Here is a 54,074-nt window from a genome sequence, read left to right on the forward strand (position 1 = left end):
TGCTCACGGCCACGGAGGCGCTCGCTCCGCTGCTGTGAAACAGTGGCCGGGCCTGCCCTCGGCAGCCTCCGGGAAAAGTTCTTCGGGTTCTTCTTCCGGATAACCGTTATCCGGGCCGCGCTCGACGGTCTCCCAGGTATCGGGCATCATCGACCGCCGGTACGGACAGGGAACCTCACATGACTACACAGCACACGGCAGCGCTGGTGGCAGCCGCCCGCGCGGGCGATCTCCGCGCGCAGGACGAGCTGGTCGGCACCTACCTGCCCCTCGTCTACAACATCGTCGGGCGCGCGCTGAACGGCTCCGTCGACGTGGACGACGTGGTGCAGGACACCATGCTGCGGGCACTCGACGGGCTGGGCACCCTGCGGTCGGACGACAGCTTCCGGTCCTGGCTGGTCGCGATCGCCATGAACCGGGTGCGGGCGCACTGGCAGGCGCGGCACAGCGCCCCGGGCGAGAGCGGTCTCGAAGCCGCCTGGGAACTGGCCGATCCGGGCGCCGACTTCGTGGATCTGACCGTCCTGCGGCTCCAGCTCGAAGGCCAGCAGCGGGAGACCGCCCGCGCCACCCGCTGGCTGGAGACCGACGACCGGGCGCTGCTGTCGCTGTGGTGGCTGGAGTGCGCCGGCGAGCTGACCCGCGCCGAGGTGGCCGCCGCCCTCGAACTGTCCCCGCAGCACACGGCGGTACGGGTGCAGCGGATGAAGGCGCAGCTGGAGTCGGCCCGGGTGGTCGAGCGGGCGCTGGGCGCGCAGCCGCCGTGCGAGGGTCTGCGCGGGATGACGGGCACCTGGGACGGGGTGCCGTCGACGCTGTGGCGCAAGCGAATAGCCCGGCACGCCCGTGAGTGCCTGCGGTGCGCGGGTCTGTGGAACGGACTGCTCCCGGCGGAGGGCCTGCTGGCCGGCCTGGCCCTGGTCCCGGTCTCGGTGGCGCTGCTGGCGGGAGTGCGGTCGGCCGCGGCCGCCGGCCACGTCGCGGCGGGCGCGAACTTCGCCCCGGCCGACGCGGCGTACTCGTACGACGGCGGCGCGGACGCGGGCGCGGGCGCGGGCGCGGGCGGCCAGGCGTACTCTCCCGACACCGGCACGGGCTTCGACGGCACGGGCTTCGACGGAAGCGGCTTCGGCGGAAGCGGCTTCGGCGGAACGGGCTTCGACGGCACGGGCTTCGACGGCACGGACGTCTCCGACGCCGCGACGCAGCTCACCCCCACGGTCTCCGGCCAGGGCGGCATACCGGACGCCACCCCCGGCGGCGGCCGCAGCCTCCTACGCAAGCGCCGGCAGAGCCGCCGCCGCGCGGTCGGCGGCGCGGTGCTCGCCGCGTGCGTCGCGGGCGGCGGGCTCGCCTACCTCGGCGGGTTCCCCGGCTCCGACGACAAGGACAACGGCGCCGCACCCGCCGCCCCGCTGTCCGCGCTCTCCGCCCCCGACGCCTCCGCGTCGCCCTCGGACTCCGCCTCGCCCTCCGCCTCGGCCTCCCCCTCCCCCTCCCCCTCGGCCTCCGCCTCGCCGAGCGCGTCCCCCGAGACCCCGACGCCGAGCCCCACGCCGACCAAGTCCAAGGCGCCGGCCCCGCGCCCGTCGGCACCCGCTCCCGGGCCCGCCCCCTCCGGCGTGGCCGGACAGGTCATCGCACTGGTCAACTCCGAGCGCGCGGCCGCCGGCTGCGGCCCGCTGAAGGAGGACCCGAAGCTGCAGTCCGCCGCCCAGGGGCACTCCGACGACATGGCGGCCCGGGACTTCTTCGACCACACCAATCCCGACGGCGCCGACCCGGGCAAGCGCACGACGGCCGCCGGGTACCGCTGGTCGACGTACGGGGAGAACATCGCCCGGGGCCAGCAGACCGCGGCTTCGGTCATGGACTCGTGGATGAAGAGCCCGGGCCACCGCGCCAACATCCTCAACTGCTCCTTCAAGGACATCGGCGTCGGCATCCACACGGGCCCGGGCGGCCCGTGGTGGACGCAGAACTTCGGCGCCAAGATGTGATCCGCAAGGCTCCGCCCGCGCCATGGGCCCCTCGTGCTTCACAACTCGTGCAGGATGGAGTCTGGAGCCGAAAAGGCTGATCAGGCCTGATGGCGGCGGACGGACGGAGCGGGGCACATGGCGAGGAAAGAGCTCCGTCCGCACCAGCGCGAGGCCGTCGACGCCGTGCTCCGGGCACTCGAACTGCCCGTCGGCGGCCGGGTGCCCGGGGCCGGACTGCGGACCCAGGTGATCATGGCCACCGGCTCCGGCAAGTCCCTGGTCGCCGTGCGCTCGGCCGAAGAGCTGCGGGCCGCCCGCGTGCTGGTCCTCGTACCCTCGCTGGACCTGCTCGTGCAGACGGCGGCCGCCTGGCGCGAGGGCGGCCGGACCGGGCGCACCCTCGCGGTGTGCAGCCTGCGTCCCTCCGACGCGGGCATGCCGGCCACCACCGATCCGGCCGAGCTGGCCCGCCGGGCGGGTCCGTCGGCGGACCGGGTGACGGTGTACGCCACGTACGCCTCGCTGGGTCTGGGCACGATCGAGCAGGCCCACCTCGCCGGGCTGCCGGGCTGGGACCTGATCGTCGTCGACGAGGCGCACCGCACCTCCGGGCGGATCGGCAAACCGTGGGCCGTGGTGCACGACAACACCCGGATCCCCTCCCTCCGGCGGCTGTACATGACGGCCACGCCCCGGGTCTGGCAGGACGGCGCGGAGGAGGACGAGGAGAGCGGCCCCGGGCGGGGCGAACTCGTCGCGTCCATGGAGGACGACCCGGACGGCCCCTTCGGCGCCCGCTGCCACACGCTGACCCTGGCGGAGGCCGTCGACCGCGGCATCTGCGCCCCGTACCGGGTGGTGTGCGTGGACGTCAGCGATCCGGGGTTCCAGGCGGCCGTGCTGCTGGGCACGGGTGCGCGCTCCGACGCCGTGCGCGGGTCGCGGCTGGCGGCCCTGCAGGCGGCGCTGGTGAAGGCGGCCGCCGATCAGGGGTTCCGGCGGACCCTCGTCTTCCACCACCTGACCCGGGAGGCCGAGGCGTTCGCGGCCGGGCTGCCGGCGGTGGCACGGCGGCTGCGGGCCGCGGGCGGGGAACCCGGGCCGGTGTATCCGCGTACGGTCTGGGCGGATTGGCTGTGCGGGCAGCACACGGCGGCGCACCGGCGGCGGGTGCTGGCGGAGTTCGCCGCGGACGGGGGCGCCGACAAGGCCTTCCTCGGCAGTGTCCGGGTACTGGGCGAGGGCGTGGACACCAAGGAGTGCGACTCCGTCTTCTGGGCCGACGTACGGGGCTCCATGCCCGACCTGGTCCAGGCCGTCGGGCGGGCGCTGCGCATCCGTCCCGGCGAGGGCAAGGTCGCCTCGCTGGTGGTGCCGGTACTGCTGGGGCCCGGCGAGACGGCCGAGTCGATGCTGACCTCGCGCGCGTACGGGGACCTCGCGCGGCTGCTGGAGGCGCTGCGGGCGCACGACACCCGGCTGGTCGAATCGCTGGCCCAGCCGCAGGCGCCGAGCCGGCCGCGGGCGGAGTCGGGGAGCGAGGCCGTGGCCGGATCCGGGGTGCGGACCGGGGCGCAGGCCCTGCTGAGCTTCTCCACCCCGAGGGATCCGGCACTGCTGGCGGCGTTCATCCGGCTGCGGGTGCTGCATCCCGAGCGCGAGCACTGGCGGCGCGGGGTGGAGGCGTCCCGGATCTACGCGGCCAGGGCCGGGGACCTGCGGGTGCCGTTCGCGTTCCGGGTCCCGGACGAGCCGGCGGCGCAGGCCCGGGCCGGCGCGGAACCAGCCGGCGGGGCCTGGCCGCCCGGGCTGGGCCGGTTCCCGCTCGGCCAGTGGATCGCGGACGCGCGGCGCACCCGCCGCCGGGGCGCCCTCGGACGGGAGCGGGTCGCTCAGCTCGACGAACTCGGCATGGTGTGGAGCCACTTCGACGTGGCGTACGAGGAGGGGCTCGAGGCGGCCCGCGGCTGGGCGGCGGAACACGGCCACCTGCTGCCGCCCGCGGAAGCCACCTGGCGCGGCGCGCCGGTCGGGGTGTGGGTCAAGAACCAGCGGGCCGCCGCCCGCCGCGTGGGCCCGGGCGCCCTGCCGGAGGAGCGCCGGGAGGCCCTGGAGGCCATCGACGCGTCCTGGTGCCCGGCCTGGGACGTCTCATGGCAGCGGGCCTTCCACCTGACGCGCGTCCACCTCGACGCGGGCGGGCGGCTGCCGCTCGCCCCCGGCGAGGTGGTCGTCCAGGGCGAGGACCTGGGCCGGTGGGTGCGCGGCCAGCGGCTGGCCTGGGAGCAGCTGGCCTGGGCGCAGCGCTGGCTGCTGGAGCACGCGCTCGGGGTGACGGGGGCGGGCCCGGCCGAGCGCCCGCGGCCGCGGCGCACCCAGAACGAGAAGTGGGCGCGGCACCTGGCCGCGGCCCGCCAGTTCCACACCCGCGAGCAGCACCTGCGGGTTCCGCGCGGCCACGTGGAGCAGGTCGGCGGCCAGGAGGTGCGCCTGGGCGTCTGGATCGCCAACCAGCGCTCACGGGCCTCGGCCCTCGCCCCGGAGCGCGTCGCCGCCCTCGACGCCCTCGGCATGCGCTGGTCGGCGTCCGCCTGAGCGCCCCCCTGGGGGGTGTCTTGTCGACCGGGCCGGATCAGGGAGCGGTGGTGGGCGCCGTGGATCGCAAGGCGGACGCGGGGGTCCCCCCGCCGAAGGCAGGGGGAGGAGGCGACGTGGTGTGTCGGCGACCGAGGACACGGCGGCGAGGCGCGGTGCCCACCGCCGCGAGCCCGGCGGATGCCCCCTAGTGGTGGAACCCCGAGCGGGGTTCGGTCGCCGGGGTCGGCGGGGGCGTCGCCGTGAGGTGTTCGACGGCGTTGCGCAGGTCCGTGACGAGCAGGGCGATCTGGTCGCGGGTCACCCCGTGCCGGATCAGCACCCGCTGGATGACGGTGGCGTCGCGGGCGGCCGGCAGCGGGTACGACGGTACCTGCCAGCCGCGCATCCGCAGCCGGTCGGAGAGGTCGTAGAGGCTGAACCCGGCCGCGGCCTGGTCGGTGAGCCGGTAGGAGACGGCGGGGAGGCCGCCGAGGCCGTCGTAGAGCAGGGTGAACGGGCCCATGGCGGCCACCTCCCCGGCCAGGTACTGGGCGGTGGCGACGCAGGCCTCGTGGACGCGCCGGTAGCCGGCGCGGCCGAGCCTGAGGAACAGGTAGTACTGGGCGATGACCTCGCCGCCGGGGCGGGAGAAGTTGAGGGCGAAGGTCGGCATGTCGCCGCCGAGGTAGTCCACGTCGAAGACGAGCTCCTTGGGCAGGAGGTCGGCCGTGCGCCACACGATCCAGCCGACGCCGAGGGGCGCGAGTCCGTACTTGTGCCCGGAGGTGTTGACGGAGGCGACGCGCGGGATCCGGAAGTCCCACACCACGTCGGGGTGGAGGAAGGGGGCGACGAAGCCGCCGCTGGCCCCGTCCACGTGGATCGGGACGTCCCAGCCGTGCTCGGCCTGGATCCGGTCGAGTTCGGCGGCGATCTCGGCGACGGGCTCGTAGTCGCAGGTGTAGGTGACGCCGAGGATGGCGACGACGCCGATGGTGTTCTCGTCGACGTACTCGGCGAGCTGGTGGGGCCGCAGGCCCGTGGCGTCGGCCTCGATCGGGATCTGACGCAGTTCGACGTCGAAGTAGCGGGCGAACTTCTCCCAGCAGATCTGGACCGGCCCGCACACGAGGTTGGGCCGGTCGGCGGGGAGGCCCTGGGCCTGGCGGCGGGCACGCCAGCGGAACTTGAGGGCGAGGCCGCCGAGCATGGCGGCCTCGCTGGATCCGGTGGTGGAGCAGCCGGTGGCCGCGCCGCCGGCCGGCGCGTTCCACAGGTCGGCCAGGATGTTGACGCAGCGGGCCTCGATCTCGGCCGTCTGCGGGTACTCGTCCTTGTCGATCATGTTCTTGTCGAGGCACTGGTTCATCAGGCGGTGCACGCCGTCGTCGGACCAGGTGGTGCAGAAGGTGGCCAGGTTCTGGGCCGCGTTTCCGTCGAGGAGGAGCTCGTTGCTGAGCAGCTCGTAGACCACCTCGGTGGGCGAGTGGTCGTCGGGCATGCGGTATTTGGGGAGGATCTGGCCGCTCAGGGCGGACGTGAACACGTCCGAGTCGGCGTCGGCGTCGCGTACGTCTTTCGTCTCATGAAGAGCCATGTTCGGACTATAGGTGACAGCTCGTCACAAACAGCGCTAGCCGGGCACTGCAACCGAGAGCTTCCGGCCGACTCCGCGGTGTGACGCTCCACATAGAAGCCGCGTGCGACCGGATAAATTACCGTCGAGTAGACTTTTCCTCGAAGATCTTCCCGTCCGGGCCGCCGCAGCCCGTTCGGACGGGAAGATCGACCAAACTGGTTCTACGGGCAACTTATCCACCGATGTCCGGATACAGGTCAACGACCCGTGGCGCCCTGATAGTTCTTCGGCCCATGAACAAGATCACCCGCCGGCAGGCCTTGGGCACCACCGCCGGCGCACTCTCCGCCCTCGGCATAGCCGGCGCCACCGCGCACGCAGCCGCCGCCGACTCCCGCGCCTCCATACCCACCGGCACGGTCGACGAGGTCTACCAGGGCCGCCGCATCCAGATCACCCCGGCCACCACCGGTGGCGGCCACCACGGGGGCCACCACGGGGGCGGGCACGACGCCCTGCCCACCGTCCGGATAGACGGCCGCGAACTGCACGTCATGCGCAACGCCGACGGCACCTGGATCAGCGTGGTCAACCACTACGAGACCTTCGCCGATCCGACCTCGCTCGCCCGCGCCGCGGTGCGCGAGCTCCAGGGCGCCGTCCTCGCCCCCTTCGCGCCCATGGGAGGCACGGCATGACCGTCCGCAAGAACCAGGCCGCCCTCACCGCCGAGGAGAAGCGCGCCTTCACCAACGCGCTGCTCGAACTCAAGCGCACCGGTGCGTACGACCGCTTCGTGACCACCCACAACGGGTTCATCATGAGCGACACCGACTCGGGCGACCGGGTGGGCCACCGCTCCCCGTCGTTCCTGCCCTGGCACCGCCGCTTCCTGCTGGAGTTCGAGGCCGCGCTGCAGAAAGTGGACGCGAAGGTATCGCTCCCCTACTGGGACTGGAGCGCCGACCGCACCTCCCGCTCCTCCCTCTGGGCCGCCGACTTCCTCGGCGGCACCGGCCGGGCCCGCGACGGGCAGGTCATGGACGGGCCGTTCGCGTACGCCGCCGGGAAGTTCAACGTGAACGTACGGGTGGACGGGCGCGCCTACCTGCGCCGCGCGCTGGGCGAGGGCGTGGCCGAGCTGCCGACCAAGGCCGAGGTGGAAGCCGTCCTCGCCATGCCGGTGTACGACATGGCCCCCTGGAACAGCTCCTCGAACGGCTTCCGCAACAACCTGGAGGGCTGGCGCGGCGCCAACCTGCACAACCGGGTGCACGTCTGGGTCGGCGGCCAGATGGCCACCGGGGTCTCCCCCAACGACCCGGTGTTCTGGATGCACCACGCCTACGTCGACAAGCTGTGGGCCGAGTGGCAGGCCCGCCACCCCCAGTCCGCGTACCTGCCGGCCGCCGGCACCGCGAACGTCGTCGACCTGCACGACACCATGCGTCCCTGGAACGACGTGACCCCGGCGGACCTGCTGGACCACCGGAAGTTCTACACCTTCGACACGGAACCGGTGCCCGCCTCCGCGGCCAGCCAGCGGTAGTGCAGTTCGGGGCGGCCGACCTGCCCGTAGCGGGGGGTGCGGTCCGCCCGCCCGGTGTCCACCAGGTGCTCCAGGTAGCGGCGGGCCGTGATCCGGGAGATCCCGGCCGCCTCGGCCGCCCCGGCCGCGGTCAGCCCCTCGGGCGCCGCCCGCAGCAGCGCGCCGACCCGGTCCAGGGTCGGCGCGCTGAGCCCTTTCGGGAGCTCGGCGGGGCCGGGGGCGCGCAGGGCGGCGAGCGCCCGGTCCACATCGCCCTGTCCTGCGGCCTCCCCCGCGGTGGCCCGGAACTCGGCGTAGCGCAGCAGCCGTTCGCGCAGCGTCGGGAAGGCGAACGGCTTCAGCACGTACTGGACCACCCCGAGCGAGACGCTCTCGCGCACCACGGCCAGGTCCCGCGCCGAGGTCACCACGATCACGTCCACGGGATGCCCTGAAGCCCGCAGGCGACGGGCGAAGCGCAGCCCGTGCCCGTCGGGCAGGGTGAGGTCGAGCAGCAGCAGGTCGACCCGCGTCCGCTCCAGGACGCGGGTGGCCTCGGCGAGCGAGTGGACGGCGCCGACGGCGGTGAAGCCGGGCACCCGGCCGACGTAGAGGGCGTGCGCGTCGGCGGCGACGGGGTCGTCCTCGACCACCAGCACCCGCACCGGGGACACCTCGGCCGCCTCCCGTGCTTCGCTCATGGCGTCGGCTCCCTTCGCATGGGCAGTCGTACGGTGAACTCGGCTCCGCCGCCCGGACCTTCGGCGGCCACCGCGCTGCCGCCGTGCCGGTGGGCCACCTGCCGGACCAGGGAGAGGCCGAGGCCGCGCCCCTCCCCCTTGCCCGACCAGCCGCGCAGGAACACGTCGGCATCGGCGCCCGCGGGCAGCCCGGGGCCATTGTCGGCGACGCGGAGCAGCAGTGCGTTCTGCTCGGGCCGCACGGTGACGGCGATCCGGGCCCCGGGGACGCCGGTGAGGGCGTCGACGGCGTTGTCGAGGAGGTTGCCGAGCACGGTGACGAGGTCGCGGGCCGGGAGGTTTCCGGTGCCGGCGTCGACGGCCCGGCTGTCGGGGGTGACGAACAGTTCGACTCCCCGCTCGTGCGCCTGGGCGGCCTTGCCGAGCAGGAGCGCCACCAGGACGGGTTCTCCGACCCCGGTGACCACCTCGTCGGTGAGGGCCTGGGCCAGCTGCAGTTCGGCGGTGGCGAATTCCACCGCCTCGTTCGCCCGGCCGAGTTCGATGAGGGAGACCACGGTGTGCAGCCGGTTGGCGGCCTCGTGGGCCTGGGAGCGCAGCGCCTCGGTGAAACCGCGTTCCTGGTCCAGCTCGCCGGTGAGCGACTGGAGTTCGGTGTGGTCGCGGAGGGTGACCACGGTGCCGCGGCGGCCGCCTCCCGCGACGGGCGAGCTGTTGAGGACGAGTACCCGGTCCGCGGTCAGGTGGACCTCGTCCACGCGGGGCCGGTCGGCGAGCAGGGCGCCCGTGAGCGGGGCGGGCAGCCCGAGGTCGGCGGCGCCCCTGCCCCGGACCTCCCCCCGTAGGCCGAGCAGTTCGCGTCCGGCGTCGTTGATGAGGGTGATGCGGCGCTGGCCGTCGAGCATGAGCAGGCCCTCGCGGACGCCGTGCAGGGCCGCCTGGTGGTAGTCGTACATCCGGCTGAGCTCGGCCGCGTTCATGCCGTGGGTGTGCCGCCGCAGTCGCGCGTTGACCACGTACGTGCCGGCTCCGCCGAGCGCGAGCGCGCCGGCCGCGACCCAGGCGAGGGCGGTGAGCTGCTCGGCGAGGCGGGCGCTGATGGCGCGGACGGTGATGCCGGCGCTGACCATGCCGGTGACCCGGCCGTCGTCCATGAGCGGGGTGACCACGCGGATGGAGGGCCCCAGGGTGCCGGTGTAGGTCTCGCTGAAGGTCTCGCCGCGCAGGGCGGGGCCGGTGTTCCCCATGAAGGGCTCGCCGATGCGGCGGGGGTCGGGGTGCGTCCAGCGCCGCCCGTCCGGGGCCATGATCGTCACGAAGTCCACCCCGGAGTCCACGCGGACCCGCTCGGCGTACGGCTGCAGCGCGACCGAGGGGTCGGCGCCGGCCGCGGCCCCGCGCACGCCCTCGCGCACGGACGGGGAGTCGGCCACGGCACGGGCCACGGCCCCCGCCTGGCGCCGGGCGGCCTCCTCGGCCTGTCCGCGGGCGGTGGCGTACGCGAAGACGGCGCAGCCGGCCACGACCACGGCGACCAGCAGCACCTGCATGGCGAACAGCTGGCCGGCGAGGCTGCGCGGGGGCCGGGGGAAACGGAACATGGCGCTCAGTGTGCACCGGGCCGTGAACTCAATGAACGCAAGGGTGACCGGGGTCACAGCCTCGGGCGATGGTCCTCCCGGGACGTATTCACCACCAGGAGGCGAGCCGTGGCCGGCAGACGCGACAAGACCCACTATCTGTACATCGCGGTGATCGCCGCGGTGCTCCTCGGCATCGCCGTCGGCTTCGCCGCACCCGGCACGGCCGTGGAGCTCAAGCCGCTGGGCACCGGCTTCGTGAACCTCATCAAGATGATGATCTCGCCCGTGATCTTCTGCACGATCGTGCTGGGCATCGGGTCGGTGCGCAAGGCCGCGAAGGTCGGCGCCGTGGGCGGCCTCGCCCTCGGCTATTTCATGATCATGTCCACGGTGGCGCTGGCCATCGGGCTCCTGGTCGGGAACCTGCTGGAGCCGGGCAGCGGACTGCACCTGACCGAGGCCGTCAAGCACGCCGGCGAGGCGCAGGCCAAGGCGGGCGGGGCGCAGAGCACGCCCGAGTTCCTGCTCGGGATCATCCCGACCACCCTGGTCTCCGCCTTCACCGGCGGGCAGGTGCTCCAGACGCTGCTCGTGGCACTGCTGTGCGGGTTCGCGCTCCAGGCGATGGGCACGGCGGGAGAGCCGCTGCTGCGCGGGATCGGGCACGTGCAGAAGCTGGTCTTCCGGGTGCTGGCGATGATCATGTGGGCGGCGCCGGTGGGCGCGTTCGGCGCGATCGCGGCGGTGGTCGGCGCGACCGGGATGGACGCTCTGAAGTCACTGGCCGTGATCATGATCGGTTTCTACACGACCTGCCTGCTGTTCGTGTTCGTGGTGCTCGGCACCCTGCTGCGGGTGTGCACGGGGCTCAACGTGTTCTCGCTGCTGCGCTACCTGGGCCGCGAGTTCCTGCTGATCCTCTCGACCTCCTCCTCGGAGTCGGCGCTTCCCCGGCTGATCGCCAAGATGGAGCACCTGGGCGTCTCGAAGCCGGTGGTCGGCATCACGGTGCCGACGGGCTACTCCTTCAACCTGGACGGGACCGCGATCTACCTGACGATGTCCTCCCTGTTCATCGCGGAGGCCATGGGCAAGCCGCTGGCCATCGGCGAGCAGATCTCGCTGCTGCTGTTCATGATCGTGGCCTCGAAGGGCGCGGCGGGCGTGACCGGCGCCGGGCTCGCGACACTGGCCGGCGGGCTCCAGTCGCACCGGCCGGAGCTCGTGGACGGCGTCGGGCTGATCGTGGGCATCGACCGGTTCATGAGCGAGGCCCGGGCGCTGACGAACTTCGCGGGCAACGCGGTGGCGACGGTGCTCATCGGCACCTGGACCAAGGAGTTCGACCGTGAGCGGGCCACCGAAGTCCTGGCGGGACGCCTGGAGTTCGACGAGACCACGCTGATCGACGACGGCCACGGCGCGGAGCTCCCCACCGTGCCCGCCCCCTCGTCGGCCGGCGCCAAGGACGGCGTTCCGGTCTGACCGGAACGCCCGTCACGGGCCGGCCGAGCCGGGCTCGCCCCCACGGTGCCCGGGCCGGCCGGCCCTCACACCCCCTTCACACCGCCCTCACGCGGCCCCATGGTCTATTTTCGGCCATGGGGCCGTTAAGTGTCGTGCGGTAAAAGGTACTTCCATACCGGGGCACGCGTCTGACATCTTGCGTCCACCACTCGTTTCGTACGGCCCGGTAGGTGTCATGAGCACCTCCAGGCCGTCTCCGGAGGACGCATTGATACCCCACATATCCAGCCGACCTCGACGTACCCTCGTGCTGGCCGCCACACTCGGCGCCGCACTCGCCTTCGGGGCCCCCGCCGCACTCGCCGGCACCGCCCCCGTGTCCCCTTCCGGCCAGAGCATCACCTCCGCGCCCGCCAAGGCCGCGGGCAAGGCCGCCGCGGCGCCGACCTCCCAGAGTGCGACCTGGGTTGCCGGCACGCGCGCCTACCTCGTGATCACCGCCCCCGGTGACAGCACGGCGGTCCGCAACGCCATCGCCGCCAACGGCGGCACCGTCTTCTCCAACTTCGACGCCATCGGCGTGATCGTCGCCCACTCCGCCTCCGCCGGTTTCGCCACGACGATGCGCGGGGTCAGCGGGGTCCAGCAGGTCGGCGCCACGCGTACCTCGGACGTCCCGGCCGACGCCTACAACCCGGCGCTGCCCGCCAACCCGGCGCAGTCCTCGACCCCGGCCGGCGAGCCCGTGCGCGCCGACATGAGCCAGATCAAGGCGGACCAGGCCTGGGCCGTCACCACCGGCTCCTCCTCCGTCAAGGTCGGCATCCTGGACACCGGTGTGGACGACCAGCACCAGGACCTGGCGCCGAACTTCAACGCGGCCGACTCCGTCTCCTGCGCGTACGGCAAGCCGGACACCCGTACGGGCGCCTGGCGTGACGTGGACAGCCACGGCACGCACGTCGCCGGCACCATCGCGGCCGCCAAGAACGGCAAGGGCGTCGTCGGCGTGGCCCCGGGCGTGAAGATCTCCGCGGTCCGCGTCGCCGAGCCGGGCAACTCGTTCTTCTTCGCCGAGAACACCATCTGCGGCTTCGTGTGGGCCGGTGACCACGGCTTCAAGGTCACCAACAACAGCTACTACACGGACCCGTGGCAGTTCAACTGCCCGGACAACATCGACCAGGCCGCCATCATCGAGGGCGTCAAGCGCGCCCAGGAGTACGCGGAGGGCAAGGGCTCCCTGCAGATCGCCGCGGCGGGCAACGAGAACTACGACCTCGCCCACAAGACGACCGACTCCGCGAGCCCGAACGACTCGACGCCGGTCACCCGCACCATCACCAACGCCTGCCTCGACATCCCGACCGAGCTCCCGGGCGTGGTCACGGTCGCGGCGAACGGCTCCGGCACCTCGAAGGCCTCGTTCTCGAACTTCGGCTCGGGCGTCATCGACGTGGCGGCCCCGGGCAGCGACGTCTACTCCACCGTGCCGGGCGGCAAGTACGGCACCAAGAGCGGTACGTCGATGGCCACCCCGCACGTGGTGGGTGTCGCGGCGCTGCTCGCCAGCACCAACCCGGGCATCACCCCGGCGCAGCTGCGCGACAAGCTGGCCACCCAGGCCAACGACATCGCCTGCCCGTCGGACAGCCGGTGCACCGGTACCGCGGCCAACAACTCGTTCTTCGGCGAGGGCCAGGTCGACGCGCTGAAGGCGGTCGGCTCCACCCCGCCGCCCGGGAAGTACTTCGAGAACCTCGGCGACTTCGCGATCAACGACAACGCGACCGTGGAGAGCCCGATCACCGTCAGCGGGGTGAGCGGCAACGCGCCGGCCACCCTCAAGGTGGGCGTGGACATCAAGCACACCTACATCGGTGACCTCAAGGTCGACCTGGTGGCCCCGGACGGCACCGTCTACACCCTGAGCAACCGGGCCGGCGGCAGCACGGACAACATCGTCCAGACCTTCACGGTCAACGCCTCCTCCGAGGTCGCGGGCGGCCTCTGGAAGCTGCGCGTGAACGACAACGCCAACTCGGACACCGGCAAGATCGACGCCTGGAACCTCACGTTCTAGTGCCGTCGGACTGACGGACCGGCGACCGGCGCCGCAGGACACCGGCGCGCCGGTCGAAGTCGACGTCGCGGTGCGGGTGCGGGTGCGGGGCCATCGGGGAGCGGAACCACTGCGCCCCGATGGCCTCCGTCGTTCTCACGCGGCGCCCGCCACGCTCCCGGCCTCTGCGGACGTCCCGGCCGGGCCGCTACCTGGTGCGCAGTACGCAGTCACCGCACAGGCCGCCGCCGGGCACCTTGTAGTAGAGGCAGCAGCTGCGGCGTACGAAGGCCACCCCGAGCCCCTCTTCGTGGATGAAGGTGCCGGCTCCGCCGAGCGGTCCGTCCTCGGCCAGCAGCCGTGCGGCCAGGGACACCGCCGGGCCGGCCGGGACCCGGTCGATCAGCACCCGCACCGCTCCGGCCAGCCCCGACGCGGCATTGCCGCGCAGCACCTTGGGCGAGAGCCCGTACCGCTCCCGCAGCCGCGCGTCCAGGACCGCGAGGTTGCCGAGCACGGCCTCCCCGAGCGCCTCGGCCGGCAGGTCCCCGACGCCGGGCTCGGGCAGCCACAGCTCCAGCGATCCCGCCCCGGGCAGCCGCCACCACACCCGGTCGGCCCCCAGGTCCGGCACCCGCCCGCCCAGCGCGGCGCAGCCGAGCCCGATCGACCACAGCCGCGAGGCGATCCCGAACTGCGCGGTCGAGGCGGCGACGCGCCCCGGCCCGCTGCCGATCCGCCGCCCGACCTCGGCGACGTACGGCTCCAGCCGGGGCCCGTACAGCTCGCTCAGCGGCAGGAAGCCGTCCCCGGGCGGTTCCGTCCCGTACGGGACGGTGAAGAACGGCCCGACGGCGGCGAGTCGGCGCAGTACCAAGTCCATGTGCGGATGATCCCAGGTGTTCCGGGCCGGTCCCAGGCCGGCTCGGACGGTCCCGGGCCGTCCCGGGCCGTCCCGGCCGGTCCCGGCCGTCTCAGGCCGCGGCGGACTCTCGGATCACGGCGAGGGTGCGGGCGGCCGTCTCGGCCATGGACGTGCGCACCGCGGCGAGCCGGGAGGCGGCGAACTCGCGCCCGAACTCTCCGCTGAACGTCAGGGTGAGGGCGCCGGTCGGGTCCTCGTCGATGACGTTGTCGATGGTCCAGACTTCCTTCTCGTCCGAGCGGCGGAAGCTCACGCGGTGCCCGATGTCGAAGACCACGACCTCGCGGAAGCGGTCCCCGGCGCGGGCTATCTCACGGACCAGGCCCTGCGGGGTCTCCGACAGGACCGTGCACTCGGTGATCGCCGGCACGTAGGGGCGCGGGTCGGCGGCCTTGGCCACCAGCCCCGTCCACAGGTCGTCGCGGCTCAGCTGGACCTGGTCCTCGGCCACGGGGTCGTTCACGGGCAAGGTGTACTCGATGCGGGTGACGGTCTCGGTCATGCCGGGGCTCCCCTGGGTTTCGATCTCGTGACGGGGCAACCAGCGTCGCAGACCGGGCATTCCCCGCAGCACCCCTGAGTTGCGGCCCTGGCGGAATCAGGGGCCCGGAGCCCTTGCGCCGTCGCCCGCGGGGGCGTGGGCGGCCACCCGGAAGCCGGACCTGTCCGGGCCGCCCTGCTTGGTGTCGTCGTGGGCGAAGACGAACGACTCGATCGGCACGCCGCGCTCGGCGCTGAGCTGGGCCGCCAGCTCCTGCACCACCACCGCCTCCAGCACCGCGCGGACGGCCTCGGGGACTCCGGGCAGGCGCATCACCGACAGGCTGCCCGACGGTTCGGCGGGGGCCGTGGTGAGCAGCAGCGTGAGGTGCCCGGCCGCGGCCAGCGAGCGGGCCAGTTCGATCTCGCGGCCGTCGCCGAAGACCAGGTGCAGGGTGTTGCCCGCCGACTCCATCCCCCCGTGCAGGTAGTTGCGGGTCGCGCAGGCGGCCGCGGTCATCCGGACCACCTCGCGCAGCAGCAGCGCACCCTCCTCCGCCGAGGCCCGTGAGGCGCCGGCCGCCACCGCGTCCGAGGCGACGCAGCGGGCGGCGCGCCCGCGCAGGCCCGCGACCACCTCGGCGGCCTGCCGGTGGACGGTGGCGGTCTGCTCGGCGATGTCGCCCCACGGGTCCTGCCCGCGCCCCGCGATGGCTCCCGCGACCAGGTCGAGGGCGACGACCGTCCCCGTGTAGCCGATGGTCGACGCGTACGAGTCGGGCTCGTTGCCGAGGTCCAGGGTCAGGTCGGCCAGCTCGCCGAGGGGCGACGGTACGACGCCCAGCAGCGCGGTCCTCGTGATGCCGGGTGCGGCGCACCGTAAGGCGGCGATGGTCTCGCGGCTGCGGCCGCCCTGGGAGACGGCGATCAGGCAGTCCGTGTCGAAGCCCGCGGTGCCCGTCTCGATCTCGCTGGACAGCACGCGCTGGGTGACGACCCCGGCCGCGCGCAGCTGCTGTACGGGGACGGCCAGGGCCGCGTACGAGGCGCCCATCCCGGTGAGCAGGGGGCGCCGGGCGCCGCGCAGCGCGGCGTACCGCGGTGAGGCGAGCCGGGTGCGGACGCGGTCGGCGATCCGGGCGAGGGCGGCGCCCTGGCCGGCCTGGCCCTCGATGAAGGTGATGCGGGATCCGGGCATGGTGGGGGTCCCTCGCCTTTCCTGGAACGTCGGTGACGGCCCGCGCCGACCTGTGGGGGTCCGCACGGGAACGGTGTGTTGGAGGGACGGTAGGGGGCGGGCGGCGCCCCCGGGGGCCGGATCCCCGTCCTCCTCTCGTTCACGGCCCGGGGCCGCCGGGCCGGATTCCACGCCCACCCGGCGCAAGAGCAGGTGGCGGAGCGCGGCGGGGGCGGGGCCGACCGGGATGAGCGCGCAGGGTTCGGTGGCGGTGCCGTGGTTGACGAAGCGGTCGATCGCACCGGTGCGGACCACGCTCCGGACCACCTCTCGGACCGCCCTCCGACCACCCTGCGGACCCCCCTCCGAACCGCCCTCCGGACCGCCCGGCACGCCCGTCCGGCGCCCCGCGGCGCCACCGGGCACGGGCCCGTGCCCCGAAGGGCCCCGGGGCCGGTGTTGGACACATCACCGAAGGCCACCTGTTCGATGCCCCGGCGGCCCGGGCGGGACCCCGGGACCGTCCGCCGCGCGGCCGGTCCGGCCCCTGCGGGGCACACCCGGAGCGCTCAATGTATACGCAGGTCAGAGGGTGTTTGTAGGCCGATCGGAGGCCTTCTGGGCGGCCGTCCGGGGGACCCGTGCGGCGCGCCGGAACGGATGTCCGCGGATCAGGATTACGGGGGCTCCCGGGCGGGGACCAAAGTCATCGAAAAACATGGCCGCGGCGTTGCCAATTTGGGGGTTCATGAGAGCACATTTAGGAGCTACATTGAGCCACTCGCGTTCACCTGACAGCCCGTTGCCTTTCACCCGCGTTTTGCGCGGGGGGTGACGTCAGGGACGCACACTGTGCAACCACCCCACCGCCCAGAAGGACCGAAGGCTCCGTGCCCGTACCCGTACTCCTCGCCGGCCGCTCCGTGCGGCTCGAGCCCCTCGCCCCCCACCACACCGAGGCCTTGGCCCTGGCCGGGGCCGAGGATCGTACGACTTACGCCTTCACCCCCGTACCCCATGGGGTGCAGGCGTCCCACGAGTACATCGACCGCGCCCTCGCAGATCAGGCGGCGGGTCGATCGCTCCCCTTCGCGGTGGTCAGAGCCACCGACGGCCGGGTCGTCGGTTCGACCCGGTTCCTGGAACTCGACTACTGGCAGGGGCCACTGGTGTGGCCCGCCGTGCCGGGCGTCCCGTTCGGTGATCCGGCGACCGCGATCCCCGATGCCGCCGAGATCGGCAATACCTGGCTGTCCCCGGGCGCCCAGGGGACGGGCATCAACACGGAGGCGAAGCTGCTCATGCTCCGCCATGCCTTCGAGACCTGGGGCGTGCGCCGCATCTCGCTGCGCGCCGACGCCCGCAACGGGCGCTCGCGAGCCGCCATGGAGCGGCTCGGGTTCACCTGCGAGGGGGTCCGCAGGGCCCATTCGCGGGGGCTCGACGGCGCCGTGCGCAGCACCGCCTTCTACTCGATCCTCGACGAGGAGTGGCCGGCCGTACGGTCGATCATCGAGCTGAAGCTGTCCGCGGGGGCCCAGCGCAAGCGGCGCCGCAAGACACTGGTCCCGGCGTAACGGTCCTGCGTCCGGCGCAGCCGTCCGCGGCGGCCCCGCCCCGGCCCTTCCTCCCGGCGTCAGCCGAGGAAGGCCGGGGCGAGGGCCGACGCCATCAGCGGCGCGGGGGCGCCGCTGCCGTCGGCCGGCAGCGAGTACAGGTCGGCGCCGAAGTCGCCGGGCAGGGAGTAGACGACCGTCTTGTCGTCCGTCCACACCACCTGGTCGTCCACGCTGCGCTCCTCGGCGAGCGGGGTCTCCCGCATCGAGGCCAGGTCCAGTACGTACAGCCGCCAGGGGGCGTCCGGTGACAGGCCGGGCACCCGCTTCTTGAACACCAGCCGGGTCCCGTCGGGTGACAGCGACGGGCACTCCAGGTTCTCGCGCAGCGTGGTCACGGTGCGCTCGACGAGGTCGCCGCGGACCAGGTGGGTCTGGCCGCCGGTGGCGAGCGTCGCGTAGAAGGTCCGCTCGTCGGCGGCGAAGGTCACACCCCAGAAGTTCACGTCGGCATTGCGGTACGCCTTGCCGTCCTTGCGGATCGCGAAGTCCTCCAGCGAGGCGTCGAACGTGCCGGTGCGCAGGTCGAGCAGCGAGGTCCTGGTGGAGAAGTCGGTCCCGGCGTACGAGTCCCCGCCGACGAAGACCGTCCAGGCGACGAGGTGTCCGCCGGGCGAGACCCGGGCGCGGGTCGGGATGCCGGCCAGCGGGTGGGCCGAGACCTCCTTGAGGTGTGCGTCCAGGACGACGGCCCGGTAGCTCTCCTGGACCCCTCCCTTGTCGGCCTGGAGGCAGATCCCGGTGCCGGCGGCGGCGTGGAAGCGCAGGCAGCTCACCCCGGAGGCGGTGCGGGGGCCCTGGGGCGCGCCGGCGGGGACGGTGGCGAGCTCGTCGCGGTGCGGGCCCCACGCCATGTTCCGGAACACGATCCGCCGCTCGCCCCCGTCCGGGGCCAGGGTCACCGCGCCCCGGGTGATCTGCGGCCCGCCGGCTTGGGTCTGGTTCTTCTCGTCGGCCCGGGAGGAGGCCCGTACGACGGCGAGCACCCCCACGGCGGCGAGCAGCAGGACGGCGCAGACGAGGATCAGGATCCGGCGTTGGAGGGTCATGGGGGCCTTTCGGGGATGTGGGGGACTTCGGAGGCGGGCCGGACTGCTCAGTCGGCCCGCGCCCGGTCGGCGGCCCGGGTGTCCGTCGCGTCGGCGGGCCGCAGCCGGGCGCAGGCGGCGGCCGCGGCGGCCAGCAGCACGGCCGCGGCCGCGAGGGCCGGGCGGGGGCCCCAGACGGTCCAGGCGGCGCCGAAGCCCAGCGAGGCGGCGAACCGGGCGAGGGCCTGGCCGGTCTGGACGAGGGCGAGGCCGCCGCCGCGGTGTTCCTCGGGCACGGCTCCGGCCGCCGCGGCCATCAGCACGCCGTCGGTGGCCGCGTAGAAGCCGCCGTGGAGGAGGAGCACGGCGTACGGCAGGGCCGCGTGGTGCGTGTGGCCCGCGCCGCCGGCGAGCAGGAGCCCGTACGCCGCGAGCAGCGCGAGGTGGCCGCCGAGGAAGACGCGCCAGCGGCCGATCCGGTCGGCGAGCCGCCCGAGGGGCAGCGCGAGCAGGAAGAACGCGGCGGCCGTGCCCAGCGGCAGCAGCGCGAACCAGCGGTCCGCGATCCCGGTGGCGTGCTGGAGCAGCAGGAAGACGAAGGCGTCACTGACGGTGCAGAGGCCGAGCAGCAGGGCGCAGAGGCTGATCCGGCGCAGGTCGCGCCGGCCCAGCAGCCCGAAGGCGGCCCGCAGCGAGACGGGCTCGGCGCCGGGCGACGGCTCGGTGCGCCGGCCGGGGACGAACAGGACCAGTACGAGCACGCCGAGTGCGGCCACGCAGGCGCTGACCGTGAAGACGGCGTCGTAGCCGTCGGCGGCGCCGCGCAGGATCAGGAAGGCGAGGATCGGCCCGATCAGGGCGCCCGCGGTGTCCATGGCCCGGTGGACCCCGAAGGCCCGGCCGCGGTCCTCGGGGGCGGCGGCCAGCGAGATCAGCGCGTCGCGCGGGGCGGTGCGCAGGCCCTTGCCGGTGCGGTCGAGGGCGAGCACCGCGCCGATGGCGGGGAGGGTGTGCGCGAGCAGCAGCAGCGGCTTGCACAGGGCCGAGAGGCCGTAACCGAGGCCGGAGAGGGCCTTGTGGCGGCCGAGGCGGTCGCCGAGGTGGCCTCCGGTGAGCCGGACCAGCGCGCTGATGCCGTTGTAGATCCCGTCGAGCAGCCCGAAGCCGAGCGGGGACAGGCCGAGGCCCGCGACGAGGTAGAGCGGGAGCACGGCCGTGACCATCTCCGAGGAGACGTCGGTGATCAGACTGACCGTGCCGAGGGCGAGGACCGTGGGGGCGAGCGCGGCGCGCCGCCCCGGGCGGATGCCCGGGGCGACGGCCTGCGGCTCGGGGGTCACGGCGTGCGCGGGGGTACCGCGGCTGTCCGCAACGTACATGGTCAGGAGGCCCAGATCCCCGTGATGTCCTTGGCGGTGGCCGCGTTCCCGGCGTGGGCGGTCAGGCCGGCCAGGCCCTCCAGGGTGCGCAGCATGTCGTAGTGGTTGTACGTGGTGGACGAGGTGCTGCCGGGGGTGACGGGCTGGCCGTAGAGCACGGTCGGGATCTTGTTGCCCGCGAGCCGGTTGTCCTCGTCGAAGGTGACGACGAGCAGGCTGTTGTGGGTCTTGGCCCAGTCCGCGTAGGCCTTGAGGTTGTTCTTGAGCCAGGTGTCGCCGGTGCCGACGGAGCAGTCGTGCATGTCGCTGCACAGGTTCGGGACGACGAAGGACACCTTGGGCAGGGTGGTGTAGTCCGTCGGGAACTGGGTCATGGTCTTCGCGGTGCTGGTGGGCACGTTGGAGAAGGCGAACCAGGGGTTGTGCTTGCGGGCGTAGTTGCCGCTGCTGCACGTGGTGGAGCCCTGGCTGGGGAGGGTCTCGTTGTAGCTGGCCCAGCTCTTGCCGGCGGCGATGAGCTCGGAGGCCAGGTTGGGCGCGGAGCTGAAGCCGGGGGTGTAGCAGCTGTCGCCGGTGACTCCCTGGTTGGAGCCGGAGAACAGCTGGAGGTAGTTGGGCTGGCTGGGGTGCGTGATGCCGAACGACTGCGTGAGGTTGGCGCCGCCGCTCTTGAGGGAGTTGATGTAGGGGGCGCTGGAGCTGCCGATGACCTGGCTGTAGGCGTGGTTCTCGAAGACCACGACGACGACGTGGTCGGGGGCCGGCAGGCCGGCCGCGTGGGCGGGCTGGGCGGCGCCGAGGCCGGCCCACAGGGCCGTGCCGGCGGCGGTGAGGCCGAAGGCGGTGGCAAGGGCGGTCTTTCGGGCGGACCGTGACGAGGTCATGCCAAACACGGAAAATACCTCCGGGCAGGGGGGTCTGGTGGCGGCGCGCACGCACCATACCCAGGGGCATGTGCATGGGCCAGGGACAGTCGGCTAACAGCCCGGGAACTCCGGTGGCCCTCCCGGTGTTCGGCAACGCCCTGCCCCGAGGAAGCCCAAGACCTGGAAAAAAGAGGAACCGGGCAGCACGTAGGCTCATCCTTCGAACAGAAGAGACCACCCCCTGGCGGGGACGAGACCATCCCCCCACGGGGCAGCACCAGCCGGAGAGCAACCGCACATGTCGTACTCACCCGACGGACAGCACCAGCCGTACCGATCGGAAGGGCAGTACCAGCAGCAGCCCTACGGCGCTTCGTACACGCAGCAGTACGAACCCCAGTACCAGCCCGAGCCGCCGTACGGGCCGCCGCAGCCGCCCTACGGCGGGCCGGAGGAGCCCCAGTACGAGCGTCCGCGGCCGCGCCGGGCGAGGCGCTGGCTGATCGCGGGTGTCTCCGTCCTGGCCCTCGCGGGCATCGCGGCCGGGGTGATGTACCACTTCGAGATACCCCCGTTCACCGACAAGGGCAAGGACGTCTCCTTCGGCCAGCCCGCCGGGGGCGGCGGCCAGGCGGGCGCCGACGGCGCCGCGAAGCAGGCGGCCAATTCCAAGGCACTGATGCCCACCGGCCCGAAGGCCGAGTTCAAGAACTCGATGACCCTGGCCGACGGCACGCACGTGGCCGTCACCACACTGGACGGCAAGAAGTCCGGCTTCAAGGGCAAGGTGTGGGTCTGGGCTCCCAAGGAGTACAACGACCCGAAGTTCGCCAAGAGCGGCTTCCCGGTCATGATCGCCCTACCCGGTGGCGCGGGCTACCCGAACAACTACTGGATGGGCACCGACCTGGGGCTCCAGACCAGCATCAGCAAGTGGTACGCCGAGGGCAAGAGCAAGCCGTTCATCCTCGCCATGCCGGTGCTGAACCCGGGCCCGGACGACAAGGGCGTCTACTGGGACGGCTCCGACATCCCCGACCAGCCCAAGATGGGGACCTGGCTGACCGAGGACGTCCCGGACCTGGTGAAGGCGAACTTCCGCACCGTCAAGTCCCGTGACGGCTGGGCCTACATGGGCTCCTCCACCGGCGGCTTCGCGAGCCTGAAGGCCGTGCTCAAGTACCCGGAGAAGTTCAAGGCCGCGATCTGCTCCGGCCCGGACATCGTGCCCGACTCCTCGCTGTGGAAGGGCCACGACAAGGAGAAGGCCGAGAACAACCCGGAGCTCCTGGCGAAGGCCATGATCGACAAGAAGGGCTCTCCGGACGTCTACCTCGCCTTCCAGGTCGGCGACAACGAGAGCAACAAGAAGACGCTGCCCGACGTGCAGAAGTTCGTCGCGACGTACGGCAAGGGACCGATCCACACCAGCCTGAGGGTCATCCCCGGCGGCCAGCACAACGCCAAGACCTACGTGCCGAACATGGGCGAGGGCCCGATCCAGTTCATCAGCAAGGTCATGGAAGGACCGGTGGAGTAACCGCCGCTCCGATGGATTCCTCGCGCCTCGGCCCGCCGAACACCATCGGCGGGCCGTTGCCGTCCCAGGCCGCCCAGCCCGGGTCCCCGGTCACGGCGAAGCGCACCCAGGCCGCGTGCATCCGGTCGGCCAGCTCCTGCGGGGCCTGCCGCCCGGCCAGCCAGGAGGACTCCGGCACGTCGAGGGTGTCGAAGACGAAGCCCAGCTCCAGGGCGTGGCAGGCGCCGAGCCCGGGAATGCCCGAGGGCCAGCCGAACTCGTACAGGAAGCTGGGGGCGGACCGCCGCGCCCCCGCGAGGCTGCGCAGCGGATCGCGCAGCAGCCGGTCGGTGAGCAGCTGCCCCGCGAGCTCGGCCGGGCCCGCCCCGGGCAGTGCGGCGCGCAGCGCCCGTACGGCGGCCCGGTCCTTGCCGCTGCGGGCGCGGGCCAGGGCCACGGTGAGCGGGCCGAGCCGGTCCATGACCGGCAGCGCGCCGATGGGGGCGAGCCAGAGCCGGTACTCCTCGGTGGTCCAGCCCAGCAGCAGCGGCACGTCCGTCGCCGTGGCGGCCTCCAGCGGGTCCCCGGGGAGCGTGTCCGGGTCGGTGACCAGGCCGAAGGCGGGGCCTCCGGTCAGCGGGCTGGAGCGGCGCAGCACGGCGGCCTGGGCGGCGAGCAGGTCGGGCAGGGCGGCGGCGCCGAAGGCCCGGGCGGTCGCGGGGACCTTCAGCAGGGAGGCCATCCGCCGGACCATCGCGCGCACCTTCTCGCGCGCCAGCACCTCGGGGGCGCCGCTCTGCAGCGCGGCCTGCGCGAAGAGCCCGGCGGCGCGGGGGGCGCCGAGCAGGGCACCGACGCTGATGGCTCCGGCGGACTCGCCGAAGACGGTGACGCGGGCGGGGTCCCCGCCGAAGGCCCCGATGTTCTCCCGGACCCAGTTCAGGGCGGCGATCTGGTCGAGCAGCCCGCGGTTGGCGGGGGCGTCGGGGAAGAGCCCGTAGCCGAGGACGCCCAGGCGGTAGTTGACCGAGACGAGCACCACTCCGTCGCGGGCGAAGGCGGAGCCGTCGTAGACGGGGACGGCCGAGGAGCCGCGGGTGAGCGCCCCGCCGTGCAGCCACACCATGACGGGCAGCCGGGCTCCGGGGTACGGGTCCGGGGTCCACACGTTGAGGTTCAGGCAGTCGTCCCCGGGGACGTCCGGGTCGGGCAGCAGCGCGGCGAACTTCGGCGGGTACGGCACCTTGGGCGCGGTGGGCCCGAAGGCGCCGGCGTCGCGCACGCCCTCCCAGGCGGCCGGCGGCGCGGGCGCGGCGAAGCGCAGGGCGCCGACGGGCGGGGCCGCGTACGGGATGCCCCGGAAGGAGAAGGTCCCGGCCGGACCGGTCCGGCCCTCGACGACGCCGTACCCGGTCCTGACCCGGGGCCGGCCGCTGCCGCCCGCTGTGCTCATCGCTTCCTCCGTCGGCCCGGTGCGTCACGCACCCCTGCATCACTGCACCACTGAATCCGGTGTTCCGCCTCCCGGGCACGGTCGCACAGGCCTGCGAGGGGTGACAAGGCGTGACCCGGCCCGGGGCGGGCCGGGTTGGACCGGTCATGCGATCCATGCGTATCCACCCCGGTGTCCGCGGCTCCGCCCGGGCGGCCGGCCCGGCCCTCCCGTTCGCGCCCGTGCTCCTTCCCCTGCTCCTGCTCGCGGCCGCGGCGCCGGCGCAGGCCGCGGCGGGGGCCGGCTTCCAGTACGTCGGCCAGGACGACAAGGTCCACGGGCTGACCGCCCCGCAGGGCTGTGTGGCGGCGAAGGGCGGCGGCTCCCGGGCCGCCACCAACTCCACCCGCGGGACGGCGACCTTCTACCGGGAGCCCGGTTGTGCGGGCCGTCCGGCGGCGGTGCTGGAGCCGGGAGCCTCGGGCCAGATCAAGCCGTACTTCGCCTCCGTGCGATTTTCCTTCATCACCAAGGCCCAGCGGCCGTGACCGCCGGGCTCCCGCCGCGTTGTACGCCATGTCAAATGCCACAGACCCCTGTGGCACCACACATCTCACGAGGAGATCTTGATGTCGCGTATCGCGAAGGCAGTCGCCGTCACCGCTGTTGCCGGTAGCGCCCTGGCCGCCGGTGCCGGTCTGGCCGTCGCCGATGCCGGAGCGCACGGTGCGGCGGTCGGCTCCCCCGGTGTCCTCTCGGGCAACCTGGTCCAGGTTCCGGTGCACGTCCCGGTCAACGTCTGCGGCAACACCGTGAACGTGATCGCCCTGCTGAACCCGGCGTTCGGCAACACCTGCGTCAACGCGTCGGGTGGCGGCGAGCACCACACCGAGGGCTACGGCGGCTGACGGCCGGATCGAGGACCCCGGGCCCCCGCCGTACGGCGGGGGCCCTTCTCGTGCGCCCGGCCCTCGTAGCCGGCCTCGTACCCGGCACCCGAGCCGGCCCCGGATCATTCGTAGCGGTAGAGGCCCTGGTGGCTGAGCATGTCGCGCGGGGTCAGGTCCCACGGCGGCATCGGCTCGTCGAGGGCGATCACCCGGCCGCGCTGGAGGTCCCCCGGTGCGAGCGGGGCGGCGGGCAGGTAGCCGGAGCCGGGATGCCTGAGCTGCCAGCGGTCCCAGAGCAGGTCCACGAAGGCGTGGTGCAGCCAGAACGCCGGGTCGTTGGGGGCCGTACCGCCCGTCATGTGGCCGCCGATCCACTGGTGGACCTTGTTGTGGTTGCGCCAGCGCTCGCTCTTCGGCGCGGCCCAGCCCTCCAGCTTGTTGCGGAACCCGCCGCCCTGCGCCGTGGAGTCCCAGGGCGAGGTGTCGTACGTCGGGTCGTCGAGCGCCCACTGGAGCTCGGCCGCGGTGGGCAGCGCGATCGGGTTCTGCGGCCGCCCGAGGTTGCGGGTGAGGAAGCGGGCCTCCGTGATGCCCACCGTGATCTCCCAGTTGCCCTTCTCGTGGGCGAAGGGGCCGGTCATGACCCGGCGGTCGCCCTCCCGGCCGGTGCCGCCGAGGAAGTCCTCGGCCCAGAGGGAGGAGGCCGGGCTGTTGTCGGCGGTCCAGTCCCAGTACGGGACCGAGACGCCCGGGTCGACGGCCCGGAGCAGCCGCTCGAACTGGAGCAGGTAGCGCCGGTGCCAGGGGAAGAACGACGGGGACATGTGCCCGACGCGGAGCTTGCTGTCCCGGTCGGGCACGAAGTACTTGTCGTGGGTGCGCACCAGGTCGTCGTACGCGCCGTTGCGCTTGAGCTCCAGCACTGCCGCCGTGAACCGCTTCTTCTGGGCGCTGGTCAGGTTCTTCTGGTTCTGCCGGGTGTACATGCGGGGCTCCTCAGCCGTGGTGCGGTGCCGCGAACGCCAGCTGGGTGGTGCCGAGTTCGTCGACGGCGGCGCGGGCCAGCTCCAACGGGGTCCCGAAGGACTGGAAGTGGTTGATCCCGCTCAGGTAGCTGCCGTCGGCGCGGCGCATGACGTGCAGGGGTCGGCCGTCGATGCGGACCCCGGCGGAGTCGACGGCGATGTGCCGGCCGCGGTACGTCTCCTCGGCGAGGGGGGCCGGGGTCAGGGTCTGCCGTGGGCGGCGGGCGCGCAGTACGGGAGCCAGGGCCGCGGCGGTGCCGGCGAGCACCGCCGCGGTGAAGGCCGTACGAAGGGCCGTACGGCGGGTGAGTGCTGCGGATGCGGGTGTGGCGTACATGCGGTCTCCCTCGCTCGGTGGTCCGCGCTACGGGGTCTAACGCGGCGCGGCGGGCGAGGTCACATCGGCGGCCGGGGGTGCTTGTAGAAGAGGGTGGTCGGGTGCAGCCGGCCGGCCGGGTCGGCGGCGTAGTCGGGGATGGTGCCGGCTTCGGTCCAGCCGGCGGACCGGTAGACGCGCTCGGCCCCGCTGCCGGTCTCGGTGTCGAGGACCAGCAGCAGCACACCGGCCCGGGCAGCCGCCTGTTCGGCCTCGGCGAGCAGGGCGCGGGCGGTGCCGCGGCCGCGCGCCTCGGGGTGCACCATGAGCTTGCGCAGTTCGGCGCGGTGGCGGCCGTTGGGCTTGGACTCGCGGTACCAGCTGACGGTCCCGTCGAGACGGCCGTCGCCGGTGCGGGAGGCCCAGAGGGCGAGGGAGCCCTCCTCGACGGCGGGAACGAGCGAGTCCCACCAGGCCGCCGCCCGGTCGTGGTCGAGATCGGCGAGGAAGCCGAGCGAGGAGCCGCCGCGGACCACGGCGAGCAGCAGGTCGGCGAGTTCGTCGCGGTGTGCGGCGAGCAGGGCGGCGTCGAGCCGGGCGATCACGGGGGTCATGCGGCGAGGATAGGGATCAGCGCGCGGCCCGCTGGAGGCGGGGCAGGTGCAGGTCGCGGAAGACGGCCGCCATGCGGAGCGCGAAGACGAGCCCGGCGGAGACGGCGGTGTTGGGAGTGTCCGCCACACCGGCCCAGTGCAGGCCGAGGTGGCAGGCCGCCCCGGCGAGCGCGGCGGTCGCGTACACCTCCTCGCGCAGGAGCAGCGGCGGGAACTCCCCGCACAGGACGTCGCGGACGACCTCGCCGGTGACCCCGGTCAGCACGGCGAGGATGAGCACGGCGAGGGGGGTGACGTGGGCGTCGATGGCGGCGCGGGCGCCGATGACGGTGACGACCGCCAGGCCGACGGCGTCGACGACGGCGAGGGCGCGCCGCGGGAGCGTACGGCGGCGCAGGTAGAGCATGGTGGCGACGGCCACGGAGGCGATGACGGCGAGCAGGAGCCGGTCGTGGGTCCAGTAGAGCGGGTGGCGGTCGAGGAGGAGGTCGCGGAGGGTGCCGCCGGAGATGGCGGCGGCGAAGGCCAGGACCAGCCCGCCGAAGGGGTCCATGTCGGCCCGGTGGGCGGCGAGGACGCCCGAGGCGGCGAAGGCGGCTATGCCGAGGAGGTAGAGGGCGTGCAGCACGGCGCCTCCTTCCGGGGACGGGGCGGGTCGGGGCGGACGGGGCGGGATCTCGGATCCACCCGTAGACCCTGCCTTCCCGGCGGGCCGCCGCGCATCGGCCGTTCGGCCATCGCGTGCCGGGTGCCGTCCCTCGGCCGCCGCGCGGGCCTTCTCCCCGTCCCGCCCGCCCTGTCACCGTCTCTTCCCCGGCCCCCGCCCCGGCCCGCGGCCCCCGCGTCTCATGCGCCTCGCGCGCCGGCGGGGCCGGGACCACAGGGACGGGACTACGGGGCCGGGAGTTCCGCGAAGTCGGCCACCAGGGTGTGGTGGTGGCCCGGGGTGCCCAGGGCCAGCGCGTCGGACTTGGCGCGCTTCAGGTACAGGTGCGCCGGATGCTCCCAGGTCATCCCGATGCCGCCGTGCAGCTGCACGCACTCCTCCGCCGCGCGTACCGCCACGCCGGAGCAGTACGCCTGCGCGACCGCCACCGTCAGCGGGGCGTCGGGGGCCCCGGTGGCCAGTGCGTCCGCCGCCGCGCGGGCCGCGGCCCGGGCCGAGGCCACGTCCAGCCACAATTGCGCCAGCCGGTGCTTGAGCGCCTGGAAGGAGCCGACCGGCCGGTTGAACTGGTTGCGGCCGCGCACGTGCCGCACCGTCTCCGTCAGGCACCACTGCGCGATCCCGAGCTGCTCGGAGGCCAGCAGTCCGGCCCCGGAGAGGAGCGCCCCGGCCACCGCCGCCCGCGCCGTCGCCGGGTCCGCGAGCAGGGTCCCCGCGGCGCCGTCCAGCGTCACGGTGGCGAGCGGACGGGTCAGGTCCAGCGGGACCAGCGCGGTCGGCGAGACCCCGCCCGCCGGGACCGCGTACAGCCCCGTGTCGGCGAGGACCAGCAGGACGTCGGCGGCCACCGCGTCCGCCACCGAGGTGACGGTGCCCGTCAGGGTCCCGCCCCCGGTGTCCCGTACGGCGGACGGCAGCGGCGCGCCCGGGGCCTGCGTCAGAGGCAGCGCGGGTGCGCAGACCTGCCGGCCGGCGGCCAGCTCCCGCAGGAGGTCGCCGGCCTCCGGGGTGTCGCAGCCCAGCAGGATCTCCGTGGCGAGCACCGCGCTCGTCAGGTACGGCACGGGCGCCACGGCCCGGCCGAGCTCTTCCAGGACCACGGCCGCCTCCCGGTGGCCCGCGCCCTGCCCGCCGCGCTTCTCCGGCACGAGCAGCCCCGCCGTGCCGATCTCCGCCGCGAGCGTGTGCCACAGCTCGGGGTCGTGCGGCCGGCCGGTCTCCGCCCGGGCGAGCACGTCCGCCGGTGCGCAGCGGTCCGCGAGCAGTGCGCGTACGGCGGACCGGAGCTCTTCCTCCGTCTCGGAGTACAGCAGGTCGAACGCAGTGCTCATCGGGCCAGGTCCTTCCAGGCGAGGTCCTTGTCGTCGCGCGGCTCGGCGGGCAGGCCGAGGACGCGTTCGGCGACGATGTTGAGGAGGATTTCGCTGGTGCCGCCCTCGATGCTGTTGCCCTTGGCGCGCAGGTAGCGGTAGCCGGCGTCGCGGCCGGTGAAGTCGACGAGCTCGGGCCGGCGCATCGTCCAGTCCTCGTACAGCAGGCCCTCCTCGCCGAGGAGTTCCACCTCCAGGCCGCTGATCTCCTGGTTGAGGCGGGCGAAGGTGAGCTTCATCCCGGATCCCTCGGGGCCGGGCTGGCCGGCGGCGAGCTGCTGGCGCAGCCGTTCGCCGGTGAGCCGGGCGACCTCGGCCTGGACCCACAGCCCGAGCAGCCTCTGGTGCAGGGCGTGGGTCCGCAGTTCCGGCCGTTCGCGCCAGGCGGCGGCGACCGGTGCGATCATGCCGCCCTCGCGCGGGATCCGCATGCCGCCGATGGAGACGCGTTCGTTCATCAGGGTGGTGCGGGCGACCTCCCAGCCCTGGCCGACGGCGCCGAGCCGGTGGCCGTCGGGGATGCGGACGCCGGTCAGGAAGACCTCGTTGAACTCGGCCTCACCGGTGATCTGGCGCAGCGGCCTGACCTCGACGCCGGGGGCGTGCATGTCGCAGAGGAAGTACGTGATGCCCTGGTGCTTGGGGAGCGCCGGGTCCGTGCGGGCGATCAGGATGGCCCAGCGGGCGGTGTGGGCGCTGGAGGTCCACACCTTCTGCCCGTCGACGATCCAGTCGCCGGTGGCGCTCTCGCGGACCGCGCGGGTGCCGAGCGCGGCGAGGTCGGAGCCGGCGCCGGGCTCGCTGAAGAGCTGGCACCAGACCTCCTCCCCCAGCCACAGGGGGCGCAGGAAGCGCCGCTTCTGCTCGTCGGTGCCGTAGGCGAGGATCGTGGGCGCGGCCATGCCGAGGCCGATGCCGATACGGCGCGGGTCGTTGTCGGGGGCGCCGGCGGCTTCGAGTTCGGCGTCGACGACGGCCTGGAGGGTGCGGGGCGCGGCGAGTCCGCCGAGGCCCTCGGGGTAGTGGACCCAGGCGAGGCCGGCGTCGAAGCGGGCCCGCAGGAAGTCGTCGCGGTCGGTGTCGGCGGGCGGGTGGGCGAGCAGCAGGTCCCGTACGCGCGTCACCAGCTCTTCGGAGGTGATCATCGGGGACCGCCTCCGTCCAGGGCCGGTACGACGACCAGCCGGCCGGTGGTGGTCCCGTCGGCGAGGCGCTGCACGGCGTCGGCGGCCGCGGCGAGCGGGACGCGTTCGCTGACCAGCGGCTTGATCGCGCCCTCGGCGGCGAGCCGGGTGAGCTCGTCGTGGCAGGCGGCGATGGCGGCGGGGTCCTTGGTGGCGTACAGGCCCCAGTGCAGGCCGAGGACGGCGTAGTTCTTCACGAGGGCGTGGTTGAGGGCGGGGGCGGGGATCGTGCCGCTCGCGAAGCCGACGACGACGATCCGGCCCTCGAAGGCCACGCACTTGGCGGAGGCGGTGTACGCGTCGCCGCCGACGGGGTCGTAGACCACGTCGGCTCCGCGTCCGCCGGTGAACTCCTTGACCCGGGCGACGACTTCCTCGCTCGTCCGGTCGATCACCAGGTCGCAGCCGAGCTCCTCGGCGGTGCGCGCCTTGGCCTTGCCTCCGACGACCCCGATGACGGTGGCGCCGGCGGCCTTGCCGAGCTGGACGGCGGCGCTGCCGACCCCGCCGGCGGCGGCGTGCACGAGGAGGGTCTCGCCGGCTTGGAGGCGGGCCCGGCGGTGCAGGCCGAACCACCCGGTCTGGTAGCCGATGTGCAGGGCGGCGGCCTCGGCGTCGTCGAGGGTCTCGGGGGCGGGCAGCAGGGCGCGGGCGGAAGCGGTGACGTACTCGGCGAAGCCGCCGTGCGGCAGGCTCGGGTTGGCGATGACGCGGCGGCCGTCCTCGGTCTCGCCGCAGATCTCGACGCCGGGGGTGAAGGGCAGCGGCGGGCGGATCTGGTACTGGCCCCGGACGAGCAGCGCGTCGGGGAAGTTGACGTTCGCCGCGAGCACCTTGAGCCTCACCTCGCCCTCGCCGGGCACCGGTTCGGGAACCTCTTCGAGGCGCATGGCCTCTCGGGGTTCACCGGGGGTATGTACTCGCCATGCCTGCATCCGGGGCCTCCAGCCGCCGTCGAGGAACCACGCTCCGCGGGCATACTAAGCGGTCGCTTGCCACTCTGGGAACCGTCGGCGGGACGGTTTCCGGGCCGGACCGAAACACCACGCGCCAATCCGGCCACTCCAGCCCCCGATCAGGCAACATGTGGCGTGCACTCGTCATGACTTGAGTCCAGGGGGGACCACCACATGAGAAGAAGCACGTCCGCGGCCGCTGCCGCCGTCGTTCTGGCCGGACTGGTCACGGCGGCCGCCCCGGCCGCGGCGGCCGGGACCGCGTGCACGCCGGACATCCTGCGGCTGCCGGCCCTCGCGGCGGGCCCCTCGCCGGCCTACGGGTCCGTGCGCGCCTTCGGGGCCGGCGGCCTGGTGGCCGGCGAGAGCGTCGGACTGCCCGCGTACTGGACGGCCGACCACGCGGTGCACGCCGTCCCGCTGCCCGAGGGCTTCGTGTCCGGCGAGGTCGTCGGCGTGAACGCCAAGGGCCTGATGGTGGGCACCCTCCGGCGAGCCGGTGCGCCGGACACGCCGTACGGGTTCACGTACCAGAAGGGTGCGGCGGCGGTCCGGCTGATCGGCGGGGCAGCCACCGCGAGCACGGTGGCGGACGTCAACGACGCGGGCCGCTCGGTCGGCATGGAGGGCGGCGTCGCCAAGGAATGGCTGAACGGAGCGGTGGTGCGCGAGCTGCCCGTGCCCGCGGACGCCCATCCGGGCACCAGGATCGTCTCGGTGAACGGGATCAACGCGCGCGGGGACATCGTCGGCACGGCGCAGACGTCCTACGAGGAGGACGACCAGCTCAGGGGGAAGAGCTTCCCGGTCGTCTGGCCCGCCGGGGGCGGGTACCCGCCGTACAGCCTCCAGGTGTGGACCGAGGACGACCGGACGGTCTGGACGGCCGCGGCCGGCATCGACGACCGGGGCCGGGTCATCGGCCACGAGGACCGCAGCCACCGCGACTGGCAGGAGCGCAAGCCGGCCGTCTGGAAGAAGCCGTACGACGCCCTGCCGAACGACCCCGGCCGGGTCACGGGCTACGACCACCTGACCCTCGACGGGCTCAGCCCGGCCACGAACGTGGCCGTCGGCTCGGCCGTCACCTTCGTCGAGGGGTACGCCAACTTCGTCCACGCCGCGTACTGGCCGGGCACGGGGGCTCCGCTGGCCCTCCCCCACCCCGCCGGCACCGGCCCGGACTCGCGCAGTTCGGCGTACGCGGCCTCGGACGACGACCGGGTGGGCGGCACCTTCTACGACTGGGACACGAGGAAGGGCACCGCCGTGGTGTGGACCTGCGCGAGCAAGCAGGCGTACGCGCCGCAGAAGTGACCCCGCCGCGGGCATGGTGATCTCGGCGCCCGCGCGCTATCGATGCCGCATGACGGACGAGATCCCGCCCGGCCTGTCCGGGCTGCCCGCGCCGCCGCCGCTCGGGTCCGCCGCGCTCCCCGCCGGTACGTACGCGGGGCAGGTGGTCCTCGTGACCGGCGGCGGCACCGGGCTGGGCAAGGCCATCGCCGCCGAGTTCGCGCGGCTCGGCGCGGACCTGGTGATCGCGGGCCGGCGCGCCGCGCGGCTGGAGGCGGCGCGGGAGGAGCTGGCGGCCGTCCCCGGCGCGGGCCGGGTCACGGCCGCCGTCTGCGACATCCGGGAGCCGGAGCGGATCTCGGAGCTCTTCGACGCGGCGCAGGCGGCGCTCGGCCTGCCGGACGTCCTGGTCAACAATGCGGCCGCCAACTTCCCCTCCCCGGCCGAGGACCTGTCCCCGAACGCCTGGCGGGCGGTTGTGGACATCACCCTGACCGGCACCTGGTTCACGACCCGCGAGTTCGGGCGGCGCCACCTCGGCGCCGGCACCCCCGGGTCCATCGTGAACATCGGCGCCTCGTACGCCTGGACCGGCGGGCCGGGCTTCGCCCACAGCGCGGCCGCCAAGGCCGGGGTGAAGAACCTGGTGGAGACGCTCGCGGTCGAGTGGGGCCCGTACGGCATCCAGATCAACGGGCTCGTGCCCGGCCTGTTCCCGCACGACGACATGACCGAGGACATCCGCGACGGCCTGGAGCGGGCCGCGCCCGCTGCCCGCGACCGCCGCCAGCCCGCCCTGCGCGTCGGCGCCCCGCGCGAACTCGGCTGGGCGGCCACCTTCCTGGCCTCCCCGTACGCCCGGTTCATCACCGGGCACACCCTGGTCGTCGACGGCGCGAACTGGCAGCGCCGCTCGCTGGTGAACCCCGAGGTGGTCCCGGTCCGCACCCAGCTGGGCCGCGGCCCGTACAGCCCCTGAAGGCCGGTTGTCGGTGCCCGGTGCGAGGATCGGACCATGTCTCTCGCCGATCTGACCCTCGACCACTGGCGTTCGCTCGACCGGGCCGCCGCCGGGCGAATCGCGCACGAGGCCGCCGCGCAGGCGGGCGGCCGCGTGGTGCTGCTCGACACCGTCGACCACCTCGGCGGACCACTGCACCGCGTGCGCATCGAGCGCGGGGGACGGGAGTTCGCCCTGATACCCGGCGGGCCGGTGCGGCTCGGCTTCGATCCGCGGGCCTGGGTGCCGACGTCCGCGCAGGCCGCCGACTACGAGGAGAGCCGGGCGGAGGGGTACGGGTACGAACTCCCCCTGGAGGACTACCTCGCCGAGGTGCTCAGCCCGGTCCGTACCGCCGTGCTCGCCACCGTGCTCATGGCGGTGGAGGACGAGACGCTGACCGAACGCCCGGAGTCGACGGCGGACGTGCTCGCGGCGCGCGGGCTGCGGATGCCGGGCCCCGACGAGTGGGAGCACGCCTGCGGGGCCGGGGCGGGCACCCTGTTCCGGTGGGGGAACGAGTGCCCCCTGGACGAGCCCTCGTACGGGGGCGACGGCGGCGTGCGGCACGAACCGAACGCCTTCGGGCTGCACATCGCCTACGACAGCTACGGGACGGAGCTGAGCAGCGACCCGGCCGCCGTGCACGGCGGTGACGGCGGCGAGGCCGTGTGCGGCGGATACGGCGACCTGCTCGCGTGGCTGCCGCTGGCCACCGCCAACCGCAACCCTGCCACCGCCGAGTTCGCGTACGGACCGGGCGGCGAGGGCCTGTACGAGGGGTTCTCGACGCGGCCGGTGTTCAGCCTCCGGTGAAGTGCGGCGGGCGGCGGGCCGCCTTGGCGGCGTAGCCCTCGCGGCAGTCCTCGGAGGCGAGGGTCAGGGCCGCCGTCATGGCGACGCGGTCGAGGGCCGGGGCGAGGGCGGCGTCGGCATAGGCGTCGATCGCGCGCTTGACGCCCTGCACGGCGAGCGGGGCGTTGGCCGCGATCTCGGCCGCCACCGCGCGGGCCGCGGCGTCCAGCTCCTGCGGGGGGACCAGCAGTTGGACCAGGTTCAGGCGGTACGCCGTCGCCGCGTCGACGCGGCGGCCGGTCAGCGCCAGGAACTTGGCCCAGCCCGCGCCCGCCTCGCGGGCGATCCGCAGATCCCCGCCCGCGTCCACCGCGACGCCGAGCTGCGCCTCGGGCAGGGCGAAGACGGCGTCCTCGGCGGCGACGCGGAGGTCGGCCATCAGGGCCAGTTCGAAGCCGAAGCCGAGGCAGTAGCCCTGTACGGCGGCCACCACCGGCTGCGGGAGCCGCGACAGCACGGCGAAGCGCTCGTGCACCCAGCGGATGCCCTCGTAGTAGTTGCGCGTCCGCTCGGCGGCCGTCGCGCCCGTGATGGCGCCGCCCGGGGCCTTCACGTCGATGCCCGCGCAGAAGGCGCGGCCCTCGGCCCGCAGCAGGACCACCCGTACGTCCGGATCGAAGCGGATCCGGTCCGCGAGCAGGCCCAGCTGGCGGGTGGACTCCCAGCTCCAGCCGTTGAGCCGGTCCGGGCGGCAGAGGGTGAGGACCGCGATCCCGTCCGCGGTCTCCAGGCGGATGCGCTCCTCCCCCTCCTCGACCTCGTTGCCGATGGTGTCGATCACGGAAGCCTCCTCTGACGATCCGTCAGAATAGAGGCTCCGGGCTCAGCGCGTGAAGACCTCGAACGTCACCGCCGGGCGGCCGCCGAAACGCGGCGCCGCCTGCTGGGCGTAACCGGTGAGGAAGCCGCGGACGTACTCCTCGGGGTCCTGGTCGGTCAGGACCTCGATGTACGCCTTGTGCTCCATCAGCGACTTGATCGAACGCTCCAGTCCGGGACCTGCGTCCACGGCGTGCGTGGGGGTCGAGGACCCGGCCACCGCGATCCAGCGGACCCCGTCCCAGGGCTCCAGGCCCTGCTCGGAGATGAGCTCCGGGAAGATCCACCGGTTGCCGGCGTCGGCGGCCGCGTCCAGGGCGGCCCGGCCGACGGCCTTGTGGTCGGGGGTGTTCCAGTTGCCGCCGCCGCCCTGACCGCCCCAGGTGTCGCGGTGGTTGAGGGTGATGAGCAGTTCGGGGCGGTGCCGGCGGATGGCGGCCGCGATGTCCCGGCGCAGGTCCAGGCCGTACTCGACGACCCCGTCGCGATAGTCGAGGAACTCCACGGTGGACACCCCGACGACGGCGGCGCTCGCACGCTGTTCGGCCTCCCGCAGCGGAGCGCACTCCTCGGGCGGGATCGTGTCGATGCCTGCCTCGCCGCGGGTCGCCAGGAGGTAGACGACCTCGCGGCCGCCGTCCGTCCAGTGGGCGATCGCCCCGGCCCCGCCGTACTCCAGATCGTCGGGGTGGGCGACCACCGCGAGGGCGCGCTGCCAGTCGGCGGGCATCGGCTCCAAGGGCGCGGGCTGATCCAGTTGTTCGGTCATGCCCGCACAATAAACGCCCGCCCCCGGACCCCGCCGTTCCGCGAGCCGAGTCCTAGACGTCGTCGCGCACGAGGGCCAGCAGGCGGTCCAGGACGCGGGGGCCGCCGGCGCGGACGCCGTCGTGTTCGAACTCGTCCGTGACCCAGGTGCGCAGGCCCCGGATCCGCGCGGCCGTGTCCAGGGAGTGGGCGGTGTCCACGTACAGGTCGTCGTGGTAGATCGCGGCGGCCACCGGGACCTCGTTGGCGGCGAGTCGGGCCGGGTCGTACAGGGGTCCCCAGCCGGTACGGGCGGCCAGCAGTTCGGCGGTCTCGCGCAGCGGGGCCAGCGCCGGGTCGGCGGTGAAGTGCCAGGGGTGGACGGTCTCGCCGGTCAACAGCACGGGCCCGTCGCCCGCGAGGGCCTTCGCGGCGTCGAAGCCGGGGTGTGCGGCGCGGACCCGTTCGGCGGCCCAGGCGGTGGGCGCGGCCGCGTCCTGGGCGTAGATGGCCTCGTGGAGCAGGGCGTACAGCGGGTGCGCGGCGAACGAGAGCAGACCCTGTACGTGTTCCAGGAAGGCGTCGGCGAGGGCCGGGCCCGCCGGGGTCGGGACGAAGGCGTCCTCGAGCAGGTAGTGCAGCTGGTGGCTGCCGTCGCCGGTGCCGAGCAGGATGCCGAGGGACTGGAAGGCCTCGGCGGTGAGGCGGTGGCCGCCGGGGAGTACGGCCGGGCGCTCCGCGAGGTGGGCGGCGACGCGGCGGGCGCGCTCGACGTCCATCGGGTAGCGGGCGTAGTGGGCCCGGTTCTTGCGCTCCATGCGGGGGTACGCCGCCGCGTACACCTCGTCGGCGGTGGCGGTCAGGGAGGGGAGGCCGCCGGTGATCAGGGCGGCGGCCAGGCCTTCGGGGGCGGTGGAGAGGTAGTGGGTGGTGCAGAAGCCGCCGAAGCTCTGCCCGAGCACGGTCCAGGGCGCGCCGCCGGTCAGGCCGGGGCGGATGGCCTCGGCGTCGCGCACGATGGAGTCGGCACGGAAGTGGGCGAGGTACTCCGCCTGCTGCCCGGGGGTGCCGCGCAGGGGCAGGGTCTGCCGGTTCGCCGGAGTGGAGCGGCCGGTTCCGCGCTGGTCGAGCAGGAGGACGCGGTATTCGGTGAGGGCCCGCTCCAGCCAGGCCTGCCGGCCCGTGAAGCGGCGCGCGCCGAAGCCGGGGCCGCCCTCCAGGTACAGCAGCCAGGGCAGGGTCTCGGGGTCCTTGCCGGTGGCGACGGCCTCGCGGGCGTACAGCTCGATGTGCTCCCCGTCCGGGCGCCCGTGGTCGAGCGGGACGCTGAACCGGTGGTCGGTGAGGACGACACCGGGCTGGCGGTAGCTGTGGTCGATGGTCACGAACGGCCCCTGGGTGTGCGGCGGCCCCGGTCGGATCGCGACCGGGGCACGGGTCTGGCGGCCCGGCCGAGTCTAGTGCCGGGCCCGCCCTCCGCCCCCGTGCCCCCACCTGCGGCCGCGTCAGCCCGGGGCGGGGGCCGGCGCCGGGGGGTGTCCGCGAAGGGGCGCCGTCCGCCCGGAGGGCGGGCCAGGCGGGACTTCGCGGACACGCCCTAGGAGAACTCCACCACGGAGCGCAGGACCTCGCCGCGGTGCATGCGGGTGAAGGCCTCTTCCACGGCGTCCAGGGGGATGGTCTCGGAGACGAAGGCGTCGAGGTCGAGGCGGCCCTGGAGGTACAGGTCGACGAGGAGGGGGAAGTCCCGCTCGGGCAGGCAGTCCCCGTACCAGGATGACTTGAGGGAGCCGCCGCGGCCGAACACGTCGAGCAGCGGGAGTTCGAGCTTCATCTCCGGCGTGGGCACGCCGACCAGGACCACCGTGCCCGCGAGGTCGCGGGCGTAGAAGGCCTGCCGGTAGGTCTCGGGGCGGCCCACGGCGTCGATGACCACGTCCGCGCCGTTGCCGCCGGTCAGGGACTGGATGGCCTTGACCACGTCCTCCGTGGCGCCGTTGACGGTGTGGGTGGCGCCGAGGCCGCGCGCCCACTCCAGCTTCCGGTCGTCGAGGTCGACGGCGATGATCCGGGCCGCGCCGGCGAGGCGGGCGCCGGCGATGGCCGCGTTGCCCACTCCCCCGCAGCCGATGACGGCGACGGAGTCGCCCCGCCCGACGTTGCCGGTGTTCAGGGCCGCGCCGAGGCCGGCCATCACCCCGCAGCCGAGGAGCCCGGCGGCGGCCGGGGAGGCCGCCGGGTCGACCTTGGTGCACTGGCCGGCCGCGACCAGGGTCTTCTCGGCGAACGCGCCGATGCCGAGCGCCGGGGAGAGCGGGGTGCCGTCCTCCAGGGTCATGGGCTGCGTGGCGTTGTGCGTGTTGAAGCAGTACCAGGGGCGGCCGCGCTTGCAGGCCCGGCAGGTACCGCACACGGCGCGCCAGTTGAGGACGACGAAGTCGCCCGGTGCGACGGAGGTGACGTCCGGGCCGACGGATTCGACGATTCCGGCGGCCTCGTGGCCGAGGAGGAAGGGGAACTCGTCGTTGATGCCGCCCTCGCGGTAGTGGAGGTCGGTGTGGCAGACCCCGCAGGCCTGGACCTTGACCAGGGCCTCGCCGGGCCCCGGGTCGGGCACGAGGATCGTCGTCGTCTCCACCGGTGCGCCCTTGCTCCGGGCAATGACCCCTCGTACGCGATGTGTCACGTCGTACCCCGCTCTGGTCGATCTGTCTGGATCAACGAACGTACACGGGCGCGGCGGTGGAGGGGAGCCGTGTCACGCCGGGGAAGTCGCAGTGGCGAGTTCCGGCGGTACGGCGGCGCGAAGTGCCGCGCCGAAGGCGGCCACGGCCGGGTGGGCGCCCGCGCCGCTGCGGAAGGCGATCTTCGTTCGGCGCTCCATGAGGAGCCGGGTGAGGGATACGGCCGGGTCGGCGGGGCCCATCACCCCGAGCTGCGGGACGACGGCGACTCCCTGACCGGCCGCGACCAGGGCGAGCACGGTGGGGAACTCGTCGACCCGGTGGCGGATCCGCGGGGTGAACCCGGCGGCCTGGCAGGCCCGCAGGGTCATGGCGTGGCAGAGGGTTCCGGGGGTGGCCGTGATCCAGGGGGCGCCGGCGTGGGCCCGCAGGACGGCGCCCTGCTCGGGGCCGGGGGCGGGGGCCGCGGCCCCGACGGGAGCCGCCGGCGCGGGGACGGCCTGCGCCGGGACGGACTGCGCCGGCGCCGCCAGGTACATCGACTCCCGGTAGAGCGGCTGCGTCGCGAGCCCCGGCTCCTGCGGCGCGGGGACGAAGTCGTACTCGTGGACCAGGGCCACGTCCAGGTCCCCGGCGCGCAGGGCGTGCGCGACCTCCGCCGGGTCGGTCTCCGAGACCATCGGCTCCAGCCCCGGATGGCGCCTGGCCAGGTCCACCAGGGCGGCCGGGACGATGGCCCGGATGGCGGTGGGGAAGGCCCCGACGCGCAGGGCCCCGGCCAGTCCGCTGCGCGCCTCGGCGAGATCGGCGTCGGCCTGTTCCAGCCGCTCCAGTACGGCTTCGGCGTGCCGGACCAGGTTCTGGCCGGCCGGGGTGAGCCGGACCCGGCGGCCGGTGCGTTCGAGCAGCGGCAGCCCCGCCTCCCGTTCGAGGACGGCGAGTTGCTGGGACACCGCCGAAGGGCTGAACGCGAGGGCCTCGGCCACCGCGGCGATGGTCCCCCGGCGGGCGAGTTCGCGCAGCAGGCGCAGGCGTCGTACGTCGAGCATCGGCTCAGCTTACGGTTCGGGTAAGAAACGCGAACTGGATTCGGCGCTCGGGGCGGATGAAGCTCGTGGGCATGACACAGGACCTCTCCCTCCACGGGATCCACGTACCGCTCGTCACGCCCTTCACGCGCTCCGGGGACATCGCCGCCGAGGCCCTGGAGGCACTCGCCCACCAGGTGCTCGACGAGGGCGCCACCGGGATCGTCGCCCTCGGCACCACCGGCGAGGCCGCCGCGCTCGACGAGGCGGAGCGCGACCTCGTCACCGACGTCTGCTCCCGGGTCTGCCGGGAGCGGGGCGCGATGCTGACCGTGGGCGCCGGGGCGGGCGCCACCCGCGCCGCGGGGGCGGGGCTCGGCCGGCTGGCGAGGTGGCCCGGGGTGGGCGCGGCGCTGGTGACCGTGCCCTCGTTCGTACGGCCCGGGGCGGCGGGGGTACTGGCGCACTTCGCGCGGCTGGCCGAGGCGAGCCCCGTACCGCTGGTCGTCTACCACATCCCGTACCGGACCGGGCAGCCGCTGGACGCGGCCGCGCTGCGGGCCCTCGGGGAGCTGCCCGGGGTGGCGGGGATGAAGTACGCGGGCGGCGGCGTCGGCGAGGAGGCGGTGGCGCTGCTGGGCGGGCCGCCGGAGGGGTGCGCGGTCCTGGCGGGCGACGACCTGTACGTGTCCCCCCTGCTGGCGCTGGGCGCGGCGGGCGGGATCCTCGCCTCGGCCCACCTGGCGACGGCGCGGTACGCGGAGCTGGCGGCGGCCTGGCGGGCCGGTGACGTGCCGCGGGCGCGGGCCCTGGGACACGCGCTGGCCCGGCTCTCGGCGGCGCTCTTCGCCGAGCCGAATCCGGTGGTGGTCAAGGGGGTGCTGCACGCCCAGGGCCGGATCCCGACACCGGAGGTACGGCTTCCGCTGCTACCGGCGGGCGGCGCGGCGGTGTCGGCGGCGATGGAACGGCTGGCGGAGGTCCGCGGCCCCCTCTGACCGACCGCGCACATCCCGCGAGCATGCCGCGGACATGCCGGGAAGTGCCCCCTGTGGGCGGTTCGCAAACAACGGGCGAGATGCCCGAATCGGGCCAGGGTATGGGCGACTTGTCCGTTTCCCCGAAAGGCTTCCGGGACCCGTGATGTGAGTCACTCGAATAGGACCAACATCATTAAACCGGAACAGGTGATTCCCTTTTCCCGGAAAGGAATTTCGGCATTCCCGGAAGGGACCCCCAAGGTCGTTTACGACCCTGAAACCGGCAAGTCGATCACCAGGGGGAATTCGAGCCTTGTTCCCGCCCGGCGGACTCGCTTACCTTCACGTCATTCCCAGCGGGCAGCCGCCGAAACCGGCGGCCGCCAGGGATCCCCCGCACCCCCACGTGAGGAATTCCGCCATGCCCGGACTCGGTAAGCACCGTCGGCCGAAGCAGCGCCCGATCGCCCGCAAGCTGGCTGTCGCCGGCACCGGCGGCGCCGCCCTCGCCCTGCCGCTGATCAGCGCGACCACGGCCGGTGCGGCCGTCACGCAGCCGGCCGCGGCGCCCGCCGTGAAGGCCGTCACGCCGACCGCCGTCAAGCCGGCGGTGGGAAAGGCGGCGGTTCCCCTCACCTATTCCGTGACCGCCGGCGACACCCTTTCGAAGATCGCCGTCGAGCACGCGGTGAACGGCGGCTGGCAGGCCCTGTACGAGGCCAACCGGAGCGCCATCGGGTCCAACCCCTCGATCATCCGCCCCGGCCTCAAACTGAGCATCGGCGCGGCGGCCAAGGCGGCCGCCGCGAAGGCGACCGGGGTGAAGGCGGCCGCGGCGGCCAAGCCCGCCACCACGTACGCGAACAACCTCGACGGCTGGATCCGGCAGTCGCTGGACATCATGGCCCGGCACGGAATCCCCGGCAGCTACAACGGAATTCACCGCAACGTGATGCGCGAGTCCTCGGGCAACCCGATGGCCATCAACAACTGGGACTCCAACGCCGCCGCGGGCATTCCCTCCAAGGGGCTGCTCCAGGTCATCGACCCGACCTTCCGCGCCTATCACGTGCCCGGCACGTCCATGGACTCGTACGACCCGGTCGCCAACATCACGGCCGCCTGCAACTACGCGGCGGACCGCTACGGCTCGATCGACAACGTCAACGGCGCCTACTAGGCGCCCCGGACGGCCGTCCCCGAGTCCGCGACCCGACCCGACCGTCTAGAGCCAGCCCTGGCGGCGGGCCGCGCGGACGGCCTCCATGCGGTTGCGGGTGCCCGTCTTGCCGATGGCGGACGACAGGTAGTTCCGTACCGTCGACTCCGACAGATGGACCCTGGCCGCGATGTCGGCCACGGTCGCCCCGTCGACCGCCGCGCCCAGCACGTCGACCTCACGCGCGGTCAGCGGATTCGGACCGGCACTGAGCGCGGCAGCGGCGAGCGCGGGGTCGATCACCGTCTCCCCCGCGAGCACCCGGCGTACCGCGGCGGCCAGTTCCTCCACCGGCCCGTCCTTGACCAGGAATCCGGCGGCCCCCGCCTCCATCGCCCGGCGCAGGTATCCGGGGCGGCCGAAGGTGGTCAGGATCAGCACCCTGCAGCCGGGGCAGCGCGTGCGCAGCTCGGCGGCCGCGTCGAGACCGCTGCGGCCCGGGAGTTCGATGTCGAGCAGGGCCACGTCCGGCCGCGCCTCGATCGCGGCGGGCACGATCTCGTCCCCGGCGCCGACCTGCGCCACGACCTCGATGTCCTCCTCCAGCCCGAGCAGCAGGGCCAGCGCGCCGCGCATCATGCCCTGGTCCTCCGCGAGCAGGACCTTGATCATCGACTCTCCTCGTTCCCGGAGTTCCCGGAGTTCCCGGCATTCCCGGCGTTCCCTGCGTTCCCGGAGTTCCCCGGGTTCTCCACCGGGAGCTCGGCCGTGACCCGGAACCCGCGCCCCGCCCCGGGGACCGGGCCTCCGACGAGGGTGCCGCCCGCCGCGGCGAGCCGTTCCGTCAGGCCGGTCAGTCCGCTGCCCGGCGGGGTCGAGCCTACGCCGTTCCCGTTGTCGGTGATCACCAGGCGGACCCGTTCCGCCGTGCTCCGCACCTCGATCTCGCAGGTGGTCGCACCGCTGTGCCGGATGGCATTGGTGGCGGCCTCGCGCACCACCCAGCCCAGCAGCGCCGCCGCCTGCGGGGGCAGCGGGTGCCCCGACTGCCGTACGACGGGCTCGATCCCGGCGGCGGTCAGCGCGCCGCGGGCCCGGTCGAGCTCGGCGGCGAGGCTGGTCTCGCGGTAGCCGGTGACGGCCTCGCGGATCTCGGTGAGCGCCTGGCGCCCGACCGACTCGATGTCGGCGATCTGGCCGAGGGCGGCCTCCATGTCCCGTGGAGCGATCCTGCGGGCCGCCTCCGATTTCACGACGATCACCGACAGCGTGTGGCCGAGCAGGTCGTGCAGATCGCGGGAGAAGCGCAGCCGCTCCTGGTCCACGGCGGCCCGGGCCAGCTCCTCCCGCGTCTCGCGCAGTTCCTTGACGGTCTCGGACAGGGCGAGGATGGCCGCGGTGACCATGCCGGACACGAGCGTCCCGTAGGCGATGCCGAGGGTGTCCCAGCCCTCGTCGAGGCCGGCGATCGCCCCGGCGAGGGCGGTGACGACGAACATCACGGGGCCGAGCAGGCGTCCCCGGATCACCGCACCCGTGGCCAGGCCCCACAGCGGGAAGAACAGCAGCCAGTTGCCCCCGTACGCCAGGGCGAGGGCGCAGGTGACCGCGCCGAGGGCGGCCAGGCACCAGCGGGTGCCCGCGGCCTCGCGGGCCCGCCGGTCGAAGGCGCGGAACACCAGGGTGACGTACAGGGAGTTGAAGAGCAGCAGGCCCAGGGCGCCGATCCAGGGGTTGGGGGTCTCCCCCTTGATGACGTTCGAGATGGCACCCATCCCCAGCAGCAGCCAGGGCAGCAGCGCGAAGGGGTTCGAAGGGGCCATCGGGCCGCAGCCCTGGCCGGGATCCTCGCCACTCGCCCTGCGGCGCTTCCGCTCCGCCCGCCATTCGGCTTTGCGCACGGCCCAGTCGGCCTTCCGGGCCCTGCGGCCCTCGCGCCATTCCCGCATCTTCATTCCGGTTCCCCGCTCCATGCGCTACGCCGTCCTCGCGGACCGACGGTACGAGAGCACCGCGTACGAACCGAACAGCAGGGCCCATGCCGCGAGTACGGCGACCGCGGCCGCACCGGGGGCCGCGCCCGCGGCGAGGGACTGCCCGATCTCGGCGAAGCGGCGCGTGGGGGTGAAGCCCGACAGGGAGCGCAGCCAGTGCGGGAACAGCTCGGTCGGGAACCAGAGTCCGCCGACGATGGAGAGCGCGAGGCTGCACCCGACGTTGACCACGCCGGTGGTCTGGGCGGTGAGCCGGTACCCGTTGCCGATGCCGAGCAGGGTGAAGGGGAGCGCGCCGAGCCACAGGACGAGGGCGACGGCGGACCACTGCCAGGCCTCCAGGCGTACCCCGTTGACGAAAGCGCCGGCCGCGAGCACGGCGGCCACGGCGGGCAGCACCGTCACCGAGCCGGTCAGGGCACGGCCGATCACCACCTGGCGGGGGGTCATCGGGGTGACCCGCAGCTGGCGCAGCCAGCCGATGCCCTTGTCCTCGGCGACACCGGTCCCGGTCCCCAGGGCCGCTCCCAGGGCCCCGTACGCGGCCATGGCCACCATGGAGGCCGTCTTCCAGTCGCCGGTGTCGGCGTCGGACCCGAGGTTGGTGAAGAGCAGGTACATGAGCACCGGCATGCCGATGCCGAAGACGACGAAGGAGGTGTCGCGCAGGGTCCGGCGGACTTCCAGACGGACGTAGGCGGTGATCATCGGGCGCTCCCCGCGGAAAGGGTGTGGGCGTGGCTGTCGGTGAGGGCGAGGAAGGCGTCGTCGAGCGAGGGCGCGGTGACCTCGATCCCGCGGACGGCGCCGAGGCCGGCGAGCGCGACGACCGTCGCGTCCGGATCCTCCGTACGCAGCCGCGCGCGGTCCGCCCGTACCTCCACGCAGACCACACCGGGCAGTTCGCCGAGCCCTTCGGTGGGGCGCCCGGCCAGGTCGACGCAGACCAGCGACCCGCCGGCGGCACGACGCAGCTGCTCCCCGGTGCCGTCGGCGACGATCCGGCCCGCGTCGACGACCAGGATGCGGTCGGCGTGGGCGTCGGCTTCCTCCAGGTAGTGCGTGGAGAACAGGACGGTGTTGCCCCGCCGGGCGTAGCCGCGCATGGACTCCCAGAAGGCCCGCCGGGCCTCCACGTCGAGGGCGGCGGTCGGCTCGTCCAGCACGATGAGCTCCGGGTTCCCGGCGAGGGCCACGGCGAAGCGGACGCGCTGGGCCTGGCCGCCCGAGAGCCGGTCGATGCGGCGGCCGGCGAGCTCGGTGAGTCCGGCGAGCTCCAGCGCCTCGGCGACGGGCAGGGGGGCGGGGTGGGTGCGGGCCACGAAGCCGACGAGCTCGCGCACGGTGATCCGCGGTACGGCGCGCCCCTCCTGGAGCATGGCGCCCACCCGGCCGGCCCGGACCGCCCGGTCGGGGGTCTCTCCGAAGAGCCGTACGGTGCCCGCGTCGGGCTCCTCGAGGCCGAGCAGCAGGCTGATCGTGGTGGACTTGCCGGCGCCGTTGCGGCCGAGCAGGGCGACCGTCTCGCCGGGCCGGACGTCGAGGTCGATGCCGGCCACGGCGCGGACGGCGCCGAAGGACTTGGCCACGTGCCGGAACCGGATCGCGGGCTCCTCGTGCGCCGGTCGGGCGGTCCGGCTCGTCCGGAGGGTCCGTGTCGTCTGCGTCATGCCCACCACGCTACGAATCGGGGCGGGTCCGCCGGCAGATCCGCATGTACGGACCCCACCGGTACAAATGTCACGACCGGCGGACCGGTGGACGCCTGCGGGCCCCCTCAGCGCCCGGCGCGGGCGCGCAGCAGGGTGCGGACGGGGGCGGCCAGGCCGTAGCCGACGTCCTTGCGCAGCGCCCGGACGCCGGCCCGTTCCACGGCGGTCAGCTGGTGTCCCATCAGCTCCGTCATCGCGGCGATCACGGGGCGCAGGCCCGGCTCGACGAGGTCGAGGATGCCTTCGGTGGCGTCGAGGGCGCTGCGGGCGCGCCGGGTTTCGTCGGCGAGGAGTGCGCGTACGGCCGCGGTGTCGCGGGCCTGTTCGAGGTCGGCCCGGGTGACGCAGTGCTCGGCGAGGCGGGCGCGCGGCAGGCACAGCCGGCCGTCCGCGAGGTCCCCGGCGAGGTCCGCGAGGAAGTCGACCCGCTGGGCGGCGTCCACGAACCGCCGCCACCCGGCGGCCTGCTCCTCGTCGGGCCCGCCCTGGTACTGGAGTCCGGTGAAGACCAGCACCCCGGGCCAGGCGTAGGCGTCGAGGTACTCCTGGAAGTCCTCCTCGGTGTCGAAGCCGTCGAAGCCGGCCTCGGCGGTGGCGGCGCCCTCCAGGAACCGGGAGACCCAGTGCCCGGGCAGCCCGCGGGTGGCGACGGCGTGGGCGTACGCGCGCAGCAGCGGGTCGGGGCTGTCGCCGGTCTCCAGGGCCGCTTCCACCTGCCCGGTGAGCGCGGCCAGACCGGCGGAACGTTCCTGCGGCGTGCCGGTCTCCGCCACGTCGTCGACGAGGTTCATGAAACCCACCCCCGCCGTCAGCCAGGGCACGAGCGGCGGCGCGGCGAGCAGCCGCAGCGTCACGTACGGGGCCGGCTCGCGGCGCAGGACCCGGCGGGCGACGTACGTGAAGTCCTCCCGCAGCCGGGGGCCGGTGACACCGGCGGCGGTGAGGGTGGTGCGCCAGCTGGGCATGGTGGTGGTACTCCCCGAGTCGGACCGTGAAGAGCCGTACGTGCGCCGTGCGTGCGGTGCATGCGGCGCGCGTACGGCACCCGTACGGATACACGATGTCAGGAGCGGTAGACCTTCTTCACCTTGCCCTGGGTGTCGGCGTAGACGTACCCGCCCTGGCCGTACTCGTCGGTGAGGTAGGGCCGCATGGAGGGGGTTCCGTCGAGGAGCCAGGGTTCGACGATGACGTAGCGGGAGGTCGGGTTGGTCACGCCCAGTTCCTGCTTGGCGGTGTCGAGGAGGCCGGGCAGGGCGTCCCAGTTGACGGTCGCCATGTCGATCAGCGGCTCGTCGGCCTTGATGGTGCTGCCGGGGCCGGTGCGCTTCGCCTCGCCGTCGCGGTACTGGTAGCGGTCGTAGGTCTTGGCTCCGGGGGCGGTGGGGATGGACGCGAGGACGTACTCCTCGTAGATGTTCATCTCCACGAACTGGGTGGTGCCCGTCTTCTGCTTGAGGGCCTCGATCGCCGTGCGCACGTTGGCGGGGGTGAGCAGGCTGCCCTTGGGGGCGGCGGCCTGGCTGCCGGCCGACTTGGGGAGGCTCTGCTGGGGGCGGGGGGTCGAGGGGCCGGCGCCCGCGGTGGTGCTGCCGCCCTTCGCCCCGTCGCTGCCGCCCTTGGCGCCGGTGTCCGAGCCGGGGAACCACTTGACGAACCCGATCACGCCGCCGGCCAGGACCAGCGCGAGGACGGCGGCGAGCAGCGCCGGGCGCCGGCGCGCGGCGGACGGGGCCGGGACGGGCGTGGTGACCGAGTACGGGGAGCCGCCGCCGGGGGTGAACGGCGCCGACGGCGCGTAGGGGTGCGGGACCTGCGGCTGCGCGGGCCGGGTCTGGCCGGCTCCTGCTCCTGCTCCTGCTCCTGCTCCCGCTCCGAGGCCGATGCCCGGCTGCGGGGTCGGCGGCCCGTACTGGCCCAGGACCGTGGGGGACGCGGCCGGCGGAGCGACCGGCGAGGCTCCGCTCGCGAGAGCGCTGCTCGCGTCCCGGAGCAGTTGTTCCAGCTGCGCCGCGTCGGGCCGTACGGACAGGTCGCGTACGAGCAGCCGTTCCAGTACGGGCCCCAGCGGACCGGAGCGCACCGGAGCCGGGATCGGCTCGTCGAGCACGGCGACGACGGTGGCCAGCGTGGTGGCCCGGCGCAGCGGATGGGCCCCTTCCGAGGCCACGTAGAGCAGCATGCCGAGCGACCAGAGGTCGGAGGCCGCCAGGCCCTCCTCACCGCGCGCCCGCTCCGGGGCGATGTACTCCGGCGAGCCGATGAGCACGCCGGTGGACGTGAGCGCCGTCGAGTCGTGCAGGGCCGCGATGCCGAAGTCGGTCAGCACGGCGGAGCCGTCGGGGCGCAGCAGCACGTTGGCCGGCTTCACGTCGCGGTGGAGCACCCCTTCGGCGTGGGCGGCCCGCAGCGCGGACAGCACGTCGAGGCCGAGGCGCAGCACCTCGGCGACGGGCATCGGCCCCGACTCCAGCCTGTCGTGCAGGGAGCCGCCCTTGACCAGCTCCATCACGATCCACGGATGTCCGTCCGTGCCGGCGGCGGGCTCCACGATGTGGTGGATCGTCACGACGTGCGGGTGCGCCAACCGGGCGAGCGCGCGGGCCTCGCGGATGGCGCGTTCGCGCAGCTGGACGGTGAGTCCGGGCTGGGCGGCGGCGGTCGCCGGGTCCGGCGGGCGCACCTCTTTCAGGGCGACGTCGCGGTGCAGTGCGATGTCGCGGGCGCGCCACACCGTGCCCATGCCGCCGGCGCCCAGCGGTGCGATCAGTTCGAAGCGGCCGTCGACCAGCTGTCTGTCGGCCTCACTCATGTCCATGGCCGGACATCGTAGGCGCAGGCGGTGTCAGCAGCGTCGGCGGTCCACCGTCACGGTGCCCTGGGCGGTGGACAGGGTGCGGTCGTAGCAGCCGTGCCCGGGCTGCGACCCGTACAGCTGGTAGTGCTCGGAGCTGGTGCCGACCGCGTGCCGCTGCTCGCGCGGGACGTTCGCCGTGTAGCTCGCGTCGCCCGTGTACCGGTCGTCGAGGCGGGTCCGGTCCACGGTGCGGCCGCCGCGCAGGGTGCTCGTCTCGGCGCGGTCGCCGAGTGCGATGACGGTGCGCAGCCGGTCCCCGGCGCCCAGGGTGGTCTCGCCGTCCATCGTGTACGTGCGCGCGGTGCGGACGGTGGTGGGGCCGCGGGTGACGCTCTCCTCGTCGGTCCAGGTCGCGGTCAGGGCGTCCTGGTTCTCGCCCTCCGTCCAGCGGTGCGCGGAGGTGCCCCGCACGGCGCGGGTGACGGTGGTGGTGACCCGGCCGTGGGAGGTGTCGAGCCGGCCGGCGACGGTGAGCCGGTGGGCGCCCTCGGTGTCGAGGCGGTGCTGCGCGGCGGGCGTTCCGGGTGCGGCGGGCGTCCAGCGCGTGGAGTTGGCCGGTTCGCCCTCCTCGTGGCGGGTGAGGGAGCCGGTGACCACGGCCCGGCCCTCGTCCTGCCAGAGGAGCAGGTTCGTCGGGGTGCTCCAGCCGCTCTGCCCGGCCGGGACCCCGGCGACGGACACCTCGATCCGGTGCGGGCGGCCGTCGTTGAGGAGGGCGGCGTACGGGGTGAGGTCGTACAGGATCGGCTGGACGTCGAAGGCGCGGGGCGCCGGGGTGACGTACCAGAGGAAGGGGTTCGACCAGCCGCCGGTCCACACGGTCGGGAAGGGGGCGGCGATGCCGGCGAGCTGTCCGTCGACGGAGATGCGGACCTCGCGGTACGGGCCGTCGGCGGCCTTGCAGGAGTACGGGGCGGCGTCGGGGGTGGTCATGTACCAGTACTCCTCGCAGCCGCCGCCCGAGCCGGTGGCGTACACCTCGGCGAGGAGCCGCTCGGTGTTGCGCGGGGTGGTGACCGAGGGGGTGGTGAGCGGCAGGACGCGGTCGGGGGTGTCGGGGGCGGGGGCGTGCCCGCCCCGGTCGGCGGCGTAGAAGGTGAGGGTGACCTTGACGTCGATGACGCCGGTGTAGGTGCCGTCGACGAAGTTGCCGATCAGCATCTCGACGGGCTGCGGCCGGCCCAGGGTGTCGCGGTAGCGGGTGACGTCCTTCTCGACGGACCAGGTGATGCCGTCGGGCGAGGGCTCGGGGGTGGAGGTGCGCAGGATCTCGACGCCGCCGAGGGAGAGGTGGCCGAGGCGGTCGTACTGGCGGCCCTTGACCTTGCCGTCGAGGCGCAGGACCACCTTGGCCCAGGTCCCGCCGCACGCGGCCGGGGGCGCGTAGCTCCCGACGTACGGGGTGTAGTCGCGGAACTGGGCCTCGGCGACGGTCACCTCGCAGGAGCGGGTCGCGGGCCTGGCGACGGGCGGGGCCGCGGTGAGGGGGTCGTGCCAGTCGGTCCCGAACTCGGCGGGCGGCTCGGCGGCTGCGCCGTGGGCCCCGCTCCCTGTCCCGCCCCCGGTCGGGTCGGCCGCGGCCGCGGGTCCCGCGGCGCCGGCCAGGGTGCCCGCGGCGAGCGCGAGCGCGCCGAGCAGGCCCATGATCCTGTGTCGTGTCATGGCCCCGCAGTGAATCCGGCCCCACGGGCCCGGCACCAGGGGCACCGGCCCGCCCATGGCCGAATCTCGCCCCCCGTGACCGGGTCAGGCGGTGGGGACGATGACCGTGCCGTCGTCGTCCGCGTGGACCGTGTCCCCCGGGCGGAACGTCACTTCACCGATGGTGACCGGCACGTCCACCGTGCCCTCGCCCGTCTTGCCGCTCTTGCGCGGGACGGTGCCGAGCGCCTTGACGCCGAGGTCGAGTCCGCCGAGGGCCACGCTGTCGCGGACCGCGCCGTTGATGATCAGGCCGGCCCAGCCGTTGCGCTGCGCCGCTCCGGCGATGAGGTCCCCGGTGAGGGCCGTGCGCAGGGAGCCGCCGCCGTCCACGACGAGGACCGCACCCCCGCCCGGCGTGTTGACCAGCTCGCGCAGCAGGGCGTTGTCCTCGTGGCAGCTGACCGTCCGCACCGGGCCGGCGAAGAGGCGCCGCCCGCCGAACTGGCGGAACTGCGTGGTGCAGAGGGCCAGGGCCTCGCCGTGCTCGTCGTACAGGTCGCTCGTGGGGACGGGGGTGACGGGACTGACAGGGGTGACGCTCATGGGTCTCGGGGCTCCTCGCAGCTCGTACTTCGCGCCGTGCGCCCGAGCCTAACCGGTGGCCCCGAAGGCCCCTGGACCCGCCTCAGTCCCGGGAGTTGCCGAAGAGGATGCGGTAGCCGATGAGCAGGACCAGCGAGCCGGCGATCGCGGAGCCCCAGGTGGCGGGGTCGTAGAAGTCGTGGCCGATCGGCTTGTCCAGGAACTTCGCGGAGAGCCAGCCACCGATGAAGGCTCCGGCGATGCCGATGAGGGTGGTGCCGATCAGCCCGCCCGGGTCGCGGCCGGGCAGCAGGACCTTGGCTATGAGGCCGGCCAGCAGCCCCAGGACGATCCAGCTGACGATCCCCATGGTCGTTCACTCCGCTTCGCTCGTGCGTCGGTGTTCGCGTTCTCACCAGGGAGGACGCGAACACCGGTGAAACGGTTCTCGGCCGTCTCAGCCCGGTACGCGGCCGCCGACCGACGCGGCGACCGCAGGGGCGGGCGCGGCTGCGGCTCCGGGTGCGGGCACGGTCGCGAGTGCGGGCGCGGGTGCGGCTGCGGGCACGGATGCCGGCACGGGCGCCGGGACGGGCGCGGTCGCCGGTACGGATGCGGTCGCCGGTACGGATGCGGCGGCCGGTGCCGGCGCAGCTTCCGCCCCGGGCGCCGTCCGCGTCAGCAGCAGCACCCCGCGCGCCGCCGCGAGCGCGCCGGCCACGGCGAGCAGGAGCCCCACCGCGCCGCCCTGGAGGCGTTCGCCGAGCAGGATCATGCCGATGGCGGCCGCGGCCAGCGGGTTGGCCAGGTTCACCACGGCGAGCGGCGCCCCGAGCCCGCCCCGGTAGGCCCGCTGCGACAGGAGCATCCCGCCGACCGCGAACACCACCACGAGCAGGCCGACGGCGACGACCCGCACGCTGAGCAGGGCCCCGCCGCGGCCGCCCGCGACGGCCACCGTCTGGGTCAGCGCGGAGGCCACGGCGGAGGCCAGCCCCGAGGCCGTCGCGTGCCGCAGCCCCGAGCGCACGTCCCTGCGTACGGTGAGCAGCGTGATCGCGGCGACGGTCGCCCCGGACACAGCGAGCGCTTCGGCCAGGGTGAGCGTGTCGTCGGGGGCGGGCCCGGAGGCCGGGAGCAGCAGCAGCCCGAGACCGGCGACCGTGGCCAGGGTGCCCCGCCATTCGGTGGCCGCGACCCGGCGGCCGGCGCCGTGCGCCCCCAGCGGGACGGCGGCGACGAGGGTGAGCGCGCCGAGCGGCTGGACCAGGGTGAGCGGGCCGTAGCGCAGGGCGGCCGCGTGCAGCAGCGCGGCACCGGCGTTCAGTCCGGCCGACCACCACCAGGCCCCGTTGCCGAGCAGGGCTCCGGCGCTGCGGGCCACGGCGGCTCGGGCGAGCCGCTCCTGGGCCACGGCCGCGGCCGCGTACGCGACGGCGGAGGCGAGGCAGAGCAGGACGGCGAGGAGGGTGGCGTTCACCGGCCGGCCCCCACGACCCCGGCCGGGGCCTCCCGGACCGCCGGGGCCTCCCGGACCGCCGGGGCCTCCCGGACTGCCGGGGCCTCCCGGACCGCCGGGGCCGGAGCCCGCTCACCGCGCTGCGGGCGCGGCAGGTGCCGTACGACGGGCAGCGACCCCGCGCGGACCGGCGGACGCGGCACCACCAGCAGGGCCCCGCCGAGGAGCACGGTGGCCACGATCGCGTCGAGCCAGTAGTGGTTGGCGGTGCCGACCACCACGAGCAGGGTCACCAGCGGGTGCAGCAGCCACAGCACGCGCCAGCGGGACCGGGTGGCGGCGATCATGCCGAGCGCCAGCATCAGCGCCCATCCGAAGTGCAGCGAGGGCATGGCGGCGAACTGGTTGGCCATGGTGTCTGTGGCGGGCGCGGCCCGGTAGACCGAGGGCCCGTAGACCTGTGCGGTGTCCACGAGGTGCGCGGCGCCGAGCATCCGCGGCGGTGCGAGCGGGAAGGCGAGGTGCAGCGCGAGGGCGGCGCCGGTCAGGACGGCGAGCACGCGCCGGGCCCACAGGTAGTGGCCGGGCCTGCGTACGTACAGCCAGATCAGGAAGAGGACGGTCGCCGGGAAGTGCACGGCCGCGTAGTAGGTGTTCGCCGTGTGGACGAGGGCGTCCCCGTGCAGGAGCAGCCGCTGGATCGCGCCCTCGCCCGGCAGGTGCAGGGTGCGCTCGGCGTCCCAGATCCGGCCGGCGTTGCGGAAGGCCTCTTCGGTGCGGTCCGTGGAGAGCATCCGGCCGGTCTTGTAGACGGCGAACAGGCCCGCGACGAGCAGCAGCTCGCGTATGAGTCGGCGCCTCGGACTCGCTGCCGGGCCGTCGGCCGGCCCTGCGGGTGTGGTGTGGGAGCTCATTTCCCCCGCTTCCTTTTCTCTGTGCTCGCGCGCCGCCTGTACGCGGACATCGACACGCCAGTGTATCGATACATTCGCGTATCGATACGCAGGTGTACCGATACGCTCGCGTTCCCGTACACTTTCCTCAGGAACCATCACCTGCGGAGCCCCCGAGGAGAGCCGCTCACCATGACGTCGACGCCGCCTGCCGCGCGCCGCTCCAAGATCACCCCGGAACGGGTGCAGGAGTTCTACGACGCCGTTCTGGAGCAGCTGCGCGAGCACGGGTACGAGGCGCTGACCATGGAGGGCGTCGCCGCCCGGGCCTGCTGCGGGAAGTCGACGCTCTACCGGCAGTGGAAGACCAAACCCCAGCTCGTCGCGGCGGCCCTGCGCGCGCACCGGCAGGGCACGCTGGCCGGGGTGGACACCGGGACGCTCGCCGGCGACTTGCGCGAGGCGGCCCGGATCGCGGCCGGCAACTCGGGGCGCGACACCCGGCTCACCCAGGCGCTCGGGCACGCGGTGCTGAGCGACGAGGAGCTGCAGGCGGCGCTGCGCGAGGCGCTGGTCGAGCCGGAGCTGACCGCGTTCGACGCGATGGTCGCGCGGGCCGTGGCCCGCGGCGAGATCGCGGAGGGCCATCCGGCCACGGAGTTCCTGCCGGCGCAGCTGATGGGCGTCCTGCGCATCAGGCCGGTACTGGAGGGGCGGTACGCCGACGCCGACTACCTGGTCCGGTTCGTCGACGCGGCCCTGCTCCCCGCCCTGGGCCTGGCACCCGTACCCGTACCCGTCCCGGACCCGGACCGGTCCGGGACCCCCTGAACCGGTGGGCCGCCGTCACCGATGACCGGACGGCGACCCGCCCGCGCTGCCTCGTGGGGACGGCGGCAGCGCGCCACCCGGACGGGGCGGTGGTCACTCACTCGAGGGAGTGACCACCGCCCGGTCTGTGCGGCCCCGCCCCGGGCCCGCACCTGAAGGCCCTCATCTGCTGGAGGCCCGCATCCGGAGGCCCCGCCCGAAGGCCCCCGCTTCACGGTCCTGCGGCGCAGCTCCGCGTCAGGAGCGCGGGGCGCCCATCGTCCGGGCGAACTCCTCCGGATCCGCGTCGAAGCCCCGTACGGCGGCGTCCAGCGACCAGGCTCCCGAACCGTCCCGCGTGAACTCCGCGATCGTGGCCGCCGTGGCGGCCGGGATCCCCGCGAAGTCGGTCACCGCGAGGTCGGCGTAGCCCTCCCGGATCCGCACCCCCGTGCCGCCTATGGCCGCGAAGGTCTTCGTACGGGCGCCCCGCTGTCCCGCGTCCTGGATGACCACGCCGACCACCACCCGCCCCAACGCGGGCGCCATCCGGTCCAGTTCGAGGGTCATCACCTCGTCGAAGCCGAAGCCCTGGCCGGTGTGGCTGTCACGGTTCAAGGTGATGGTGC

Annotated in this window: 52 protein-coding genes (2 of these 52 cut by a window edge); 17 read left to right on the forward strand and 35 right to left on the reverse strand. The window is 74.0% G+C overall.

Annotated elements, in window-relative coordinates; all coding sequences use genetic code 11:
- From ACFY1T_RS26900 to ACFY1T_RS26910, 3 genes are all read left to right on the forward strand, one after another.
- On the forward strand, window positions 1-38 hold the 3' end of the coding sequence (locus ACFY1T_RS26900) for an IclR family transcriptional regulator (protein WP_390790450.1). It extends 760 nt beyond the left edge of the window; the window shows 38 of its 798 coding nt (coding positions 761-798); its start codon lies beyond the left edge, outside the window; its stop codon occupies window positions 36-38.
- 141 nt (window positions 39-179) lie between these two features.
- Window positions 180-2,003, forward strand: a complete 1,824-nt coding sequence (locus ACFY1T_RS26905) for a sigma-70 family RNA polymerase sigma factor (RefSeq protein ID WP_390790451.1) — start codon at window positions 180-182, stop codon at window positions 2,001-2,003.
- Window positions 2,004-2,120: 117 nt separating this feature from the next.
- A complete protein-coding gene (locus tag ACFY1T_RS26910; protein WP_390790452.1) occupies window positions 2,121-4,580 on the forward strand; it encodes a Helicase associated domain protein in 2,460 nt (819 codons plus the stop codon).
- 187 nt (window positions 4,581-4,767) lie between these two features.
- On the opposite strand, the gene ACFY1T_RS26915 is transcribed toward ACFY1T_RS26910, so the two are convergent.
- Window positions 4,768-6,159 (reverse strand): glutamate decarboxylase, encoded by a 1,392-nt coding sequence (locus ACFY1T_RS26915; protein ID WP_030868734.1) that lies wholly within the window; start codon window positions 6,157-6,159, stop codon window positions 4,768-4,770.
- A 275-nt stretch (window positions 6,160-6,434) separates the two neighbouring features.
- Here ACFY1T_RS26915 and ACFY1T_RS26920 point away from each other — a divergent pair, with 275 nt between their 5' ends.
- Both ACFY1T_RS26920 and ACFY1T_RS26925 read left to right on the forward strand, forming a co-directional pair.
- Window positions 6,435-6,839, forward strand: coding sequence for a tyrosinase family oxidase copper chaperone (locus ACFY1T_RS26920; RefSeq protein WP_390790453.1), 405 nt, complete (start codon window positions 6,435-6,437; stop codon window positions 6,837-6,839).
- Complete coding sequence (locus tag ACFY1T_RS26925) at window positions 6,836-7,690, forward strand: tyrosinase family protein (protein ID WP_390790454.1); 855 nt, start codon at window positions 6,836-6,838, stop codon at window positions 7,688-7,690. The genes ACFY1T_RS26920 and ACFY1T_RS26925 overlap by 4 nt, the downstream gene beginning before the upstream one ends.
- On the opposite strand, the gene ACFY1T_RS26930 is transcribed toward ACFY1T_RS26925, so the two are convergent.
- Window positions 7,639-8,370 (reverse strand): response regulator, encoded by a 732-nt coding sequence (locus ACFY1T_RS26930; protein ID WP_390790455.1) that lies wholly within the window; start codon window positions 8,368-8,370, stop codon window positions 7,639-7,641. The genes ACFY1T_RS26925 and ACFY1T_RS26930 overlap by 52 nt on opposite strands.
- Window positions 8,367-9,971: an ATP-binding protein gene (locus tag ACFY1T_RS26935; protein WP_390790456.1), complete on the reverse strand. Its 1,605-nt coding sequence runs from the start codon at window positions 9,969-9,971 to the stop codon at window positions 8,367-8,369. The genes ACFY1T_RS26930 and ACFY1T_RS26935 overlap by 4 nt, the downstream gene beginning before the upstream one ends.
- A gap of 108 nt (window positions 9,972-10,079) precedes the next feature.
- Here ACFY1T_RS26935 and ACFY1T_RS26940 point away from each other — a divergent pair, with 108 nt between their 5' ends.
- Together ACFY1T_RS26940 and ACFY1T_RS26945 are read left to right on the forward strand one after the other, a co-directional pair.
- Window positions 10,080-11,438, forward strand: coding sequence for a cation:dicarboxylate symporter family transporter (locus ACFY1T_RS26940; protein WP_390790457.1), 1,359 nt, complete (start codon window positions 10,080-10,082; stop codon window positions 11,436-11,438).
- A 289-nt stretch (window positions 11,439-11,727) separates the two neighbouring features.
- Window positions 11,728-13,503: a S8 family serine peptidase gene (locus tag ACFY1T_RS26945; protein ID WP_390790458.1), complete on the forward strand. Its 1,776-nt coding sequence runs from the start codon at window positions 11,728-11,730 to the stop codon at window positions 13,501-13,503.
- Here ACFY1T_RS26945 and ACFY1T_RS26950 read toward each other — a convergent pair.
- From ACFY1T_RS26950 to ACFY1T_RS26965, 4 genes are all read right to left on the reverse strand, one after another.
- Window positions 13,493-13,642 (reverse strand): hypothetical protein, encoded by a 150-nt coding sequence (locus ACFY1T_RS26950; RefSeq protein WP_390790459.1) that lies wholly within the window; start codon window positions 13,640-13,642, stop codon window positions 13,493-13,495. The two genes, ACFY1T_RS26945 and ACFY1T_RS26950, sit on opposite strands and share 11 nt — an antisense overlap.
- A gap of 48 nt (window positions 13,643-13,690) precedes the next feature.
- Entirely contained in the window at window positions 13,691-14,365 is a 675-nt protein-coding gene (locus ACFY1T_RS26955) for a (2Fe-2S)-binding protein (RefSeq protein ID WP_390790460.1), read from the reverse strand.
- A 91-nt stretch (window positions 14,366-14,456) separates the two neighbouring features.
- On the reverse strand, window positions 14,457-14,909 hold the full coding sequence (locus tag ACFY1T_RS26960) for an SRPBCC family protein (RefSeq protein WP_051805939.1): 453 nt from the start codon (window positions 14,907-14,909) through the stop codon (window positions 14,457-14,459).
- A 96-nt stretch (window positions 14,910-15,005) separates the two neighbouring features.
- Window positions 15,006-16,085, reverse strand: a complete 1,080-nt coding sequence (locus tag ACFY1T_RS26965) for an SIS domain-containing protein (protein WP_390790461.1) — start codon at window positions 16,083-16,085, stop codon at window positions 15,006-15,008.
- Window positions 16,086-16,954: 869 nt separating this feature from the next.
- On the opposite strand from ACFY1T_RS26965, the gene ACFY1T_RS26970 reads away from it, so the two are divergent.
- Window positions 16,955-17,641: a GNAT family protein gene (locus tag ACFY1T_RS26970; protein ID WP_327134653.1), complete on the forward strand. Its 687-nt coding sequence runs from the start codon at window positions 16,955-16,957 to the stop codon at window positions 17,639-17,641.
- Between the two features lie 59 nt (window positions 17,642-17,700).
- Here the strand turns inward: ACFY1T_RS26970 and ACFY1T_RS26975 are convergent, their stop codons facing one another.
- The 3 genes from ACFY1T_RS26975 to ACFY1T_RS26985 are packed head-to-tail and all read right to left on the reverse strand — an operon-like array spanning window position 17,701 to window position 20,971.
- Window positions 17,701-18,729 carry a TolB family protein gene (locus ACFY1T_RS26975; RefSeq protein ID WP_390790462.1) on the reverse strand — a complete coding sequence of 343 codons (1,029 nt, stop codon included), beginning with the start codon at window positions 18,727-18,729 and terminating at the stop codon, window positions 17,701-17,703.
- 47 nt (window positions 18,730-18,776) lie between these two features.
- Window positions 18,777-20,087 carry an MFS transporter gene (locus tag ACFY1T_RS26980; RefSeq protein ID WP_390790463.1) on the reverse strand — a complete coding sequence of 437 codons (1,311 nt, stop codon included), beginning with the start codon at window positions 20,085-20,087 and terminating at the stop codon, window positions 18,777-18,779.
- A 2-nt stretch (window positions 20,088-20,089) separates the two neighbouring features.
- On the reverse strand, window positions 20,090-20,971 hold the full coding sequence (locus ACFY1T_RS26985) for an alkaline phosphatase family protein (protein WP_390790464.1): 882 nt from the start codon (window positions 20,969-20,971) through the stop codon (window positions 20,090-20,092).
- Between the two features lie 280 nt (window positions 20,972-21,251).
- Between ACFY1T_RS26985 and ACFY1T_RS26990 the strand changes: the two genes are divergently transcribed.
- Window positions 21,252-22,493, forward strand: coding sequence for an alpha/beta hydrolase (locus tag ACFY1T_RS26990; RefSeq protein WP_390790465.1), 1,242 nt, complete (start codon window positions 21,252-21,254; stop codon window positions 22,491-22,493).
- On the opposite strand, the gene ACFY1T_RS26995 is transcribed toward ACFY1T_RS26990, so the two are convergent.
- Window positions 22,471-23,925 carry a carboxylesterase/lipase family protein gene (locus ACFY1T_RS26995; RefSeq protein WP_390790466.1) on the reverse strand — a complete coding sequence of 485 codons (1,455 nt, stop codon included), beginning with the start codon at window positions 23,923-23,925 and terminating at the stop codon, window positions 22,471-22,473. The genes ACFY1T_RS26990 and ACFY1T_RS26995 overlap by 23 nt on opposite strands.
- Window positions 23,926-24,080: 155 nt before the next feature.
- Between ACFY1T_RS26995 and ACFY1T_RS27000 the strand changes: the two genes are divergently transcribed.
- A complete protein-coding gene (locus ACFY1T_RS27000; RefSeq protein WP_390790467.1) occupies window positions 24,081-24,452 on the forward strand; it encodes a hypothetical protein in 372 nt (123 codons plus the stop codon).
- Window positions 24,453-24,533: 81 nt separating this feature from the next.
- Window positions 24,534-24,812: a chaplin gene (locus tag ACFY1T_RS27005; RefSeq protein ID WP_030868780.1), complete on the forward strand. Its 279-nt coding sequence runs from the start codon at window positions 24,534-24,536 to the stop codon at window positions 24,810-24,812.
- 104 nt (window positions 24,813-24,916) lie between these two features.
- Here the strand turns inward: ACFY1T_RS27005 and ACFY1T_RS27010 are convergent, their stop codons facing one another.
- The 7 genes from ACFY1T_RS27010 to ACFY1T_RS27040 all read right to left on the reverse strand — a co-directional run bounded on the left by ACFY1T_RS27010 (window position 24,917) and on the right by ACFY1T_RS27040 (window position 30,905).
- Window positions 24,917-25,780: a tyrosinase family protein gene (locus tag ACFY1T_RS27010; RefSeq protein WP_390790468.1), complete on the reverse strand. Its 864-nt coding sequence runs from the start codon at window positions 25,778-25,780 to the stop codon at window positions 24,917-24,919.
- Between the two features lie 10 nt (window positions 25,781-25,790).
- Window positions 25,791-26,156, reverse strand: a complete 366-nt coding sequence (locus tag ACFY1T_RS27015) for a tyrosinase family oxidase copper chaperone (protein WP_390790469.1) — start codon at window positions 26,154-26,156, stop codon at window positions 25,791-25,793.
- Window positions 26,157-26,215: 59 nt separating this feature from the next.
- Window positions 26,216-26,749 (reverse strand): GNAT family N-acetyltransferase, encoded by a 534-nt coding sequence (locus ACFY1T_RS27020; protein WP_390790470.1) that lies wholly within the window; start codon window positions 26,747-26,749, stop codon window positions 26,216-26,218.
- Window positions 26,750-26,765: 16 nt separating this feature from the next.
- Window positions 26,766-27,377 (reverse strand): trimeric intracellular cation channel family protein, encoded by a 612-nt coding sequence (locus ACFY1T_RS27025; protein ID WP_390790471.1) that lies wholly within the window; start codon window positions 27,375-27,377, stop codon window positions 26,766-26,768.
- A 263-nt stretch (window positions 27,378-27,640) separates the two neighbouring features.
- Window positions 27,641-28,747, reverse strand: a complete 1,107-nt coding sequence (locus tag ACFY1T_RS27030; RefSeq protein ID WP_390790472.1) for an acyl-CoA dehydrogenase family protein — start codon at window positions 28,745-28,747, stop codon at window positions 27,641-27,643.
- Window positions 28,744-29,931, reverse strand: a complete 1,188-nt coding sequence (locus ACFY1T_RS27035) for an acyl-CoA dehydrogenase family protein (protein WP_390790473.1) — start codon at window positions 29,929-29,931, stop codon at window positions 28,744-28,746. The genes ACFY1T_RS27030 and ACFY1T_RS27035 overlap by 4 nt, the downstream gene beginning before the upstream one ends.
- Entirely contained in the window at window positions 29,928-30,905 is a 978-nt protein-coding gene (locus ACFY1T_RS27040) for an NADPH:quinone oxidoreductase family protein (protein WP_390790474.1), read from the reverse strand. The genes ACFY1T_RS27035 and ACFY1T_RS27040 overlap by 4 nt, the downstream gene beginning before the upstream one ends.
- A gap of 195 nt (window positions 30,906-31,100) precedes the next feature.
- Here ACFY1T_RS27040 and ACFY1T_RS27045 point away from each other — a divergent pair, with 195 nt between their 5' ends.
- The 3 genes from ACFY1T_RS27045 to ACFY1T_RS27055 are packed head-to-tail and all read left to right on the forward strand — an operon-like array spanning window position 31,101 to window position 34,038.
- Window positions 31,101-32,243, forward strand: a complete 1,143-nt coding sequence (locus ACFY1T_RS27045; protein ID WP_390790475.1) for a hypothetical protein — start codon at window positions 31,101-31,103, stop codon at window positions 32,241-32,243.
- Between the two features lie 49 nt (window positions 32,244-32,292).
- A complete protein-coding gene (locus ACFY1T_RS27050) occupies window positions 32,293-33,201 on the forward strand; it encodes an SDR family oxidoreductase (RefSeq protein ID WP_390790476.1) in 909 nt (302 codons plus the stop codon).
- Window positions 33,202-33,237: 36 nt separating this feature from the next.
- Entirely contained in the window at window positions 33,238-34,038 is an 801-nt protein-coding gene (locus ACFY1T_RS27055) for a hypothetical protein (RefSeq protein WP_390790477.1), read from the forward strand.
- On the opposite strand, the gene ACFY1T_RS27060 is transcribed toward ACFY1T_RS27055, so the two are convergent.
- The 5 genes from ACFY1T_RS27060 to ACFY1T_RS27080 form a co-directional block, all read right to left on the reverse strand.
- On the reverse strand, window positions 34,025-34,858 hold the full coding sequence (locus ACFY1T_RS27060) for an enoyl-CoA hydratase/isomerase family protein (RefSeq protein WP_390790478.1): 834 nt from the start codon (window positions 34,856-34,858) through the stop codon (window positions 34,025-34,027). The genes ACFY1T_RS27055 and ACFY1T_RS27060 overlap by 14 nt on opposite strands.
- 42 nt (window positions 34,859-34,900) lie before the next feature.
- Window positions 34,901-35,665: a PIG-L deacetylase family protein gene (locus ACFY1T_RS27065; RefSeq protein ID WP_030872195.1), complete on the reverse strand. Its 765-nt coding sequence runs from the start codon at window positions 35,663-35,665 to the stop codon at window positions 34,901-34,903.
- Between the two features lie 52 nt (window positions 35,666-35,717).
- Window positions 35,718-37,022, reverse strand: coding sequence for an alpha/beta fold hydrolase (locus tag ACFY1T_RS27070; RefSeq protein WP_390790510.1), 1,305 nt, complete (start codon window positions 37,020-37,022; stop codon window positions 35,718-35,720).
- A gap of 218 nt (window positions 37,023-37,240) precedes the next feature.
- Entirely contained in the window at window positions 37,241-38,329 is a 1,089-nt protein-coding gene (locus ACFY1T_RS27075) for an S-(hydroxymethyl)mycothiol dehydrogenase (RefSeq protein WP_390790479.1), read from the reverse strand.
- Between the two features lie 72 nt (window positions 38,330-38,401).
- The gene (locus ACFY1T_RS27080) at window positions 38,402-39,376 is read right to left on the reverse strand and encodes a LysR family transcriptional regulator (RefSeq protein WP_390790480.1); all 975 of its coding nucleotides are present in this window, start codon (window positions 39,374-39,376) and stop codon (window positions 38,402-38,404) included.
- A 71-nt stretch (window positions 39,377-39,447) separates the two neighbouring features.
- Here ACFY1T_RS27080 and ACFY1T_RS27085 point away from each other — a divergent pair, with 71 nt between their 5' ends.
- Together ACFY1T_RS27085 and ACFY1T_RS27090 are read left to right on the forward strand one after the other, a co-directional pair.
- Window positions 39,448-40,353, forward strand: a complete 906-nt coding sequence (locus ACFY1T_RS27085; protein WP_390790481.1) for a dihydrodipicolinate synthase family protein — start codon at window positions 39,448-39,450, stop codon at window positions 40,351-40,353.
- Between the two features lie 403 nt (window positions 40,354-40,756).
- The gene (locus tag ACFY1T_RS27090) at window positions 40,757-41,515 is read left to right on the forward strand and encodes a transglycosylase SLT domain-containing protein (RefSeq protein ID WP_390790482.1); all 759 of its coding nucleotides are present in this window, start codon (window positions 40,757-40,759) and stop codon (window positions 41,513-41,515) included.
- Between the two features lie 45 nt (window positions 41,516-41,560).
- Here the strand turns inward: ACFY1T_RS27090 and ACFY1T_RS27095 are convergent, their stop codons facing one another.
- From ACFY1T_RS27095 to ACFY1T_RS27145, 11 genes are all read right to left on the reverse strand, one after another.
- A complete protein-coding gene (locus tag ACFY1T_RS27095; protein WP_390790483.1) occupies window positions 41,561-42,166 on the reverse strand; it encodes a response regulator in 606 nt (201 codons plus the stop codon).
- Entirely contained in the window at window positions 42,163-43,443 is a 1,281-nt protein-coding gene (locus ACFY1T_RS27100; protein ID WP_390790511.1) for a sensor histidine kinase, read from the reverse strand. The genes ACFY1T_RS27095 and ACFY1T_RS27100 overlap by 4 nt, the downstream gene beginning before the upstream one ends.
- 27 nt (window positions 43,444-43,470) lie before the next feature.
- Window positions 43,471-44,196, reverse strand: a complete 726-nt coding sequence (locus ACFY1T_RS27105) for an ABC transporter permease (protein ID WP_390790484.1) — start codon at window positions 44,194-44,196, stop codon at window positions 43,471-43,473.
- Window positions 44,193-45,158: an ATP-binding cassette domain-containing protein gene (locus tag ACFY1T_RS27110; protein ID WP_390790485.1), complete on the reverse strand. Its 966-nt coding sequence runs from the start codon at window positions 45,156-45,158 to the stop codon at window positions 44,193-44,195. Before ACFY1T_RS27110 ends, ACFY1T_RS27105 begins: the two co-directional genes overlap by 4 nt.
- Window positions 45,159-45,265: 107 nt before the next feature.
- Window positions 45,266-46,165, reverse strand: a complete 900-nt coding sequence (locus tag ACFY1T_RS27115) for a phytoene/squalene synthase family protein (RefSeq protein WP_390790486.1) — start codon at window positions 46,163-46,165, stop codon at window positions 45,266-45,268.
- A 98-nt stretch (window positions 46,166-46,263) separates the two neighbouring features.
- Complete coding sequence (locus ACFY1T_RS27120) at window positions 46,264-48,018, reverse strand: serine/threonine-protein kinase (RefSeq protein ID WP_390790487.1); 1,755 nt, start codon at window positions 48,016-48,018, stop codon at window positions 46,264-46,266.
- Window positions 48,019-48,045: 27 nt separating this feature from the next.
- The gene (locus ACFY1T_RS27125) at window positions 48,046-49,719 is read right to left on the reverse strand and encodes a peptide-N4-asparagine amidase (protein WP_390790488.1); all 1,674 of its coding nucleotides are present in this window, start codon (window positions 49,717-49,719) and stop codon (window positions 48,046-48,048) included.
- 84 nt (window positions 49,720-49,803) lie between these two features.
- Entirely contained in the window at window positions 49,804-50,304 is a 501-nt protein-coding gene (gene rraA, locus ACFY1T_RS27130; protein WP_390790489.1) for a ribonuclease E activity regulator RraA, read from the reverse strand.
- Between the two features lie 82 nt (window positions 50,305-50,386).
- The gene (locus ACFY1T_RS27135; RefSeq protein WP_030872233.1) at window positions 50,387-50,653 is read right to left on the reverse strand and encodes a GlsB/YeaQ/YmgE family stress response membrane protein; all 267 of its coding nucleotides are present in this window, start codon (window positions 50,651-50,653) and stop codon (window positions 50,387-50,389) included.
- A gap of 87 nt (window positions 50,654-50,740) precedes the next feature.
- Window positions 50,741-51,763, reverse strand: a complete 1,023-nt coding sequence (locus ACFY1T_RS27140; RefSeq protein ID WP_390790490.1) for a hypothetical protein — start codon at window positions 51,761-51,763, stop codon at window positions 50,741-50,743.
- Window positions 51,760-52,656, reverse strand: coding sequence for a phosphatase PAP2 family protein (locus ACFY1T_RS27145; protein ID WP_390790491.1), 897 nt, complete (start codon window positions 52,654-52,656; stop codon window positions 51,760-51,762). Before ACFY1T_RS27145 ends, ACFY1T_RS27140 begins: the two co-directional genes overlap by 4 nt.
- Before the next feature lie 171 nt (window positions 52,657-52,827).
- Between ACFY1T_RS27145 and ACFY1T_RS27150 the strand changes: the two genes are divergently transcribed.
- The gene (locus tag ACFY1T_RS27150; protein ID WP_390790492.1) at window positions 52,828-53,466 is read left to right on the forward strand and encodes a TetR/AcrR family transcriptional regulator; all 639 of its coding nucleotides are present in this window, start codon (window positions 52,828-52,830) and stop codon (window positions 53,464-53,466) included.
- Window positions 53,467-53,703: 237 nt separating this feature from the next.
- Here ACFY1T_RS27150 and ACFY1T_RS27155 read toward each other — a convergent pair whose 3' ends face one another.
- Window positions 53,704-54,074, reverse strand: the 3' portion of a protein-coding gene (locus ACFY1T_RS27155; RefSeq protein WP_390790493.1) for a TerD family protein. Its footprint extends 184 nt past the window's final position; the window shows 371 of its 555 coding nt (coding positions 185-555); its start codon lies beyond the right edge, outside the window; the stop codon is at window positions 53,704-53,706.

It is taken from the genome of Streptomyces sp. NPDC001194, assembly GCF_042896985.1.
Taxonomy (GTDB): domain Bacteria; phylum Actinomycetota; class Actinomycetes; order Streptomycetales; family Streptomycetaceae; genus Streptomyces.

What these genes read in the sequence shown, in the direction of transcription:
- ACFY1T_RS27115 (WP_390790486.1), bottom strand. Translation starts at nt 46,165, where the DNA reads ATGCCCAGCTGGCGCACCACCCTCACCGCCGCCGGTGTCACCGGCCCC.
- ACFY1T_RS27020 (WP_390790470.1), bottom strand. Translation starts at nt 26,749, where the DNA reads ATGACCCCCGTGATCGCCCGGCTCGACGCCGCCCTGCTCGCCGCACAC.
- ACFY1T_RS26955 (WP_390790460.1), bottom strand. Translation starts at nt 14,365, where the DNA reads ATGGACTTGGTACTGCGCCGACTCGCCGCCGTCGGGCCGTTCTTCACC.
- ACFY1T_RS27010 (WP_390790468.1), bottom strand. Translation starts at nt 25,780, where the DNA reads ATGTACACCCGGCAGAACCAGAAGAACCTGACCAGCGCCCAGAAGAAG.
- ACFY1T_RS27065 (WP_030872195.1), bottom strand. Translation starts at nt 35,665, where the DNA reads ATGACCGAACAACTGGATCAGCCCGCGCCCTTGGAGCCGATGCCCGCC.
- ACFY1T_RS26910 (WP_390790452.1), top strand. Translation starts at nt 2,121, where the DNA reads ATGGCGAGGAAAGAGCTCCGTCCGCACCAGCGCGAGGCCGTCGACGCC.
- ACFY1T_RS27015 (WP_390790469.1), bottom strand. Translation starts at nt 26,156, where the DNA reads ATGTACGCCACACCCGCATCCGCAGCACTCACCCGCCGTACGGCCCTT.
- ACFY1T_RS27055 (WP_390790477.1), top strand. Translation starts at nt 33,238, where the DNA reads ATGTCTCTCGCCGATCTGACCCTCGACCACTGGCGTTCGCTCGACCGG.
- ACFY1T_RS27040 (WP_390790474.1), bottom strand. Translation starts at nt 30,905, where the DNA reads ATGCAGGCATGGCGAGTACATACCCCCGGTGAACCCCGAGAGGCCATG.
- ACFY1T_RS27150 (WP_390790492.1), top strand. Translation starts at nt 52,828, where the DNA reads ATGACGTCGACGCCGCCTGCCGCGCGCCGCTCCAAGATCACCCCGGAA.
- ACFY1T_RS26990 (WP_390790465.1), top strand. Translation starts at nt 21,252, where the DNA reads ATGTCGTACTCACCCGACGGACAGCACCAGCCGTACCGATCGGAAGGG.
- ACFY1T_RS26980 (WP_390790463.1), bottom strand. Translation starts at nt 20,087, where the DNA reads ATGTACGTTGCGGACAGCCGCGGTACCCCCGCGCACGCCGTGACCCCC.
- ACFY1T_RS27095 (WP_390790483.1), bottom strand. Translation starts at nt 42,166, where the DNA reads ATGATCAAGGTCCTGCTCGCGGAGGACCAGGGCATGATGCGCGGCGCG.
- ACFY1T_RS26960 (WP_051805939.1), bottom strand. Translation starts at nt 14,909, where the DNA reads ATGACCGAGACCGTCACCCGCATCGAGTACACCTTGCCCGTGAACGAC.
- ACFY1T_RS26965 (WP_390790461.1), bottom strand. Translation starts at nt 16,085, where the DNA reads ATGCCCGGATCCCGCATCACCTTCATCGAGGGCCAGGCCGGCCAGGGC.
- ACFY1T_RS27105 (WP_390790484.1), bottom strand. Translation starts at nt 44,196, where the DNA reads ATGATCACCGCCTACGTCCGTCTGGAAGTCCGCCGGACCCTGCGCGAC.
- ACFY1T_RS26985 (WP_390790464.1), bottom strand. Translation starts at nt 20,971, where the DNA reads ATGACCTCGTCACGGTCCGCCCGAAAGACCGCCCTTGCCACCGCCTTC.
- ACFY1T_RS27090 (WP_390790482.1), top strand. Translation starts at nt 40,757, where the DNA reads ATGCCCGGACTCGGTAAGCACCGTCGGCCGAAGCAGCGCCCGATCGCC.
- ACFY1T_RS27125 (WP_390790488.1), bottom strand. Translation starts at nt 49,719, where the DNA reads ATGACACGACACAGGATCATGGGCCTGCTCGGCGCGCTCGCGCTCGCC.
- ACFY1T_RS26905 (WP_390790451.1), top strand. Translation starts at nt 180, where the DNA reads ATGACTACACAGCACACGGCAGCGCTGGTGGCAGCCGCCCGCGCGGGC.
- ACFY1T_RS26925 (WP_390790454.1), top strand. Translation starts at nt 6,836, where the DNA reads ATGACCGTCCGCAAGAACCAGGCCGCCCTCACCGCCGAGGAGAAGCGC.
- ACFY1T_RS27145 (WP_390790491.1), bottom strand. Translation starts at nt 52,656, where the DNA reads ATGAGCTCCCACACCACACCCGCAGGGCCGGCCGACGGCCCGGCAGCG.
- ACFY1T_RS26930 (WP_390790455.1), bottom strand. Translation starts at nt 8,370, where the DNA reads ATGAGCGAAGCACGGGAGGCGGCCGAGGTGTCCCCGGTGCGGGTGCTG.
- ACFY1T_RS26995 (WP_390790466.1), bottom strand. Translation starts at nt 23,925, where the DNA reads ATGAGCACAGCGGGCGGCAGCGGCCGGCCCCGGGTCAGGACCGGGTAC.
- ACFY1T_RS27120 (WP_390790487.1), bottom strand. Translation starts at nt 48,018, where the DNA reads ATGGACATGAGTGAGGCCGACAGACAGCTGGTCGACGGCCGCTTCGAA.
- ACFY1T_RS26915 (WP_030868734.1), bottom strand. Translation starts at nt 6,159, where the DNA reads ATGGCTCTTCATGAGACGAAAGACGTACGCGACGCCGACGCCGACTCG.
- ACFY1T_RS26920 (WP_390790453.1), top strand. Translation starts at nt 6,435, where the DNA reads ATGAACAAGATCACCCGCCGGCAGGCCTTGGGCACCACCGCCGGCGCA.
- ACFY1T_RS27050 (WP_390790476.1), top strand. Translation starts at nt 32,293, where the DNA reads ATGACGGACGAGATCCCGCCCGGCCTGTCCGGGCTGCCCGCGCCGCCG.
- ACFY1T_RS27135 (WP_030872233.1), bottom strand. Translation starts at nt 50,653, where the DNA reads ATGGGGATCGTCAGCTGGATCGTCCTGGGGCTGCTGGCCGGCCTCATA.
- ACFY1T_RS27100 (WP_390790511.1), bottom strand. Translation starts at nt 43,443, where the DNA reads ATGCGGGAATGGCGCGAGGGCCGCAGGGCCCGGAAGGCCGACTGGGCC.
- ACFY1T_RS26975 (WP_390790462.1), bottom strand. Translation starts at nt 18,729, where the DNA reads ATGACCCTCCAACGCCGGATCCTGATCCTCGTCTGCGCCGTCCTGCTG.
- ACFY1T_RS27035 (WP_390790473.1), bottom strand. Translation starts at nt 29,931, where the DNA reads ATGATCACCTCCGAAGAGCTGGTGACGCGCGTACGGGACCTGCTGCTC.
- ACFY1T_RS27110 (WP_390790485.1), bottom strand. Translation starts at nt 45,158, where the DNA reads ATGACGCAGACGACACGGACCCTCCGGACGAGCCGGACCGCCCGACCG.
- ACFY1T_RS27000 (WP_390790467.1), top strand. Translation starts at nt 24,081, where the DNA reads ATGCGTATCCACCCCGGTGTCCGCGGCTCCGCCCGGGCGGCCGGCCCG.
- ACFY1T_RS27030 (WP_390790472.1), bottom strand. Translation starts at nt 28,747, where the DNA reads ATGAGCACTGCGTTCGACCTGCTGTACTCCGAGACGGAGGAAGAGCTC.
- ACFY1T_RS27045 (WP_390790475.1), top strand. Translation starts at nt 31,101, where the DNA reads ATGAGAAGAAGCACGTCCGCGGCCGCTGCCGCCGTCGTTCTGGCCGGA.
- ACFY1T_RS27080 (WP_390790480.1), bottom strand. Translation starts at nt 39,376, where the DNA reads ATGCTCGACGTACGACGCCTGCGCCTGCTGCGCGAACTCGCCCGCCGG.
- rraA (WP_390790489.1), bottom strand. Translation starts at nt 50,304, where the DNA reads ATGAGCGTCACCCCTGTCAGTCCCGTCACCCCCGTCCCCACGAGCGAC.
- ACFY1T_RS27005 (WP_030868780.1), top strand. Translation starts at nt 24,534, where the DNA reads ATGTCGCGTATCGCGAAGGCAGTCGCCGTCACCGCTGTTGCCGGTAGC.
- ACFY1T_RS27085 (WP_390790481.1), top strand. Translation starts at nt 39,448, where the DNA reads ATGACACAGGACCTCTCCCTCCACGGGATCCACGTACCGCTCGTCACG.
- ACFY1T_RS26935 (WP_390790456.1), bottom strand. Translation starts at nt 9,971, where the DNA reads ATGTTCCGTTTCCCCCGGCCCCCGCGCAGCCTCGCCGGCCAGCTGTTC.